This window comes from Dokdonia sinensis (assembly GCF_003688895.1).
In the GTDB taxonomy this organism is placed as follows: domain Bacteria; phylum Bacteroidota; class Bacteroidia; order Flavobacteriales; family Flavobacteriaceae; genus Dokdonia; species Dokdonia sinensis.
Window position 1 is genome coordinate 1 of record NZ_REFV01000021.1, and the last position, 44,874, is coordinate 44,874.

General features: G+C 39.1%; 49 protein-coding genes and 1 other RNA gene. 22 read left to right on the top strand and 28 right to left on the bottom strand.

Translation table 11 applies throughout. The features are described from left to right. Positions 1 to 112: 112 nt before the first annotated feature. Positions 113 to 1,474: an MATE family efflux transporter gene (locus EAX61_RS15400; RefSeq protein WP_121918608.1), complete on the bottom strand. Its 1,362-nt coding sequence runs from the start codon at positions 1,472 to 1,474 to the stop codon at positions 113 to 115. Between the two features lie 148 nt (positions 1,475 to 1,622). On the opposite strand from EAX61_RS15400, the gene EAX61_RS15405 reads away from it, so the two are divergent. Beyond that, on the top strand, positions 1,623 to 2,006 hold the full coding sequence (locus EAX61_RS15405; protein ID WP_121918609.1) for a hypothetical protein: 384 nt from the start codon (positions 1,623 to 1,625) through the stop codon (positions 2,004 to 2,006). Here EAX61_RS15405 and EAX61_RS15410 read toward each other — a convergent pair. Next, entirely contained in the window at positions 2,003 to 3,424 is a 1,422-nt protein-coding gene (locus EAX61_RS15410; protein WP_121918610.1) for a M20/M25/M40 family metallo-hydrolase, read from the bottom strand. The two genes, EAX61_RS15405 and EAX61_RS15410, sit on opposite strands and share 4 nt — an antisense overlap. Beyond that, a complete protein-coding gene (locus tag EAX61_RS15415; RefSeq protein ID WP_236642066.1) occupies positions 3,417 to 4,265 on the bottom strand; it encodes a PPK2 family polyphosphate kinase in 849 nt (282 codons plus the stop codon). The genes EAX61_RS15410 and EAX61_RS15415 overlap by 8 nt, the downstream gene beginning before the upstream one ends. Before the next feature lie 141 nt (positions 4,266 to 4,406). Here EAX61_RS15415 and EAX61_RS15420 point away from each other — a divergent pair, with 141 nt between their 5' ends. Then, entirely contained in the window at positions 4,407 to 5,345 is a 939-nt protein-coding gene (locus EAX61_RS15420; RefSeq protein WP_121918612.1) for a T9SS type A sorting domain-containing protein, read from the top strand. 85 nt (positions 5,346 to 5,430) lie between these two features. Here EAX61_RS15420 and EAX61_RS15425 read toward each other — a convergent pair whose 3' ends face one another. The 7 genes from EAX61_RS15425 to EAX61_RS15455 all read right to left on the bottom strand — a co-directional run bounded on the left by EAX61_RS15425 (position 5,431) and on the right by EAX61_RS15455 (position 12,705). Then, positions 5,431 to 6,594, bottom strand: coding sequence for a sigma-54-dependent transcriptional regulator (locus tag EAX61_RS15425; RefSeq protein ID WP_121918613.1), 1,164 nt, complete (start codon positions 6,592 to 6,594; stop codon positions 5,431 to 5,433). 3 nt (positions 6,595 to 6,597) lie between these two features. Continuing rightward, a complete protein-coding gene (locus EAX61_RS15430) occupies positions 6,598 to 7,503 on the bottom strand; it encodes a DUF6268 family outer membrane beta-barrel protein (RefSeq protein ID WP_121918614.1) in 906 nt (301 codons plus the stop codon). After that, a complete protein-coding gene (locus tag EAX61_RS15435) occupies positions 7,496 to 8,476 on the bottom strand; it encodes a mechanosensitive ion channel family protein (RefSeq protein ID WP_121918615.1) in 981 nt (326 codons plus the stop codon). Before EAX61_RS15435 ends, EAX61_RS15430 begins: the two co-directional genes overlap by 8 nt. After that, a complete protein-coding gene (locus EAX61_RS15440) occupies positions 8,461 to 9,762 on the bottom strand; it encodes an ABC transporter permease (RefSeq protein WP_121918616.1) in 1,302 nt (433 codons plus the stop codon). Before EAX61_RS15440 ends, EAX61_RS15435 begins: the two co-directional genes overlap by 16 nt. Next, positions 9,759 to 10,694, bottom strand: coding sequence for an ABC transporter ATP-binding protein (locus EAX61_RS15445; protein WP_121918617.1), 936 nt, complete (start codon positions 10,692 to 10,694; stop codon positions 9,759 to 9,761). The genes EAX61_RS15440 and EAX61_RS15445 overlap by 4 nt, the downstream gene beginning before the upstream one ends. Positions 10,695 to 10,951: 257 nt before the next feature. Further along, entirely contained in the window at positions 10,952 to 12,067 is a 1,116-nt protein-coding gene (gene dnaJ / locus EAX61_RS15450) for a molecular chaperone DnaJ (RefSeq protein ID WP_121918618.1), read from the bottom strand. 68 nt (positions 12,068 to 12,135) lie between these two features. Then, positions 12,136 to 12,705 carry a nucleotide exchange factor GrpE gene (locus EAX61_RS15455; RefSeq protein ID WP_121918619.1) on the bottom strand — a complete coding sequence of 190 codons (570 nt, stop codon included), beginning with the start codon at positions 12,703 to 12,705 and terminating at the stop codon, positions 12,136 to 12,138. Between the two features lie 253 nt (positions 12,706 to 12,958). Here EAX61_RS15455 and EAX61_RS15460 point away from each other — a divergent pair, with 253 nt between their 5' ends. Beyond that, the gene (locus EAX61_RS15460) at positions 12,959 to 13,624 is read left to right on the top strand and encodes a YceI family protein (protein ID WP_121918620.1); all 666 of its coding nucleotides are present in this window, start codon (positions 12,959 to 12,961) and stop codon (positions 13,622 to 13,624) included. A gap of 52 nt (positions 13,625 to 13,676) precedes the next feature. On the opposite strand, the gene EAX61_RS15465 is transcribed toward EAX61_RS15460, so the two are convergent. Continuing rightward, a complete protein-coding gene (locus EAX61_RS15465; RefSeq protein ID WP_121918621.1) occupies positions 13,677 to 14,594 on the bottom strand; it encodes a TIGR01777 family oxidoreductase in 918 nt (305 codons plus the stop codon). Between the two features lie 71 nt (positions 14,595 to 14,665). Then, on the bottom strand, positions 14,666 to 15,871 hold the full coding sequence (locus tag EAX61_RS15470) for an NAD(P)-dependent oxidoreductase (RefSeq protein WP_121918622.1): 1,206 nt from the start codon (positions 15,869 to 15,871) through the stop codon (positions 14,666 to 14,668). 356 nt (positions 15,872 to 16,227) lie between these two features. On the opposite strand from EAX61_RS15470, the gene ssrA reads away from it, so the two are divergent. Then, positions 16,228 to 16,626, top strand: a transfer-messenger RNA (tmRNA) gene (gene ssrA, locus EAX61_RS15475). A 309-nt stretch (positions 16,627 to 16,935) separates the two neighbouring features. Here the strand turns inward: ssrA and EAX61_RS15480 are convergent. After that, complete coding sequence (locus tag EAX61_RS15480) at positions 16,936 to 17,721, bottom strand: Fpg/Nei family DNA glycosylase (protein ID WP_121918623.1); 786 nt, start codon at positions 17,719 to 17,721, stop codon at positions 16,936 to 16,938. A gap of 208 nt (positions 17,722 to 17,929) precedes the next feature. On the opposite strand from EAX61_RS15480, the gene EAX61_RS15485 reads away from it, so the two are divergent. The 3 genes from EAX61_RS15485 to EAX61_RS15495 all read left to right on the top strand — a co-directional run bounded on the left by EAX61_RS15485 (position 17,930) and on the right by EAX61_RS15495 (position 20,345). Beyond that, the gene (locus EAX61_RS15485) at positions 17,930 to 18,796 is read left to right on the top strand and encodes an EcsC family protein (protein WP_121918624.1); all 867 of its coding nucleotides are present in this window, start codon (positions 17,930 to 17,932) and stop codon (positions 18,794 to 18,796) included. A 273-nt stretch (positions 18,797 to 19,069) separates the two neighbouring features. Further along, positions 19,070 to 19,513, top strand: a complete 444-nt coding sequence (locus tag EAX61_RS15490) for a 3D domain-containing protein (protein WP_236642067.1) — start codon at positions 19,070 to 19,072, stop codon at positions 19,511 to 19,513. 55 nt (positions 19,514 to 19,568) lie between these two features. Beyond that, positions 19,569 to 20,345 carry a TrkA C-terminal domain-containing protein gene (locus tag EAX61_RS15495; protein WP_121918626.1) on the top strand — a complete coding sequence of 259 codons (777 nt, stop codon included), beginning with the start codon at positions 19,569 to 19,571 and terminating at the stop codon, positions 20,343 to 20,345. Positions 20,346 to 20,451: 106 nt separating this feature from the next. Here the strand turns inward: EAX61_RS15495 and EAX61_RS15500 are convergent, their stop codons facing one another. The 10 genes from EAX61_RS15500 to EAX61_RS15545 all read right to left on the bottom strand — a co-directional run bounded on the left by EAX61_RS15500 (position 20,452) and on the right by EAX61_RS15545 (position 27,360). Then, positions 20,452 to 20,964: a contractile injection system tape measure protein gene (locus tag EAX61_RS15500; protein WP_121918627.1), complete on the bottom strand. Its 513-nt coding sequence runs from the start codon at positions 20,962 to 20,964 to the stop codon at positions 20,452 to 20,454. A 21-nt stretch (positions 20,965 to 20,985) separates the two neighbouring features. Then, a complete protein-coding gene (locus EAX61_RS15505; RefSeq protein ID WP_121918628.1) occupies positions 20,986 to 21,444 on the bottom strand; it encodes a phage tail protein in 459 nt (152 codons plus the stop codon). A 5-nt stretch (positions 21,445 to 21,449) separates the two neighbouring features. Continuing rightward, complete coding sequence (locus tag EAX61_RS15510) at positions 21,450 to 21,902, bottom strand: phage tail protein (protein ID WP_121918629.1); 453 nt, start codon at positions 21,900 to 21,902, stop codon at positions 21,450 to 21,452. Between the two features lie 65 nt (positions 21,903 to 21,967). Further along, a complete protein-coding gene (locus EAX61_RS15515; RefSeq protein ID WP_147448387.1) occupies positions 21,968 to 22,987 on the bottom strand; it encodes a hypothetical protein in 1,020 nt (339 codons plus the stop codon). A gap of 271 nt (positions 22,988 to 23,258) precedes the next feature. Then, the gene (locus tag EAX61_RS15520) at positions 23,259 to 23,708 is read right to left on the bottom strand and encodes a Na(+)-translocating NADH-quinone reductase subunit F (RefSeq protein ID WP_121918631.1); all 450 of its coding nucleotides are present in this window, start codon (positions 23,706 to 23,708) and stop codon (positions 23,259 to 23,261) included. Positions 23,709 to 23,919: 211 nt separating this feature from the next. Then, on the bottom strand, positions 23,920 to 24,324 hold the full coding sequence (locus tag EAX61_RS15525) for a rhodanese-like domain-containing protein (protein ID WP_161555245.1): 405 nt from the start codon (positions 24,322 to 24,324) through the stop codon (positions 23,920 to 23,922). A 1-nt stretch (position 24,325) separates the two neighbouring features. Further along, positions 24,326 to 24,637 carry a rhodanese-like domain-containing protein gene (locus tag EAX61_RS15530; RefSeq protein WP_121918633.1) on the bottom strand — a complete coding sequence of 104 codons (312 nt, stop codon included), beginning with the start codon at positions 24,635 to 24,637 and terminating at the stop codon, positions 24,326 to 24,328. A 92-nt stretch (positions 24,638 to 24,729) separates the two neighbouring features. After that, positions 24,730 to 26,118, bottom strand: a complete 1,389-nt coding sequence (locus EAX61_RS15535; protein WP_121918634.1) for an MBL fold metallo-hydrolase — start codon at positions 26,116 to 26,118, stop codon at positions 24,730 to 24,732. Positions 26,119 to 26,218: 100 nt separating this feature from the next. After that, positions 26,219 to 26,839 carry a thioredoxin family protein gene (locus tag EAX61_RS15540; protein WP_121918635.1) on the bottom strand — a complete coding sequence of 207 codons (621 nt, stop codon included), beginning with the start codon at positions 26,837 to 26,839 and terminating at the stop codon, positions 26,219 to 26,221. 11 nt (positions 26,840 to 26,850) lie between these two features. Next, entirely contained in the window at positions 26,851 to 27,360 is a 510-nt protein-coding gene (locus tag EAX61_RS15545) for a redoxin domain-containing protein (protein WP_121918636.1), read from the bottom strand. A gap of 188 nt (positions 27,361 to 27,548) precedes the next feature. Between EAX61_RS15545 and EAX61_RS15550 the strand changes: the two genes are divergently transcribed. From EAX61_RS15550 to EAX61_RS15605, 12 genes are all read left to right on the top strand, one after another. Continuing rightward, the gene (locus EAX61_RS15550; protein WP_121918637.1) at positions 27,549 to 28,010 is read left to right on the top strand and encodes a MarR family winged helix-turn-helix transcriptional regulator; all 462 of its coding nucleotides are present in this window, start codon (positions 27,549 to 27,551) and stop codon (positions 28,008 to 28,010) included. An 11-nt stretch (positions 28,011 to 28,021) separates the two neighbouring features. Beyond that, positions 28,022 to 28,594, top strand: coding sequence for a YceI family protein (locus EAX61_RS15555; protein WP_121918638.1), 573 nt, complete (start codon positions 28,022 to 28,024; stop codon positions 28,592 to 28,594). 346 nt (positions 28,595 to 28,940) lie between these two features. Beyond that, on the top strand, positions 28,941 to 30,338 hold the full coding sequence (locus EAX61_RS15560; protein WP_121918639.1) for an anthranilate synthase component I family protein: 1,398 nt from the start codon (positions 28,941 to 28,943) through the stop codon (positions 30,336 to 30,338). A 21-nt stretch (positions 30,339 to 30,359) separates the two neighbouring features. Beyond that, positions 30,360 to 30,995 (top strand): anthranilate synthase component II, encoded by a 636-nt coding sequence (locus EAX61_RS15565; RefSeq protein WP_121918640.1) that lies wholly within the window; start codon positions 30,360 to 30,362, stop codon positions 30,993 to 30,995. A 2-nt stretch (positions 30,996 to 30,997) separates the two neighbouring features. Further along, positions 30,998 to 31,528: a hypothetical protein gene (locus tag EAX61_RS15570; protein ID WP_121918641.1), complete on the top strand. Its 531-nt coding sequence runs from the start codon at positions 30,998 to 31,000 to the stop codon at positions 31,526 to 31,528. 35 nt (positions 31,529 to 31,563) lie between these two features. Further along, a complete protein-coding gene (trpD, locus tag EAX61_RS15575) occupies positions 31,564 to 32,556 on the top strand; it encodes an anthranilate phosphoribosyltransferase (protein ID WP_121918642.1) in 993 nt (330 codons plus the stop codon). A gap of 174 nt (positions 32,557 to 32,730) precedes the next feature. Then, positions 32,731 to 33,510, top strand: a complete 780-nt coding sequence (gene trpC / locus EAX61_RS15580; RefSeq protein WP_121918643.1) for an indole-3-glycerol phosphate synthase TrpC — start codon at positions 32,731 to 32,733, stop codon at positions 33,508 to 33,510. 18 nt (positions 33,511 to 33,528) lie between these two features. Continuing rightward, a complete protein-coding gene (locus EAX61_RS15585; RefSeq protein ID WP_121918644.1) occupies positions 33,529 to 34,224 on the top strand; it encodes a phosphoribosylanthranilate isomerase in 696 nt (231 codons plus the stop codon). Positions 34,225 to 34,234: 10 nt separating this feature from the next. After that, entirely contained in the window at positions 34,235 to 35,437 is a 1,203-nt protein-coding gene (gene trpB / locus EAX61_RS15590; protein WP_121918645.1) for a tryptophan synthase subunit beta, read from the top strand. 43 nt (positions 35,438 to 35,480) lie between these two features. Then, positions 35,481 to 35,765, top strand: a complete 285-nt coding sequence (locus EAX61_RS15595; RefSeq protein WP_121918646.1) for a GIY-YIG nuclease family protein — start codon at positions 35,481 to 35,483, stop codon at positions 35,763 to 35,765. Between the two features lie 55 nt (positions 35,766 to 35,820). Beyond that, a complete protein-coding gene (gene trpA, locus EAX61_RS15600; RefSeq protein WP_121918647.1) occupies positions 35,821 to 36,585 on the top strand; it encodes a tryptophan synthase subunit alpha in 765 nt (254 codons plus the stop codon). Between the two features lie 3 nt (positions 36,586 to 36,588). Next, positions 36,589 to 37,104 (top strand): hypothetical protein, encoded by a 516-nt coding sequence (locus EAX61_RS15605; protein WP_121918648.1) that lies wholly within the window; start codon positions 36,589 to 36,591, stop codon positions 37,102 to 37,104. A gap of 457 nt (positions 37,105 to 37,561) precedes the next feature. Here EAX61_RS15605 and coaD read toward each other — a convergent pair whose 3' ends face one another. Together coaD and EAX61_RS15615 are read right to left on the bottom strand one after the other, a co-directional pair. After that, a complete protein-coding gene (coaD, locus tag EAX61_RS15610) occupies positions 37,562 to 38,020 on the bottom strand; it encodes a pantetheine-phosphate adenylyltransferase (RefSeq protein ID WP_121918649.1) in 459 nt (152 codons plus the stop codon). A gap of 66 nt (positions 38,021 to 38,086) precedes the next feature. After that, the gene (locus tag EAX61_RS15615; RefSeq protein WP_121918650.1) at positions 38,087 to 39,106 is read right to left on the bottom strand and encodes a D-alanine--D-alanine ligase; all 1,020 of its coding nucleotides are present in this window, start codon (positions 39,104 to 39,106) and stop codon (positions 38,087 to 38,089) included. A 111-nt stretch (positions 39,107 to 39,217) separates the two neighbouring features. Between EAX61_RS15615 and EAX61_RS15620 the strand changes: the two genes are divergently transcribed. The 3 genes from EAX61_RS15620 to EAX61_RS15630 all read left to right on the top strand — a co-directional run bounded on the left by EAX61_RS15620 (position 39,218) and on the right by EAX61_RS15630 (position 41,446). After that, the gene (locus tag EAX61_RS15620; protein ID WP_121918656.1) at positions 39,218 to 39,817 is read left to right on the top strand and encodes a PASTA domain-containing protein; all 600 of its coding nucleotides are present in this window, start codon (positions 39,218 to 39,220) and stop codon (positions 39,815 to 39,817) included. Then, a complete protein-coding gene (locus EAX61_RS15625) occupies positions 39,798 to 40,853 on the top strand; it encodes an RluA family pseudouridine synthase (protein ID WP_430641075.1) in 1,056 nt (351 codons plus the stop codon). Before EAX61_RS15620 ends, EAX61_RS15625 begins: the two co-directional genes overlap by 20 nt. An 80-nt stretch (positions 40,854 to 40,933) precedes the next feature. Continuing rightward, positions 40,934 to 41,446 carry a hypothetical protein gene (locus EAX61_RS15630; protein ID WP_121918651.1) on the top strand — a complete coding sequence of 171 codons (513 nt, stop codon included), beginning with the start codon at positions 40,934 to 40,936 and terminating at the stop codon, positions 41,444 to 41,446. Between the two features lie 161 nt (positions 41,447 to 41,607). Here the strand turns inward: EAX61_RS15630 and rny are convergent, their stop codons facing one another. From rny to EAX61_RS15645, 3 genes are all read right to left on the bottom strand, one after another. Next, positions 41,608 to 43,173 carry a ribonuclease Y gene (rny, locus tag EAX61_RS15635; RefSeq protein ID WP_121918652.1) on the bottom strand — a complete coding sequence of 522 codons (1,566 nt, stop codon included), beginning with the start codon at positions 43,171 to 43,173 and terminating at the stop codon, positions 41,608 to 41,610. 699 nt (positions 43,174 to 43,872) lie between these two features. Then, positions 43,873 to 44,163, bottom strand: coding sequence for a cell division protein ZapA (locus EAX61_RS15640; protein WP_121918653.1), 291 nt, complete (start codon positions 44,161 to 44,163; stop codon positions 43,873 to 43,875). 6 nt (positions 44,164 to 44,169) lie between these two features. Then, positions 44,170 to 44,460, bottom strand: coding sequence for a hypothetical protein (locus EAX61_RS15645; RefSeq protein WP_121918654.1), 291 nt, complete (start codon positions 44,458 to 44,460; stop codon positions 44,170 to 44,172). Between the last annotated feature and the right edge of the window lie 414 nt (positions 44,461 to 44,874).

The following is a 44,874-nucleotide window of genomic DNA, read 5'->3' on the forward strand; positions in this document are numbered from 1 at the left end:
TTGGTGGGAGAAGACTCAACTGGGACTGGTTGTTGGTCTTCCAGACAGGACTGGCTTTCATACCATGAAGATACGAAATACTGAAAAGTATTCAAAAAAAAGAGACTGCCTTTTAAGACAGCCTCTTTTGATTTTTAATGATGAGCTTCTTAGTTAAGTAATTAAATCGCCAGTACATCAATATAGCAGAGACTGTGAGCCCAGCCAAAAGACCTAACCATATTCCCTGACTACCTAACTGCTTTGCTTTACCTAAATACCAACTCACGGGAAATCCTATAATCCAATAAGCTACAAAACAGATAGCTGTAGGAATATTTACATCTTGAAGTCCTCTGAGCGCCCCAAGTATGGTAACTTGTATACCATCACTTAATTGGAATAGTGCAGCAACCACAAGTAGTTGTGAGGCAAGAAGTATCACTTCTGGGTTATCAATATAAAATGGAGGAAGAAAATCTTTAAGTAAAATAAAACCTACTGCAAATAAAGCCTCGATAAGGAAAACTTGCAAAAAGATAGAAAAAGCGATACGGCGCAGATTAATAAAATCTCCTTTACCCTTTTGATTTCCTACCCTAATTGTAGCTGTAACGCCAAGCCCTACCGCAATCATAAATGTCATAGAGGCAAGGTTTAATGCGATTTGGTTTGCTGCTTGGGCATTTGTGCCTAAAATACCAGATAAAAATATAGCAGCTGTAAAAATTGCTACTTCAAAAAGCATCTGTAAAGCCGTAGGAAACCCTAATTTGAAAAGTACTTTAAACTCCTCAAGTCTTATATGTTCATTATTACCCCAATAAAAATAAGACGCAAACTTCTCTTGTTTTCTAAGCATTACAACTAACAATACGACCATAAAAAACCTAGAAATCAAAGTACCCCACGCAGCTCCCTCTACTTCAAGTCTTGGGAAACCCCATATTCCGTAAATGAGAATGTAATTAAAAATTACGTTGACAATATTTGCCAGAAGCGTAGCGTACATTGCGGGTCTCGTCTGTGAAAGTCCATCTGCAAATTGTTTGAATCCCTGAAAAATCATTAATGGAATCATAGATAACGCTACAATTTCAAGGTAGGGAATGGCAAGAGCCACCACTTCCTCAGGCTGATCGAGCATATATAAAATGGGCTTTGCGAGAAGCAGTATCACAAAAAGCAACAATCCATTTACGGCACACATAATCACTCCATGATGAAAATGAAGTCTACCTTTCTCTATATCTGCCGCACCATCTGCTTCTGCAACTAAGGGCGTTATAGCAAATGAGAATCCTATTCCTAAGGAAAGTGCAATAAATACTAGACTGTTTCCTAAACTCACAGCAGCAAGTTGTGCCGCACCTAATTGTCCCACCATGAGATTATCTGCCAGCGCAACAAGGATATGACCTAACTGCCCCAGCATTATAGGTAGAGCAATTATGGTATTAGTACGAAACTCTTTGGTGTATTTAGAAAATTGCATTAACCAGTAATTATTACGCTTTCGCGAAAGCGTATATATGACATCATTCATTTAGAAGCAGAGCAAAAGTACTTTATCCCTTAGTATTTTAATGCACTCTAATCACGACTTTTCTGTATCTTGAATATCATTAAACAACTGAACTTACATGCTAACTAACCCTATAGAAATTGATCTCTCGTTAAGAGCTATTTTAAAAAAACATCTAGGACCTCTAAAATTGCGCAAAGACGATAGCAGCGGTATGGAAGTATCTGGTACCATCCCGACAATGCAAGGAAAACAAAAAGTAGACGGTTTTTATTTTGCGTCAGTTATTCCGAAACCTAAAGACACAAGGCTTTACTTTTTTCCCATATACACAGACGCTGAAGCCTTTAATGACATTGCTCCAGAGCTACGTAAGTGTTTGAAAGGAAAAAGTTGTTTTCACTTCAAGAAAGTAGATGACAATCTCAAAAACTCCATTACGGATATGATTGCAAGAGGCATTAAACGCTATCAAAACAAAGGCCTCCTAGACAAGTCTTAATCCTTAAGAGGTGCTTCAATTATTTGAGCGGGCTTCATAATATAGTTATCCATTAAGTAAACCAGACTGGTCATAGTTGCAGCTCCGAGCTCTAATTCCCTTTTATTTACAGCATCAAACGTGTCATTTGCAGCGTGGTGATAATCAAAATATCGTTGCGAGTCAGGTCTCAATCCGGCTAATACCGTTCCATCTCCCTTAAGTGGCCCAATGTCTGCTCCACTACCTCCTCTCGTAAATGAGTGAATTAGGTATGGTTCAAAAAGTGTTTTCCATTGTAGTACTAGGTTAAAATTACGGTCGTCACTATCAAAAGAAAATCCGCGAGGCGTAAATCCTCCAGAATCACTCTCTAGGGCAAAGACGTGTTTTTCTCCTTTGGCACGGGCTACCGCCGCATATTTATTACCGCCACGTAAACCATTTTCTTCATTCATAAACAAGACCACGCGTATGCTATGCTTGGGTCGATATCCTACTGCTTTCATTAGTCTAAGCACCTCCATACTTTGTACCACTCCAGCACCATCATCGTGGGAGCCATCTCCAAGATCCCAAGAATCTAAATGTCCTCCTACAACCATAAATTTATCTGAAAACTGTGTTCCTGTAATTTCTCCTATAACATTGTAGGATTGTACATCTGCATAATTTTTACAAGACATACTGTAAAAAAACTTTGTTTCTTTATTGAGCTTTAACAATGTGCTGAGCAGCTCTGCTCCCTTAGTACTTATAGCGGCAGCTGGGATTCGTTTTGAGTTAGGAAGATCACCATAAGACATTGAGCCCGTATGTGGGTAGTCATCAATACTATGTGTTACAGAACGTACTAATACTCCTGCTGCGCCTAATTTTGCAGCTTCCATTGCCCCAGCATATCGCTGGTCTACGCATCCTCCGTAAGCCTGAAAGGTGAGAATTAATTCATCTTGCATCGGTCTATTAAAAAAGACAATTTTATCTTTTACCACCTCAATTCCTAATTGCTTTAACTCCTCGATTCCCTGAACTTCTACTACTTGGGCTTTTATACCTCCATTAGGTGTCGCTACAGATCCTCCGAGTGCGCAAATAGGTACTTGGGTAGTGTTCCCTAGCCCTGATTCTATAAATGCATATTCTGGCGTACCTCTTACCCACTTGGGTACCATCACGGGTTGTAACCAGACTTTGTCCAGCCCTATACTATCCAGCTGTTCTTTGGTCCATTGTACAGCCTCTTCTGCACCGGAGCTTCCGCTTAGTCTAGATCCTATTTGATTAGATAAGTAGTCTAGCCATTGATAACTATGCCCATTTTTTAAGGCTTCATCGTATATTTTACGGATTTGAATGGAGTCTTGTTGCGCTTTCGCGAAAGCGTAACCTCCTAAAAGAAATAGGAATAGTAAAAAGTGTTTGAGTACTTTATTCATTATTAAGTTGTTTCTTGTAAAGGTCGATATTTGCTTTTGTTTTATCATCCAGTTCTGGCTCCTGAATATCTTCATATTTACTTAGCGCTTCTAATAAGGTAGATGCGACCATTAATCGCGCGGCCGGTTTATTATCTGCTGGAATAACATACCAAGGTGCGTGGGGTTTTGACGTACGATTTATGGCTTCCTCATAGTACTTTTGATAATCATCCCAGTGTTTGCGTTCTTTTAAATCACCCGCTGAAAATTTCCAATTTTTCTCTTTTTTATTTAATCTACGTAGTAGCCTATTCTTTTGTTCATCCTTAGAAAGATGAAGAAAAAATTTAAAGATTATAGTTCCATTGTCAGCGAGATGTTTTTCAAAATTATTTATCTGCTCAAAGCGTTTGTCCCAAAATGCATCGTTAACATCATCTATACTATTTATGCCAGGAAGACTTTCTCCTAAAATATACTCAGGATGAACCCTTGTAACTAAAACATTCTCGTAATGTGTCCTATTGTGAACACCGAATTTCCCACGTTCGGGCAATGCTATATAATGTCTCCATAAGTAATCGTGACTTTTTTCTAACTCTGTAGGCACTTTAAAACTATGTACTACAACACCGCGCGCATTAAAATCTTTAAATACCTCACGTATTAAACTATCTTTTCCAGAAGTATCCATCCCTTGTAGGCACACTAGGACACTATACTTGTCGTGAGCATAAAGCGTGTCTTGAAGTTTACCTAGTTTTTTTCTGATTTTTTTGAGCTTTTTTTCCAGTTCTTCTTTTTCAAACGCTTCAGGAGGATTCGTTTGTAGAGTTTTAAGCGAAACTTTTTTATTCATTGCTTTGACCATTTTTTTTACAATATAGAGCTAGTATTTAAATTAGGTTTATATTGAATTCAGAAAATTTTAATAATAAAGAGTAAATCTTTAATACAATTCAATATATTTATTAAAATCTAACAACAAAATATATAAATTATGAAAAAAATTACTTTATCACTATTTTTATTATTGACGGGAGCTGTATGTACGGCTCAAGATATTATCGTCGATCAACCTGTGGATACTGGGGCTACGGGCCTCATATCATTTGAAGGAAATAACGACGTTGGTGTTTACTGTGCTGATGATTTTGAACTCACAGAGACCACGATGTTGGGATCTCTCGACGTTTATGGTTTTACAGGTTCCAATGCTAACCCAACATCAGATTTTACGGCCCTTACGGGTATTAGTGTTTACATTTACGAAGATGACAATGGCCTTCCTGCTGGAGACCCTTCTCAAGATGGTACTGGCGTAATTGAACTTTCTAATATACCCTCATCTTCATTTGAACTTGTAGAGGCTGATGATAGCCGTTTAGCAGATTTTATTAATATAAACCTTACAGAGGCAAATGGTGGTACACCATTATCATTAGATGCTGGTGTTTATTGGCTTGCTGTTTTTCCAAATGTAGATGAAACTTTTGACACTGCAGGAGCAAACCGCTGGAACTGGTTAGCATCATCTGCCGCAAATACTGGCACAGAACCGGTTCTCATTGATCCAGATGATGTCTTTGCTGGTGGATTTACATCTTGGTCTAACATAAGCACTTTGATAGATGCTTCATTTCCTAGTTTTGCCTTTACCTTGCGTGATGATCAAGAATTATCAGTAACTGATAATGTATTAGCAGATAATATTTCTGTGTATCCAAACCCTACAAATGGTGATCTAAACATTTCTTCGTCAAGAAGTTTTGGTCGACTAAATATTAGTGTTATTAATGTTGCTGGACAACAAGTTCTTTCTACTACGATCGAAGGAGTTAACGGCACATTGAACTCCACCAAATTGCCATCTGGCATCTACTTTGCTGAGATTTCATCTAATCAAGGTTCAACTGTGATTAAGTTTATTAAAAACTAAATTTCTTAGTGGAATAATATAGAAAAAGGCTATCTGCAATTGCAGGTAGCCTTTTTTATTTGATTTAAGGAGCGTTCGGTTATTTTTACTTACTTGCAAACATGGTAACATCCTTATCTGTAACCTCCGGTCCACTTAAAATGATGAGTCGCTCCACAACGTTGCGTAACTCTCTTATATTCCCAGTCCAGTCATACTCTTGCAGTTGTTTTATGGCTTTTTCGGAGAAGCTCTTGATTACTGTTCCTTGCTCTTGTGAGATTTTGTTTGCAAAATGAGCAATGAGTAAAGGAATATCCTCTCGTCTATCGTTAAGTGCAGGCACCTTAATAAGAATTACTGCGAGACGATGATATAAATCTTCTCTAAATCGTCCTTCTGCAATTTCTTTCTTTAAATTTTTATTTGTGGCCGCGACTACCCGAACATCAACTTTAATGTCCTTATCACTACCTACACGCTGTACTCTGCTTTCTTGCAGAGCTCTTAATACCTTTGCTTGAGCAGAAAGACTCATATCGCCTATTTCATCTAAGAATATAGTACCTCCATTTGCTGCTTCAAATTTTCCTGCTCTGTCCTTATTTGCGCTGGTAAATGCACCTTTTACGTGACCAAATAGCTCACTCTCAATAAGCTCAGATGGTATTGCAGCACAATTTACTTCAATAAGTGCACCTTTAGAACGGTCACTCTTCTCGTGTAGCCAATGGGCAACTAGTTCTTTTCCAGTACCATTAGGCCCCGTAATAAGGACTCTAGCATCTGTTGCAGCTACTTTCTCGATCATATCCTTTATTTGAGCAATAGAAGGACTTTCACCTATCATCTCATATTTCTTGCTTACTTTCTTCTTAAGCATTGTATTCTCAACGACAAGGTGTTTTCTGTCTAAGGCATTTCTTACTGTGTTGAGTAATCTATTGAGGTCAGGTGGTTTCGAAATGTAGTCAAAGGCACCTAAGCGCATGGTATTTACAGCGGTATCAAGATCTCCGTGACCAGATATCATCACCATAGGCACTTCTGGTTTTAACTTACGAGCTGCTTCTAGTACTTCCACACCATCCATTTTAGGCATTTTGATATCACAAAGTACAAGGTCATAATCACCTTCCTTAATTTTATTTATTCCTTCCAGACCATCCTGAGCTTCCTCTACTTCATAGTCTTTACTCTCTTCCGAAAGAATTTTTGTAAGCACTCTTCGTATTGCGGCTTCATCTTCTATAATCAGTATCTTAGGCATAGCTTATATTTTAAATTTTAACCCAGAACGGGCGTAAAATGAATTTTTATCATTTATCGTAAAAATATCGTCGTCGTTTGCGTCCCTTAACCGTATATCATTAAGTACGGTGTATCCAGCATAAACATAAAACACCAAGTGCTTTGTAAATTGATACTCGTACCCCAATCCTGATAGCACTATAGTCATTGATATATTTTCTGCGATAGCGGCATTTCCATTTCCTTGAGGTATTAACTCTGTATTTTCTTGAATATTTGCAAAAAAACCATCGAGTGTAATAAAAGCTTGAAGCACGTGCTGATTCTTAGAGCCTAAATACCTTCTGAGATTCATCTTAGGAATTCCAACGGTGTACGACCAGTCGGGATGAAACTCTCTGTAATAATTAATAAAAGGTAGTGGAAAAGGACGCCCCGAGGCTGTGTTATATTGAGCGCCCATGATAAGACGCCAAGGTTTTGACGCTCGTTCATCGGTCCTATCTTTTATAAAGTAAACTCCACCTGTGTAAAGTATATCATCGCTTATAAAACCTCCTCCGGGCTGACTGAAATTAGATGTTGCTCTCACTGCTCCCTGAGCACCAAAACGCCAATCTTCACTCATTTTAAATGTATAGCCCAGACTTATTTTAAACGATTGAAATCTATCAAGATTTTCCTTACTAAAAGGAACATTATCGTTAAACTTAAGATTTACGTTACGATACTCAAATCCAGGAACCAAATAACGATCCTCACCCACTTTAAAAGGAACATTTACAAAAGTCCTGAATCTCCTGAAAGAGTTATCAGATGATTCTTGAGGAAAATAAGTGTATTCTAGACGAGCTAAATCTGTAAGCTGTGCAAAGCCCTCAGAAAAGATGAAAAGAACAAGTAGAAATACACAGACTTTTTTAATCATCAAGTAAGTCATTTTTAGGATTTACCTGAATTTCTGCTCCTGGCAAAGGTGTATGATTCGGATTAAAAAAATGAACATCGCGTTGTGGGAAAGGAATGGTAATTCCGTTTTCGCGAAAGCTATTATCTATACAAAAACGCAACGCACTTTTTATTCTTGGGTCAACGAAACTATTTGTCACAAAAAAATAGATCCCAAAGTCCAGCGATGAGTCACCAAAGTTTTCAAAAAGCACAAATGGTTTAGGATGTTTCATTATTTCTTTTTGAGCAGCTGCACATTTAAGTAATATTTCTTCCACTTTTCTCGTATCACTTCCATATGCTACCCCTACCTGAACGCTCTCTCTGGTAGTTTTATGATTTTGAGTATAATTATAAACGGTATCTGTTATAAATTTATGATTAGGTATTATAATCACTTTATCGTCTCGTGTTAATGCTCGTGTTGTTCTCAATTTAATTTCAAAAACTCGACCTACACGACCATCAGTTTCTATAATATCTCCAGCAGTAATACTCTTATCTACCATTATTAAAATCCCACCTATTACATCTTGAAAAATTTCTTGCAACGCTAGTCCTAAACCTACAAATAATGCCGCAGATGCTGTTATTAATACGGTTATGTTAATACCTGAAGCGCTCATCGTAAGCAATATGACAATAATGTAAACGATGTATTTTATAAACTTAAAAACGCTCACAAATTTGAGCTTATCATCACCCTCCATTTTACGAGTGTAAATCTGTCTAATCCATCGTAGCACAAAACTCGCTACCATAAATGCCACAACGACGAGTAATAAATGCCCAACTGTAAGTCCTATATGCTTTTCTCCCTCGCCAGTACTTATGACCTCAAATGCCAGGATATCTTTAATAATTCCCCAAACATCTTCCTCAATGACTTCTTTAACCTTATCTACTGCTTGTTCCTGAAACAAGAAAAGCAAACCTAATATTTTAACCATTTGAATAACTCTTTATAAGTTGGCTTCTTACCATACATTAAAATACCTACACGATATATTTTTGACCCAAACCACACCGTAAATATAAAAGATCCTACTAGCAGGCTTACCGATAATATAAGTTGCCATAAGGGCACGTCAAAGGGAATACGCATTAACATCACAATGGGAGATGTAAGCGGTATGATAGAAAAAATGGTTGCTACCGTCCCGTGAGGATTATCTATTACCGCAAAGAATCCCACATATATGGCCAACATAAGCGGCATTATAATAGGGAGCATAAATTGTTGAGTATCTGTCTCGTTATCTACCGCGGCGCCTATGGCTGCATAGATAGAACTATAAAGAAAATACCCTCCTATAAAGTAAACAAAAAATCCTATGACCAGTTGCGTTAGAGGAAGATTGCGCACCTCATCAATGATTTGCACTAATTTATCTGGATTATTTGCAATTTCTTGAGCCTCTGGACTCATATTTCCTGCAGGGTTTCCTGTCGCGTCTATACCAAAAATCGCACTAACGGCTGTAAGTAAAACAGCTCCCAAGACAACCCAAATCGCAAACTGTGTGATTCCAGCAAGTGTGGTTCCTAATATTTTACCCATCATAAGCTGGAAAGGTTTTACTGAAGATATAATGACCTCGATAATACGGTTTGTTTTTTCTTCTATAACAGAACGCATTACCATATTACCATAAATAATAATAAACATCATCAGTAAATAGCCGGCCGCACCACCGAAAGCTGCTTTAATCCAGTTACTCATCTTAGACGACTTCTCGCCAGAAAAATTTTCGATTGTTAGTTCTATTTCAGTTTTTGAACTTTCTATGAGATTTAAGTCTACTCCTTGGTCTATAAGATTTTTATCTGTAAGCTTCTTTTCAAGTCGTTTTTCAACATCACCTATAAGGGTAAAAGATGGGGTTTCATCTCCGTAAAAGGTAACACCATTTACAATTAAGTCACGATTTGCCGGTATATGTATAAGACCATAGTACCCCTCGTTTGCAGCAATACTTTTCCCAGCCTCCAGACCTTGGGCGCTCATATTGAGGTAAGTAGTTTGTTCGGTATTAAAAAACTCAGTATCAAAGAGCCCTGACTCGTCTACAATCACAATAGTGCGTTCTGTATCGCTATTGAGCTGAGTGAGATATGTGATGAGCATTATCATCCCCACTAATATAAGCGGACTCAAAAAAGTCATTATCAGAAAAGACTTATTGCGCACTCTCGCTATATACTCTCTACGTATAATTAAAGGTAAGACACTCATACGTTTTTATTTACTGTTTGAATAAATATGTCATTCACACTTGGGATTACCTCTACAAAGTGATTTATTTGTCCAAACTGCCTGAGCTCTGCAAATAAATCGTTGGGTTGTGCTTTATCACCTATTTCAATTTTTAATTTTAAATCTGTACTTAGCGATTTAAAATGAGCAGGACTTATGTTGAATTTTTGAGAAAGGTGGGTTCTCGCTTTCGCGAAAGCGGCCTCCTCCATCTCTACCCCTACCTCGAAAGTATTGTTCTTATACTCGCGTTTTATTGTCGTGATCTCACCATCTAGCACCTTATTAGACTTATGAATCAATGCAATATGATCGCACATCTCCTCTACAGACTCCATACGGTGCGTGCTAAAGATGATAGTAGCACCCTCATCACGTAGCTGCAGGATTTCATCCTTAATTAAATTTGCATTAATAGGATCAAAACCACTAAATGGTTCGTCAAAAATGAGAAGCTTAGGGTTGTGCATTACGGTAACCACAAATTGTATTTTCTGCGCTTGTCCTTTAGAAAGCTCTTGTATTTTTTTATTCCACCAGGCGCCTATATCAAGTTTCTCAAACCAGTATTTTGCTCGCTTATTTGCGTTTTCTTTAGATAGCCCTTTGAGCTGAGCGAGATAGAGTACCTGTTCTCCTACTTTCATAGATTTATAAAGTCCACGCTCCTCTGGCATATACCCTATATCGCTTATGTGGTGTTGTTCTAAAGGTTGACCATCTAACAGAACACTACCTGTATCTGGCATCGTGATTTGATTAATAATACGGATAAGCGTGGTTTTTCCTGCTCCATTGGGACCAAGAAGTCCAAATATACTTCCTTTAGGTACAGCTATGGAAACTCCGTTAAGAGCAGTAAAATTTCCAAATTTTTTAGAAACCGAATCTGCTACAAGTAATGCATTCATAGACATTTTTTAGTGGGTTAAAGATAGGAATATGAGGGTACAGAAACTTTAACATTACGAATAATTTAGGATAGATTAAATAATCCCGCACGAAACAGAATGCTATAAAAGCAAAACCCACCCTAAGCGGAAGCCTAGGATGGGAAAAAAATTGCTATGAAAAAGAAAAATAACGCTAAACATTGTTTAACGTTATTCAAATATAACTTTTTTTTATGAACCCTTTAACAATGGTTTCATAAAATTTGAAACTTATTTTAGGAAAACATATCTTTTACTTTCTCAAAGAAGGATTTATCATCATTCTCAGGGCTTGGAGAGAAGTTTTCATCGTTCGCCATTTTTTCAAAAAATTGCTTTTGCTCTTTATTTAAGGTCTTAGGTGTCCACACATTTACGTGTACCAATAAGTCTCCTTTACCATATCCATTTATCGATGGGATACCTTTACCACGTAGTCGCAAGATTTTACCACTCTGTACTCCTTCTTCTATCTTAATACGTACTTTACCAGTTACTGTCTCTATTTCTTTAGAGGTTCCTAGTACTGCCTCACTTATGCTCACGTAAAGATCATAATGCAGATTATCACCCTCGCGCTGTAATTGTGGATGCTCTTTCTCTTCGATAGCAACAAGTAAATCTCCTGCAATTCCATTTCCAGGGGCCTCATTTCCTTTTCCAGTTACCTTAAGTTGCATACCATCTACCACTCCAGCAGGAATCTTGATACTTACTGTTTCCTCATCTATAATAAGTCCTTGAGCATCTGCACCAGCAGGCTTTTTATCCATCATTTGTCCCGCACCACCGCAGGATGTACATGGAGCACTCGTTTGCATACGACCTAAAATGGTATTTTGTATTCTCGTTACCTGACCAGCACCGTTACAAGTTGTACACGTTTTATAAGTAACTCCTGGTGCTTGTTTCTTACGTTTTACTTTAATCTTTTTTTCAACACCGTTTGCAATTTCTTCTAACGTGAGTTTTACACGTATACGCAAGTTGCTTCCCTTCACACGACGTTGTCCTCCACCTCCGAAGCCGCCGCCAAAACCGCCACCGCCAAATGCACCACCAAAAATATCTCCAAACTGGCTAAATATGTCGTCCATATTCATACCACCGCCACCGAAGCCACCGCCACCTTCAAAGGCCTGATGTCCATACTGGTCATAGCGTGCCCGCTTTTGATCGTCGCTCAAAACTTCATAAGCCTCAGCTGCTTTTTTAAAATTTGCTTCAGCCGTCTCGTCCCCGGGATTTTTATCTGGGTGGTATTGAACCGCTTTCTTGCGATAAGCTTTCTTAATTTCTGCAGCAGACGCACCCTTAGAAATGCCTAATATGTCGTAAAAATCTTCTTTCATTTTGATGCCCAGTTGAACTGGGTTACTTTTAAATTATATTAATGCTTTTGAGAATGTTGAGCTACAAATTATTGTCCAGTAACAACTTTAGGAAAACGAATTACCTTGTCTCCTAGTTTGTATCCCTTCTCAATGACATCTACGATTTTCCCTTTAAGCTTCTTACTAGGCGCTGGAATTTGTGTAATTGCCTCGTGTATATCTGCATTAAAAGTGTCTCCTGATCTTACAGAAACTTCTTCGAGACCTTTTGATTTGAGCGTTTCTTTGAGCTTGCTGGCAATAAGACCTACTCCTTTAGCAAGTTCCTTATCTTTTGCCTTCTCAATCTCATTCATAGCACGATCAAAATCATCTACCACCGGTAATAAAGACTGAATTACCTCTTGTCCGGCTGTCTTATACAATTCTATACGTTCTTTTGTAGTACGACGCTTATAGTTTTCAAATTCGGCAAAAAGACGTAAAAATTTATCCTTTTCGGCAGCGAGCTCGTCTTGAGCAATTTCTAGCTCCGTACGTTCGTCTTTACTTTCTGCCTGATTTTCATCTGTATCTGCCTCCTGCACAAGCTGATCCTGTGCCGCGTCTTGTAATTCTTTATCGTTTACTTCTTGTGTGTTATCTTCTGTTGCCATATCGGTCAATAATTCAATTTTTCATTCAGGTGGCAAAAGTACTGCCATTTAAGATAAAATGTCAAAATGTCATTGGAAAAAGATAACGTCTTCTACCTATGACATCACTTAACAAAGCAAGAAGTCTTGCAGAGATGGGGGGTGTTAATTATGCTTTCGCGAAAGCGCAAGAGACGCAATATTTAATATAACATTAAGAACTCTATAACTGTTAAATATTAATTTTGCATTCTAATAAATTAAAACCATTAAAATGAAAAAACAAATTATAGGAGTATTTGCAATCGCTCTTGCACTATCTACAGTTGCTTGTAAGGATGCAAAAAATGAAACTGAAGGAACAGATGCAAAGGCAGTTGCAGAGGTAACAGCCGAAGCTGTAAAGTATAAGGTAGATGCAGATGCGTCTACTATAAGATGGGTAGGTAAAAAGCCTACAGGAGAACACTCTGGAACGATCGCCATAGAGAGTGGTGTAGTAAATGTGGACGGAGATAACGTTTCTGGAACTTTTCTTATAGATATGACATCTATCGAGGTTACTGATCTTAAGCCTGGCGAAGGCAAAGAAGATCTAGAAAGCCACTTAAAAGGCACATCCGAAGGAAAGGAAGACCATTTCTTTAATGTAGCACAATACCCTACAGCTGCCTTTGAAGTAACTGGAATTACGGAAAAAGATGGTATGAAAATGCTACAAGGTAATCTTACAATTAAAGGGATTAAGAAAAATATCGAGTTTCCTGTAGAGATGGATACAACTAGTGATATGATGGGAATAAGATCTAAAGCATTTACTATAGACCGTACAGATTGGAACGTTAATTATAATTCAAAGTCTGTTTTTGAAAATTTAGGAGACAAGTTCATTAATGATGATATCCAATTGCAAGTAACTCTAAAAGCAACAAAAGCTTAAGAATATTTTGTCATAATTTATAAAAATCCGTCTCTAATTAGAGACGGATTTTTTATGCTAGAATTTCTGCTATTGCGTGTGATATATTAGACTGATCAAAGACGAATCCTGTTTCCCGAATCTTATCTGCACTTACTTTCTGGCTTTCCAAAACTATTGTAGCCATATCTCCTAGCATTAATTTAAGCGCAAACTCAGGAACGTTAGGCAGAAACATTGACTTGTTTAATGTCTCTGCAATGGTCTTTGTAAGTTTTTCATTTGTAACTGGGTTTGGCGCTACACCATTATATACTCCAGCTAACCCTTTTTGTAGGATATGAAAATAAATCCTACTCATATCATCTATATGAATCCACGATTGCCATTGTTTGCCTGATCCTAGTGGTGCTCCCGCTCCATATTTTATGGGTTGCATCATTTTGGGTAATGCGCCTTCCTCTTTATCTAGAATAATACCCGTGCGCACTCTGGCTGTTTTCATATCCAGTTTCTGAAACTCAACTATGACTTCCTCCCACTCCTGAACGACTTCTCCTAAAAAACCTTCGGCGTAGTCTGGATAGTTTTCATCATAATATTTTGTGAGGGAAGATGGATAGCCACCTATGGCGCTTGCAGATATGATGTGAGCAGGAATGGGAAGGTTGTTTTTACGCTTTCGCGAAAGCGCATCAAAAATCAATCGCGCACTTTTTATTCGACTATCCTTAATTATTTTTTTATTCTCGTCTGTCCAGCGCTGCGCAATGGTAGCCCCAGAAAGGTGAATAATGGCATCTACACCATCAAAACATTGCTCATCCAGTTCTCCCTCTGACGGGTTCCAGAGATAGCCTTGATAATTGGGTTGTGATTTTATTTTATCTTGAGATGTTGTGAGATAATTTACCGTTATCCCTTCCTCGTGACATAATGAAGTTAATGAAGTACCTACGAGACCTGTTGCTCCGGTAATTAAGACTTTCATAGCGTGTTTTCCTATAAAGATACAGCTCAAATTATGAGTCTTACGTCACTTTAGAACAACTTTAACGCCAGCTATTCTTTACCCTCCACGTAATCTTGAAGGTATGCATACCTTGGCGTGAGTTTGCCGTTTTGAGTCATACGTGCACGCTCTAAAATACCGTCCTTATCGTTATTAAAGAACGAGGGGATAACGAATTTTAGGAACATCTCGCCAAAACCTTCGCTAGCGTCTTTGGGCAATTCGCAGGGTAAATTATCTACCGCCATTACCGCGATGACTCCTTCCTTATTACAATTGTCCTCCTTTTCTGTGTGCGGATTATATCCATAAAACGGATTTGCAATGGTGGAAGGTCTTATCGTGCTCGCTACGGGGCCGTCAATATCGCAAGAAACATCTGCTACCAGATTGATCTTGAAGTCGGGATGTTTTGCATCTTCCCTTGTAAACAAATAAGGCGCTCCATCCCCATAGAAATGTCCCGCGATAAAATAATCTGTAACTCGAGCATATTTCATAAAGTCACTCTCATAGTCGGACGGATCTTTGTAAAATTCGCTTTTTAGTCCTTTGCCTCCGTCCTTGCGTTTATTGTACTCAAGCACATCTATAAGACAATACACGGGCTCATCAAAAGTCTTTTTCATGTACGCACCATCTGGAACTTCCTTAATATTAAGGTGGTCCAAGATTTCCTTGGCTCCCTTTGCTACTTTACCCGTACCCGATAGACAGATTTTGATAGTGGGCAATTCTATTTTATCGAGCTCGCGTTTTACCTCATCTAGGTCTGCAAGGGTTTCTACTTTAGGTAGATCAAAAAGTCTATCGCGCTTTCCCATTAACCTAAAACCATTATATGCCCCAACGAGGCCTGCATAACGCCCAAAGCCTATCAACCTTGCGCCCGAAGCTCTGGTTATCACTTCGTGGTCGTACATCTCGATGTTCTTATCGAGCATTGCCTTGAGCAAGTCGCGGTTATAGGGTTGTTTCTTTATGGTATGGCTAAAAAAGAAATATTTCTTATTAGGAATCAAAGCTTCTATGGGCACTTCCTTCACGCCTATCATTACATCTGCATCTGAAACATCGTCTACCACATCAAAACCATCTACCGTGTATGCCAAATCAGGAAAAATCCTGATATCTGAACTTTCGACTATAAAATCTGCATCGCCAAATTTTTGTCGTGCCTCGCTCAATTTTTCGGGTGAGAAAACGACTCTTCTATCTGGCGGATTTTTACGTTCTTTTATAATGGCAAATTTCATAGGGTGTGCAGTTTTGACAGTCAGAAAAATTGGTATAGGTTTTGACTTATAATTAACAACAAAGATATAGATTCGTTATATATTTGTGGTTCTGCTTTTGGAAAGCAAAATTGGAGGTTTTAATAGAATTGAGACTTACCCTTCGACTTCGCTCAGGGGACGTCAGATTTTCTCAAACACCTTGGATTGCTAATTTTAATTAAAGTATTAATTGTAAATCTTTGGTTTTGGTTACGCTTTCGCGATTTATTCTGGATTTGTTTCAGGAAAGCGGAAAAAGTTTAAATACATTTCCTGAATCAAATTCGGGATTTAATTTGATAGCGGTGCGCTTAAGGCGTCACTATCTCATTGAAGGGGTCGACTGGTTTTGACAGCGAGACCAATGGTATTGTAAGCGTGTCGAGCGCTGGAAAACAGCTCGTAAATCTCATTTTTCATCTTTTTAAACGGCGAGAATAACTACGCCCTAGCTGCATAATCCGAATTATAGTAGGATTACGCCTCGGTCTACAAGGTAGACAAGCAGGAAGTCACTCAAAGGCCTTGGTTTACGGCATTTGATATAGTGACTTCGTAAAAGTAAACCTATCCCTCGCAGGGCTTTGATGCAGGGGAGACATTTAATCGAAGATAAGGGGTGCGTTGGTAGTTTCTGACCGGCAATCTCACGAAAATCTAAACAGATACTACACACGTAGAAAGCAGTAACATTGCTTGTTTGGACGAGGGTTCGAATCCCTCCGACTCCACTTTAAAAGCCACCTTCGGGTGGCTTTCTTGCGTATTCGGGGAATTCGCCCAGCGCGGCAGGCTCGCTCCTTGCTAAAAATGTCCACTGGACATTTTCTTAACGCGCGGACGTCTCCGACTCCACTTCAAAAGCCACCTTCGGGTGCTTTCTTACGTATTAGAGGGATTAGGCCGGTGCGTTAAGCTGGACCTTACGCTACAAAGAGCTAGTAGATTTTGCTTAACACTGCGGCCATCTCCCGCTCTACTTTACATGAAGATTTGCAATGGGAATTTCTAGTTGACAAATGGGTTGACAAAATTGCGAGTCATTAACTCATCTTTTGCCACTCTGGACTAAAGTAAGTCGTCCTACCGCCTACTTTTATTTTCTCAAGCTCTTTCCCTGTATGATAACAAAACTCACGACCCTTTCGATTATGAATTAAAAAATAATCAGGAAAATCATTATAATGCGCTTCTAGATCTATGGCGACTTCTATAACGTGCTGTAGTTTGTCGTAAATCGTTTTTAACTCTTTTTCGTTGAGAGCATTTGCCTTCTTGAGCGGATGGATTTGAGCTTGATACAAAACATCGTCTGCGATCCAGTTACCGACACCTGTGGTGACGCTTTGGTTCATTAGGACGTTTTTAATAGCCGTTTTACGGTGGGCAACTGCTTCTTTAAATTGGTCAAAAGTGAGGTCACGAGCATCTATGTTGAGTTTGTGCTCCTTACGATAATTCTCAACAGAGTCTGTGATGTCCCACCAGCCAAACTTACGCTTATTCTCAAAAGCAAAGTGATACCCGTTTTCAAAACCAATATCGATATGCCCAAACCGCGGTCGATCTGCTGACTCATGGTAGTAATTAGGCCTTCCAGTCATCCCAAAATGTACTACCAAAATAGCACCATTACTAATGTGAATGAATAGATATTTTCCAATACGCTCAGTACGCAATAAACTGTTACCTAAAAGTATCTCCTTAAAATCCTTAAGCGGTTTTTTGATGAGACGTTCATCACGTACATCCATCGCCACGATAATATGGTCAAGACAAGTTTTATTTATGTATTGCTGGTATCCGTGTACTTCTGGTAATTCTGGCATTAAATCTATTTGTAAAGTTTTGAAAATTGATCCTTAAAAATAAGCATAAGCTAAAGTATCAATAATTAAAAGATTTAGAAGTCCGCTTTCGCGAAAGCGTAACAAACCGTTTCCCCCTGAGACTGATTACAATAGAAATATACATCTCTTAATCCTTGGACATTCTTCCCAATAATGTCTTAGTTTTACTAAAAGTCAATTTCCAGCTATGAGCTCACTTCCTGAAAAGACATCTCCATTTACATCACAAATCTCTAAAGAAGACGTTGCGCTGTTGCACAAGTCAAAAAAAGACCTTACCAAAGTACCATTTGCAATGCGAGCATTAAACACTTTAGGCACTCCTATCGAAAAAAGCATCACACTCATACCAGAAAAATATCAAGATAAAATTACTGAAACAGTTAAGAAAGCTTTACAACTGAGCGTAAAAGCTAATTTGAAAACCTTTCAAAATGATAAAACTAAATTAAAAGCTTCTAACAGGATGTATAAGGCTGTTACTACAGGAACAGGGTTTGTTGGTGGCTTTTTTGGCATTGCAGGTTTTACTGCAGATATACTGCTGAGCACAAAATTCTTGATGCGATCCATAATGGATATTGCTCGCAGTCAAGGCGAAGATATTACCGACCCTGAAGTGCAGTTACAATGTTTGCAAGTGTTTGCTCTAGGGGGAACTTCTCCAGATGATGATTCTCTAGATAGTAGTTATTATGGGACAAGAATCGCATTAGACCAAGCACTATCCCAGATAGCGTCTACAGTTGCAACACAGGGAGCAAAAAAATTCTTACAGTCCATCGCATCGAGCGCACCAGGAGCGATGGGCGGATTTATGAGCAAGATTATTTCCAGATATAGCGTACAGGTGCTGGATAAGTTTGCAGCTCAGGCTATTCCCATTGTAGGAGCAGCTTCTGGAGCAGGGCTTAATCTAATATTCTTGCATCACTTTCAACGGGTGGCTACGGCACATTTTACAATCAGAAGATTAGAAAAACAATATGGAAAGGATGCTGTTATGGAAATGTATAATACAATTGATATACCGTCTACAGATGATCATAAATGATCAAAATTATGCTTGACTTACTCTATATAAATAGCAGATGCATATCATTGCCTCCTATGATCCATCTAGAAAGAATTTAAGATTTTTTTATCGTTTGTATGCATATGTTTTTACCAATTTGAACGTTTTTGCTCTAATCGGGGGAAATTTAAAATACGTATAGTTTGCGCATTATTAGATATTTAACTCATAATTTGGAGAATTTAGGATGTTAAACACTATTTTAATGTAATGAGGAAGTTAACAAGGATATATACATTAATACTAGTAGAAATGGTAATCGTATTATCTTTTCTATTACTCAATTCTTGCGAAGAAGCTCATAAAGAGAACCACAAAACTTTAGACACTCAATCCAAGAATAAGGTGACAATAAACGTTACTGCTACCGCATATAATTCGGTCGAGAGTCAAACTAAAAATGATAACATTGGTCGTGCCGCTTGGGGAGACTGGTTACAACCCGGCGAACGCGCCATTGCGGTATCACGAGATCTCATTGCACTAGGTCTTGATCACAACGAGAAAGTAACCATAGAAGGTTTACCTGGCACCTACATCGTAAAAGATAAAATGAATAAACGCTGGAAAAAGAAAATTGATATCTACATGGGACTTGACGTTCAGGCGGCACGGCAATGGGGTAAAAAAGATTTAGCCATTACTTTCAACAAAAAAGATAACCCTAACGATAAGTTTTCTGTGAAGACGCAATAAATTGGGTATTAAACGGCAATAAATACTAGCTTTGTGATCCATTTAATACTATGTTATGATTGCTGCGGTATCTCTCTTTCTCATAATTACCTTCTCCGTACTAATTACAAAAATTTGTACCATAGCCTTGGTGCATACAGGGTTATCTGAGGAGAGCGCAAAGTTTCAATCGCGATCTGCGTACACAGGTGCTGGCCTCAGCACTTCAGAAACGGAGAATATCATGAATCATCCTGTGCGCCGTAAGATTATTTATAACTTAATGCTTATTGGTAATGCGGGTATCGTCACCGCGATGTCTTCGCTCATTTTGACTTTTGTTTTGCCAGAATCTAATGCTTCACGCTTGTATGGGCTGCTTATTATTGTGGGTGGAATGCTGTTATTATGGTTTGGGATACGTAGTTCGTGGGTTAACAGAGGTTTGTCGCGCATCATAAATAGAATGCTCAAAAAATATACAGACCTAGACATACACGACTACGCTGCTGTTCTCCACCTTAAAGATGATTTTAAAGTCATTGAGGCAAATGTAGATAGTGATGGCTGGATGTGCAATCGCACACTCCAAGAACTGAATTTAAGAGAGGAAGGCATAACAATATTAGGAGTACATAGAAAGGGTTCTGGATATTTTGGGTCTCCGTCTGGTACTTTTATGATGCTTCCTAATGATGTTGTAACCATTTATGGTAAATCCGATGGCATACAGAGTCTTTACAATCGCAAGAAAGATTATTATGCCCAGCTGGAACACGACAAATTTGTAGAAAAAGAAGAAGAGCGCATTGTCTCTGATAAGGAAAAGCTTAAAACACAGGCTGACGAATAACTATATTTTCTTTCTTTAGCTTGATTTAGATTTTTTTGTTACGCTTTCGCGAAAGCGTACTACCCAATACTGATAATAAGACGAATTACAATTAAGTTTTAAATAACTAAATCCAATCGACATACAAAGGCATCTGCATCCACAAGAGTTTAATAGCAGAAAAAGACCACGAGATGTCGTGCATCAGTACATCTATTGTTGTAGATTCTACCTTGAAGCTGTATCCATTTTCTGAGCGCGAAAGTGATCCATCTCTTTGCATAAAATTCTCCTGCACAGCAGCTAGGCTAGAGTTTTCCAGTTTAGACCAATTTGCCTTGAACCCGTTTAACAAACTTTCTGATATTTCTATTTCTACCGTTGTCAGGGATGCAACAGGAGTTACGGGTTGAACAAGAGGCATACCAACCAAAATTTTATTGAGCGGCAACCTATACTCAGAAAAATCTATCTCGTTATAAACAAGGTATTGCAAGAGGTAGACCGCCCTATGCTGACTCTCTGAATCTTTAAAATTATCTCCATCCAGCATTCCCAACTGCTCAAAATAAGACCTTAAAAATGGCCAGACTAAAATAAGCCCGGCATTTTCTACCCGTATCAATTCTGTTTCTTCCATCGCTTATATGCACTATACTTATTACCGCTCTCTTTTGAAATGTCTATACTTGAGCTCTAACGCTTCTATAGCCAGTTCATTTAAGTTGCTATGTAACGTTGACAGTTCCCAGGAAATAGGATAAGCACTATCGAAATGCCAGGAGGCGAGCGAACCTTCATTTTTGTTCATCAAGGATATCCTAATATTCATTGGGTCAAAAATAGATTTCTCCAGAGCATCTTTACACCACTTTTCTAAATGTGAATTTAAAATCAAGCATCGTTTTAGTACCAAGTTAGAAAAAGTGGGCTGGGTAGGTAGCTCGTGCACAAAGCGATTCTCTACTCTCTCAATTACGGGTTGTGTTTCCAATGTTACGTTTAAACCCGAAACCTCTTGAAAGCTACTATCCATATCGCTTCTCCCTTCAAATGATACCTTGAAATAGAACTCGGTAGACGGTGTAGCATTTTGCGTCATAAAATTAGTATCTGCCATTAATCCTAGGCATACGTAATAACTAAACCCTCGTGTGCAATCACTATACTTTCTATCGCAACCTCGCTGCCATCTGCATTAAGATCTGTCGCGCTTATTTTTACAGGCCACGCATTACTTAGTGTCCAGGTCATTGTGGGATTTCCGACCTCATCTAGTAGTTTTATGACAACGGTCTGACGCTCTATGGTGTTCATTTTTATCCTATCATACCAATCCCAGAAACTACTGTCTTTTGTTAAGACCGCTTTCCTCATCGTCACTATGCTATTTTTTTCTAATCCTGGCATATTGATCTCAGAAAACACAGGACTGTTCCCGTGCCTATAGATTATGGGTTGTGCCTCTATATCTAAACCACTCACTTCCTGAAACGGAATATTAGTCACGCTTCCCCAGTCTACCATAAAATAGAACTTAGATAGTGGCCAGTTTTGATCTTGTGCTTCTCCTGCCATTGTAGTATGTTTTTAAGTATTGTTGCCTTCCTAATTTAATCTATGATTAAAGTAGTTTCATAGGATTAGAGATGTAAATAAATATGAGAAAAATATGCCTCGTACGAATTATCTTCTGGAGGATACAGTTGATTCGGGGAAGCAATCGGTAAGGTTGCGATTATAGTCTTGTCCCCTTCATTTTCAACGATAGATTTTTGAATTAGTTGATACGCGTTTTTAGGACTTTCTGAAAGGGCAATGGGTAGTTTTGAAATAAATATCATAGTGTCACCCGCAACAGACATTTTAAAATTATCTTCGATGGTATCCTGCTTAATCACTAGGTTTTTCAAGTAGGGCTCTCTGTTATGATTACAGATATACTTCCAATGGGTTTTTCGTGCCTTGAATTCAACATTATTAATGATAGCTGTATTATGTGTTACATACTGTTGCAGCATAATCGCAGGAGTAAGTTCTATTATTCCCAAAGGCTTGTTCCAAACACCGTTAGGTTGATAGTAAAACATATCAAACAAAACATCATCCTTATATACCCAGATAATTCCTTCTGGAACATCGTAAAATTTAAATGCATTGACCATATTATCCCTTTGCTCAATAAAATTCCAAGGGATCGTTTCATCATTTCCTATGGAGAATCTATAGGTTATACCTTCCTGAAAACTTACCAATGATACCACACCTTGCTCTACACGCAATATTTCTGAAGTACCCAAAAAGGTCTCATTTTTTAAAAGGTATTTTGGGGAATCTGAAGTATTAATCGCATTGAGGTTATTATAATATAGAAGCGCTGTTGCTGGTTGAAAATTTTGAAGTTCCGTATAGTTTATAAAATAAGGATCCGAGCTATCTAGATAAAATCTTAAAGGTTCTTCAGCTACTTGTGCACTTGAAAAATGATGCTCAGAAATAAGTAGATGCGCACCTCCAGATATTGGTTTAACAACAATACCTAAATTGCCTAACATCGCTAGTGTAGCAAGGGTAGGTTTGATGGACAGAGGGCGAAACAATCCATCTTCAAAATACTCGTGTCGGAATGATAAGGTTGCTAAATGATAAAAACGCTCTTCCATAAGTTCAAACATATTGATCACCGTAAGACAGGCAATCTCTATATATAAATATGATTTGAAAATATAGATTTATCTTGAATTACAACATAAATTGTTATAAATAAGATACTTATGTAGTATACTTCCTACTTTTAATAACAAGCAAAATCAATCTTATTGGAGTTATGGGCGTTTTAAATGCTTCCTATAAAGACAGGGACATTTCAATAAACAACACTTCAAAAAGCATTTTATCTTACTACATTTAGAAAATAAGAATGAAGACTACTTATTAAACCAGTACATAGGCATTATCAATTTCTCTCTCAAAAACAGCGGTATAATTCATCACGTCTGTTACGTTATCGAGAGCGCATAAATAAGAAATCACAGCACAAAGCCCTTCAAAGAGCGTTTGATTAGTAAATTGATCTGGTTTAAAATTCCCTCGTCGTATGGGGAGTTCAAATCCGCAGGCTTCTAAAAATACGGCTTCTGTTTTGAGCAATTCTGAGGGAAGATATCCATTAATTCGTTTCCCAAAAGCCTCATTAACCTGACCCACGTAGTTCAGTTTTGTAGATCCGTGCGCATCTGTAAAATGTTTCCAAGCATCTATCTGATCACAGATATTACCTACGGCGCAGGCTGTACAACATTGTGGGTTTAGTTCTCCTTTTGTAAAGGCCGCATATAGTTTTGATAAAGCGGCGTCTAGTCGGTGTGGAATATTCTGTTTCATAGCCTTCTAAAGTTAAATAAAATGCTGGTATATTTTTAATATCAGGATAGATTTAACAAAACCTCTAGAAATAATTTTTAGAAAGAGGAGCACGCTTTTGCGATAGGCTGAAGACGTATTTATAAAAAGCATAAAAAAACCTGACTTTTTTCAAAACCAGGTCTATTTATTGTCTAATAGTTTTCAAACTTCTACTTGATAAAGTGCAGTTCTAATTTTCAATAGGCTTGCCTTCACCTTGCCACTCCATAATCCCACCGTTAAGATCATAAACGGTAGTAAAGCCAGCCTCTTCTAGCAGGCTAGCACATTTTGCGCTTCGCCCTCCTTTTTTACAATACACATAAACTGGTTTGGACTTGTCCAATTTCTCAATAGATGAGTTCCACGCTTCGCTATTATATACAATATTCTTAGCACCTTTTATGTGACCGCTCTCATATTCGACCACGGTGCGCACGTCAATAAGTTGAGTATTAGTATCTTTAATATCACTCTCAAACTGCGCGACAGGAATCACCTGAACAACAGGGGTATCTTGAGCTTTTGATTCCTTACATCCTGAAAAAAAAACAAGCCCTATAAAAGCAAATGCTATAATTAACTTTCTCATCATATTATTTATTTTCTTGTTCACTCCATCCATTATATCCACCTAGAAGATTATAGGTTGTATGGAAACCCTTTTGTGCCATAACAGCGCAAGCCTGAGCACTACGGGCACCAGAGCGACAATAGACGTAATAGTTTTTTGCGGTATCCAGCTTCTCTATTTCATCTAGAAAACCTTGTCCTAAATAAATATCGATGTGCTTTGCTCCTGCTATCATCCCATTCTCAATTTCTTCTTGAGTACGAACGTCTAGAATCACGGCATTATCGTCTTGAGCAATTTTCTCTTTCCATTGTGGAATTGTTAAGTCTGTCATTTCTAATTTAATTTCTGCAAAGGCGTAAATCTGCTACCACCATCACAATTTATAATTCTATTAAAAACCTACTGCACTGAGGTTCATTTTTCTTATGTCAAAGTTATCTGAGATGTATCTGCTTTCTTAATCGCACCATAACCACCCAGCACGTTCACTACATTTTCTATACCGTAGGACCTTGCTATAGATGCATAAATGAGGGAACGATATCCACCTGCGCAATGTATGTGGTACTTTTTATTTCCATCAAGTTCTCTCACATTATGATGAATTTCATCTAGTGAAAAATGGGGTACACCCTCTATATGGCTAGTTTTATACTCTCCAGGCTTACGGACATCGAGTGGGTTTACTATTGTTCCTTCGGCAATGCCATTAATAAATTCTTGAGCAGTTACTTCGGCAATAGATACGGTTTCTTTTCCTGCCGCCTCCCAAGCTTCGACTCCGCCTTTGAGATATCCCAGACTGTTATCATAACCTACTCTCGCGAGACGAGTAACGACTTCTTCTTCTGTTCCAGGTTCGGCGAGAAAGATGATTTTTTGATGAATATCTGGCATTAATGCTCCTACCCAGGGAGCAAACTGCCCCTTGAGTCCTATAAACCAAGCGGAAGGGATGGACGCTTTCGCGAAAGCGGAAACACCTCGAGTGTCAAGAACAAGAACATCATCTTGTATTGAAAGCTTCTCAAAATCATCTACCGAAAGTGCGGAAGTGCCCCGTTTTATAATGTCTCCAAATTCTGTATTTACTTGTTTATTCATCGCTACATTCTCTGGGAAATATGCCGGTGGCATCTCAAGACCTGTAGTGAGCTCTTTTATAAATTCTTGTTTCGTAAGATTAAACGCATAGTTTGTTTTCTTCTGGTTACCTAAAGTGTCGCTGGTCTCACTACTCATATTTTTTCCACAAGCAGAGCCAGCACCGTGGGCAGGATAAATAATAATGTTGTCGTCTAGTGGAGCAATACGGTTGTGTAAACTATCGTAAAGATGTCCGGCAAGATCCTCGGTAGTGAGGGTAGACTTTGCCGCAAGGTCTGGACGGCCTACGTCGCCTATAAAAAGTGTGTCTCCTGTAAATAGCGCCTCAGCTTTCCCAACGTCATCTTTTAATAAATAACACGTAGATTCCATAGTATGGCCAGGAGTATGAATAGTCGTAATAGATAACTTACCGATTTGAAACACCTCATTATCCTTTGCACTATGGTAATCATAACCTGCCTTTGCATTAGGACCTAGTATTACTGTAGCTCCAGTCGCTCTTGCAAGATCTACTTGACCGCTCACAAAATCTGCGTGAAAATGAGTCAGAAAAATATACTTAATCTTACTATCATTTTCTGCCGCAAGGTCAAGGTAAGGCTGCACCTCTCTTAGCGGATCTATAATTGCTGCCTCTCCTTCAGAGCTTATAAAGTAGGCTCCTTGAGCTAGGCATTTTGTATATAATTGCTTTAAAATCATAACCAAATTCTAAGTGACAAATTTACTATTTTCTACTGAGGTTTATAAACAAAAAATCCACGGAACTACCGTGGACTTTAATAATTGTATGTAAACTACTCTATGATTTTATAGAACAGCCTATCGCTTTTGTATTTGTCACAGGGACTTCTTTGTTTGCAAGAAGTGCATCTATAGCGTCTTCTACATATTTTGAAGAAACGGCGCTCTCATCTCTAGAACTGTCGTCTATGCTTCCTATATATCTTACAACGTTTCCTTTGTCAGTTTTTTGAAGTACGTAGGTATGTGGCGTTTTCGTCGCACCATATTGAGGATATATTTCTTGACCTTCGTCAAATAAATAAGGAAAAGTAAAATTCTTGCTTGAAGCCCTTTTCTTCATATTTTCAAAACTATCCTCGGGTTTCAACTCTGGATTATTAGGATTAATAGCAATTACTGGATAACCTTGGTTTTTGTATTTTTTATCTAATGCAATGATTCTGTCTTCATTTGCGACTGAGAATGGACAGCTATTACACGTAAAAATTACCACAAAGCCTTTCGCTTTCGGATAATCGGCTAGGGAGACCATTTTCCCATCTACATTCTTAAGAGAGAAGTCCGTGGCAGTATCCCCCACTTTATAACCATCAACAACGGCATCTATGGTGTTTACAGCAAAAGCTGAAACTACTACAATCATTGCCAGCAAAGTCAAAACCTTTAAAGTTTTCATTTTTATTCTGTTTAAATATTTTTAAGTGCTTCTTCGAGTTCTTCATAACTAAATGATTGCTCGTAGAAGATTTGTTTACTTCCTTTTTTAATTACCGTTGCAGGAATTGCTCCCGACCAACTCTGACTCACTTTAGGGAGCCATTCATTCTCCTTTGAATCATCCATTAGAACAACTCTAGATGCTATGTTTTTCTTTTTGATAAATGGTTTCAATTTAGAGTCAACCTGCGTTTTAAAATCCAAGCTTACTAAAATAACTTCAACATTCTTATCGCTATACGCTTCGTTTAACTTTTCAAAAGCGGGTAATTCCTGAATACAAGGCTTGCACCAAGTTGCCCAGAAATTTACTACATAAGTCTTATCAGCGTCCTCACTTATCATCTTCTCATATCCCTCAAAATCTACAATCTCAATAGATGAAGATTCTGCTTGAACATTTAGAGCCTCATCCTTTTTAGTATCGTCTCCGCAGGAAAAAGCAAAAAATACCGTGAGTATGAACATCAATTTTTTCATCGGGCAAATATAATTGAGATCCCTTTTGACACAAATCAAATTAACGAACTTTAATACAAAACTGTTAAGGTTTTTGCACTCTATTTTATAGTAACCCAGCACATTCATTGAACACATAATTTAAAACTATGTTAAAATTTATTGCTTGAAACTTAAAATCCTATACATTTGTATATACAACAATTGTAATGACAATAGAGGATCAAATTCAAACGGCACCATTACCGCTTTCGCGAAAGCTGTCTATTAACCTTTTATACACCGCAAACTGGGCAAACGACATCCTCGCCGAGGCCCTGAAACCTCACGACCTATCCCTACAGCAGTTTAACGTGTTAAGAATACTGCGCGGTCAGAAGGGAAAACCGGCAAATCTATCGACTATAAATGATAGGATGGTTACAAAAATGAGCAACACCACTCGCCTTGTAGATAAACTCATAAAAAAAGAATTTGTAGTACGTGAAGTGTGCCCTTCTAACAGACGTAAAGTCGAAATATTGATCACCGCAAAAGGTCTAGAATCCCTTCAGAAAATGGACGAAGCAGTAGCAACTGCCGAAGATAAAATAACCGCACAACTCAACTCAAATGAGCTCGAGCATCTCAATAACTTGCTCAATACATTAAGAACAGAAACAAATAATTAAATTAAAACACAATGAAAAAGAAAATGTTAACCACAGTATTTGCACTCGCCGTAGTATTAGGAACAAGCGCAACCACAAACCCTATTAAAAAAACCGTTAAGGTAGAAAGTAGCACCATTACGTGGGTAGGAAAAAAAGTCCTCGGACAACACACAGGAACTATCGCCCTTAAAGACGGTGAGATTGAAATGGAAGATGGAAAACTCGTAGGAGGAAACTTCACCGTAGATATGAGCACCATAACCGTCACTGACCTCGAGGCTGGAAAAGGAAAAGAAAAACTGGAAGGGCACCTTAATTCTGAAGATTTCTTTGGTGTAGAAGCACATCCTACAGCAACATTTGTAATCACAGACGTGGCGCAAAGTGGCGATGGCTACAGCGTCGTGGGTGACCTGACTATAAAAGGTATTACAGAAAGTATAAAGGTAAAAATGAATGCAAATGACACGAGTGCCTCAACGACATTTGCCGTAGACCGCACAAAGTTTGGCATCAAATACGGTTCTGCATCATTTATAGATGGTTTAAAAGACAAAGCTATAAACGATGAGTTCGAACTTACGGTAAATCTGAATTACTAGGTTTTAAAAATTGCTTTGAAAAAGAAAGAAAAGTCTGCTCAAAAATAATGGAGCGGGCTTTTTTTATTTCGTCTGGGTTGCTATCTTTGAGGCTCAAATGAAAAATAACACAGTACATACTTGGTGGTGGAACATACAACGTAACCCGTCGTAAGCCACGCCCGTATGTCTATATCATATTAAAGCCTGTCCTTACGACAGGCTTTTTTTAGTGAAATACTGTTTTGAAAAATTGCGTAGCAATGCATTCAAAACAGCATATTGAACTAACCCCGCGGGCATCGCGGGGTCCGTTAAATGAATGAGCATTTCTTTATGTAAATGCTCAAATAAGTATTCAAAAACAATGAAATACAACTTAAAAACACACGCAAAAAAGCTCTTAGCAGACACCATCACGCCCGTGTCTGTGTACCTGAGATTGCGCGACCGTTTTCCTAATAGCCTCTTGCTGGAAAGTAGCGACTACCACGCAAACGATAACAGCTTTAGCTATATCTGTTGCAATCCTATTGCTTCCATAAAAGTGGCAAATGGCACCATCGTTCAGCAGTTTCCAGACGGGACGGGTAAGGAAATCACGATGGATAAAGAAACAAATGTTGTGGGGATTTTGGACGCTTTCGCGAAAGCGTTCTCCGCCACCACCACCGCGCATAAATTCATAAATAATGGTTTGTTTGGGTACTTATCCTATGATGCCGTGCAGTATTTTGAAGACATTGACATTGCCAAAAAAGAAGGTGATCTCGAAATTCCAGATGTGTATTATGCGGTGTATCAAAACATCATTGCGATAAACCATTTTAATAACGAGGCTTACATTTTTTGCCACAACACCACAGGCGAAAACAACATTGCCGAAATCGAGCAACTCCTTAAATCAAAAAACTTTGCCGAGTATAATTTTGCAAAATCCGGCGCCCCGGAGAGCAACATTACAGACGAAGATTATAAGAGCCTGGTAGACACCTGCAAAAAACATTGCCAGCGTGGCGATGTGTTCCAGATTGTGCCCAGCAAGCGATTCTCACAGAAGTTTACTGGAGACGAATTCAATGTTTATCGAGCATTGCGGTCTGTAAATCCCTCTCCTTATTTGTTTTACTTTGATTATGGGGACTTTAAAATCTTTGGTTCATCACCAGAAGCTCAACTAGTAGTAAAAGAAGGAAAAGCCGAAATCCACCCCATTGCTGGCACCTTTAAACGTACTGGAAATGATGAGCAAGATGCCATCCTAGCCAAAGAACTCGCCAAAGACGAAAAAGAAAACTCAGAACACGTGATGCTGGTAGACCTTGCTCGCAATGACTTATCCAGAAATGGACATAGCGTTCAGGTAGAAACCTATCGCGAAGTGCAATTTTTCTCCCACGTGATACACCTAGTAAGTAAAGTGACGGGTACAATGCACAAAGACAGCAATACCCTGCAAGTAGTGGCAGATACGTTTCCTGCAGGAACCCTAAGTGGAGCGCCTAAACATAATGCAATGCAATTACTGGAGAAATACGAAAACCGAAACCGTACCTTTTATGGTGGAGCGATTGGGTTTATGGATTTTAGCGGTAATTTTAATCACGCGATAATTATCAGGTCTTTTCTAAGTAAAAACCACGCCCTGCACTTTCAAGCAGGCGCAGGAGTAGTATCGGGAAGTGACCCGTCTAAAGAATTACAAGAAGTGTACAACAAACTAGGAGCTTTGCAAAAAGCCCTCGAACTCGCAGAAGCAATCTAAAAACAGCTACAGGATTATAAAATGAAAGATACATTTAAAGAAAATTACGCATCTGTTCCCTCTCCTCATAGGAGAGGGCTAGGGAGAGGTAAGAAGATATTAGTCATCGATAATTACGACAGCTTTGTATATAATCTTGTTCATTATCTGGAAGAACTAGACTGCGAAGTCACTGTAAAGCGCAACGACCAGTTTAACTTAGACGAATGTGAGGCCTACGATAAGATATTACTTTCCCCAGGACCTGGAATTCCAGACGAAGCAGGATTGCTCAAGGAAGTGATTAAAAAATATGCGACAACCAAGCCTATTCTGGGTGTATGTCTAGGCCAACAAGCCATTGGCGAAGTGTTCGGCGGAACGATTATTAACTTAGACCGCGTTTTTCACGGTGTAGCAACTTCTATTGATATAACTCGAGAAGATACCGTACTTTTTAAAGGACTTGGCTCAAAAATAGACGTGGGACGTTATCACAGTTGGGTGGTTGCTCCAGAGAACTTCCCTCCGATGCTCGAAGTTACAGCAGTAGATGAGAACGGTCAAATAATGGCACTACGCCATCGTGAGTTTGATATCGAAGCAGTACAATTCCACCCAGAATCTGTGCTCACGCCAGACGGGAAGAAAATGATTGCAAACTGGATAAATCACTAATTATGAAACTAATCATCATCAGTATAACAGCAATGCTACTCTTCTTAGGATGCGGTAGTAATAACGCTACAAATGAGGAACCTGTAATAGCAAAACCTCTAGAGGAAACCTCAGAAATCATAGAAGAAGTAGAAGAAATCGCCGAAGAAGTTGTCGAGAAAAAGGATTATTCATCGCTCATTTTTAGCGTTCAGTTAGGTATCAGTAAACAGCGTCCTAATTGGGTGCTTTTTGAAAATGGAACGTACGCCATTTTTAAGAAAAGCGGTTCAGACACTCAGATGACTGCAAATGCAAAAGACTTACTTCGCGACGTGGTAGATGAAAATAAAGTCCAAGGAAAAGGAACGGTTAAAAAAGCACAATTTGCTAAGGGTTGGGTAGTCACCTTCGGCAATAGCGGGATTTATAATTATGTGGATCACAAAACACTCCCTGAGGGCATTAATAGTAAAACAATAATTTTAGAAAGAGCCCGTCTCAATGTTGCCAGAGATTACAATGATTTAAATGTTGTCAAGGTGCATAAATAATAGTTTAATTGCGCTTCCGCGAAAGCGAACACTCTATGAAACAAATACTCAACAGACTTATAAATCACGACATTCTCACAAAAGCCGAGAGTCGTGAGATTCTCGTAAATATCTCTGAGGGAAAATACAATTCTAGCCAGATAGCCTCATTCCTGACGGTATATATGATGCGTAGCATTACGGTGGAAGAACTAGAAGGTTTCCGCGATGCATTGTTGGATTTATGCCACGCCGTAGACTTTTCCGACTACAACGCTATAGACCTGTGCGGTACGGGCGGTGATGGAAAAGACACGTTCAATATCTCTACGCTGTCCAGCTTTATAACTGCGGGAGCAGGTGTAAATGTTACTAAACACGGTAATTATGGCGTAAGTTCTGTCTCTGGAAGTAGTAATGTGATGGAGCATTTGGGGATTAAATTTAGCAACGATAAGGATTTCCTTAAGCGCTCGATGGAGGAGATCGGGATGTGCGTGTTGCACGCTCCCCTATTCCACCCTGCGATGAAAAACGTTGCACCCATACGCCGAGAATTAGGCGTGAAAACCTTTTTTAATATGTTGGGCCCTATGGTAAATCCTGCGTTCCCGAGCAATCAGCTCGTTGGAGTTTTTAATCTTGAGTTGGCGAGAATGTACGGTTATCTCTACCAGAAAGGAGAAAAAAACTTCACGATTCTACACGCGTTGGATGGATACGATGAGATATCACTTACAGGAGCAACAAAAGCAATTACAAATAAAACGGAGTTGATGCTCACTCCAGCAGATTTTGGGGTGACGGGACATACACAACAAGATATTTATGGTGGAGATAGTGTTTCCGCTTCCGCGAAAATTTTTGTTGATGTCATCTCTGGCAACGGAACAGAACCACAGAATAATGTTGTTTGTGCCAATGCTGGGATGGCGATTGCGACTGTCAAAGGTCTGACGCCGAAAGAAGGATTTGAAGAGGCAAAAGAGAGTTTACAGAGTGGGAAGGCAAAAAGGAAGTTAGAGCAGTTGATTGCGTTGAGTAGATAAAATCGGAGGTTTCGATACAATCCCGATAGCTATCTGGATCACTCAACCACCTTAGAGAGTGCCGATGATTATAAATTTGAAACAGTATAACAGTTTAAGGTGGTTGAGTGATTTATTTACGGAGCATAGCACAGAAAATAAATTGTATCGAAACCTCCGAATGAAAATTGATAAATGACAATATTAGATAAAATAACATCAGATAAAATAAAGGAGGTAGCTTTACGCAAAAGCCTCATTCCCCTGAGCCAATTAGAACAATCTCTTCTTTTCGGAAGACAAACGGTTTCTCTGGCGACGGCCGTAAAAAATGGCTCTGGCATCATTGCAGAACATAAACGCCGTAGCCCTAGCAAGTCGGTTATCAATCATAACCTGAGCGTTGAAGATGTGGCGCGTGGTTATGAGAAAGCAGGAGTGAGTGGGATGTCTGTTTTGACGGACGGAAAGTATTTTGGCGGTTCGCTGGATGATTTGATTTTGGCGAGGGCTTCGGCTTCCTTTCCGCTGTTGCGCAAGGAATTTATTGTAGACGAGTACCAGATTATCGAGGCAAAAGCTCACGGAGCAGACGCGATATTGCTGATTTCGGCTACGCTTTCGCGAAAGCAAATAGAAACATTTTCAAAATTGGCTAAAAGCTTGAATCTCGATGTACTTTGCGAATCTCATAACGAAGATGAATTGCACAAATCCGTTATGCCATCAGTAGATTTACTAGGGATAAATAATCGGAATCTAAAGACCTTTGAAGTGAGCTTAGAAACCAGTAAAACGCTTATCAAGCAAATTCCAGATGAGTTTATAAAAGTTTCTGAAAGTGGCATTTCCTCGGTGGAAGCGATTAAAGAATTAAGGCCTCACGGTTTTCAAGGATTTCTCATAGGCGAGAATTTTATGAAGACGGATGATCCTGGGAAGAGTGCAAAGGAGTTTATAAATGAACTGAAATAGACATCTGAAATCTATACTATGAAACTCAAAATCTGCGGAATGAAATTTAACACTCAAGAAGTCGCTGTACTACAGCCAGACTATTTGGGCTTTATATTTTATGGTAAGAGCAAGCGAGATTTTGAAGGTATGGAGATTCCTGATCTGCCTGTAGGAATTAAAAAGGTAGGCGTTTTTGTAGATGCTGAGTTAGCTTTTGCGAAAGCGCAAATAGAAAAATATAAATTAGACATCGTACAATTGCACGGTGACGAGTCACCAGCTTATGTTAACGCCCTTCGGCTACGCTCAGAGCTTGGTAAACCAGACGAGGACCCGGATCCTAGTCGAAAGGTTGAAGTTCCCGCACTGAGCGGAGTCGAAGTGTGGAAAGTCTTCGGAATTAAGGACACTTTTGACTTCAACAGACTAAAGCCTTATGAGGGAATCGTAAACGCTTTCTTGTTTGATACAAAAGGTAAAGAAAAAGGAGGAAATGGATATACCTTTAACTGGGAGGTTTTAATGAATTACACGTCTAAAACTCCGATGATCTTAAGCGGGGGAATAGGATTAGATGAAATTGAAAAAATAAAAGACATTCTAGCTACGGACTTACCTATTATTGCACTCGATGTAAATAGTAAGTTTGAGAAAGAACCGGGAATGAAGGATATCAAGAATTTAGAAAAATTTAAACAAGCAATGGCGGAGATTACCCCGCTACGCTCGTAATATTATTGCTATGAATACACTAGAAAGAGAGACAAGCTATCAAGCCGATGAAAGAGGCTATTACGGAGATTTTGGCGGAGCATTCATTCCAGAAATGCTTTACCCAAATGTGGAAGAACTCCGCTCGCAATATATTCAGATTATGGAGGAGCCTTCTTTTCAGGAAGAGTTCCATCAGTTATTGAAGGATTATGTGGGGCGACCTACTCCGCTTTACTATGCAGAGCGTTTCAGTAAAAAATATGGCGCTAAAGTTTATCTAAAACGAGAAGATTTGTGTCACACGGGTGCTCATAAAGTAAATAATACTATCGGGCAAATCTTGATGGCACAGCGATTAGGGAAAACCAGAATCATCGCCGAAACTGGTGCAGGACAACACGGTGTTGCTACTGCAACGGTTTGCGCATTAATGGGACTTGAGTGCATCGTGTATATGGGGGCGATAGACATTGAGCGTCAAGCGCCTAATGTTGCCCGAATGAAAATGCTGGGCGCAACGGTCAAGCCAGCAGAGTCTGGAAGTAAGACCCTAAAGGATGCGACTAACGAGGCCATACGCGACTGGATCAACAATCCCGTAGATACTCATTATATCATAGGTTCCGTGGTAGGACCTCATCCATATCCAGATATGGTAGCACGTTTTCAGGCGGTTATTTCTAAAGAAACCAAAGCACAGCTTCTAGAAAAAGAAGGTAGAGAAAATCCTGATTATGTGGTCGCCTGCGTGGGTGGCGGTAGCAATGCGGCTGGACTGTACTATCACTATCTCGACCAGCCAGAAGTAGGCATCATCGCTGTAGAAGCTGCAGGAAAGGGAATAGACTCTGGAGAGAGCGCGGCAACATCTGCACTAGGCCGTGAGGGAATTATACACGGAAGCAAAACATTATTAATGCAAACCGATGATGGGCAGATTACAGAACCCTACTCTATTTCGGCGGGGCTGGACTACCCTGGTGTTGGCCCCATGCACGCACATTTGTTCCGCTCTGGTCGTGGTGAATTTATTTCGGTTACAGATGACGCTGCGATGCAAGCTGGATTGCAACTTAGCAAACTGGAAGGGATCATTCCAGCTATCGAGACCAGTCACGCCCTCGCCATTTTTGAAACCCGCAAGTTTAAGGAAGATGACGTTGTAGTGATTAATCTTTCTGGGCGCGGGGATAAGGATTTGAATACGTATATCGAGTACTTTGGGCTTTAATTAAACCTCCGCGAAGGCGGTGGTCTCATCGAGTTATAACGATATGACATACTACACCTACATTCTAACTAATAAATACAATAAGGTTATTTATGTAGGTTTCACAAACGATCTCAAAAAACGTATCCTAGAACATAAAAACAAAAAGTACAAAAACAGTTTTTCTGGTAAATACAATGTAGACAAGTTAGTTTACTTTGAATCCCATAAGACTGCACAAGCAGCTCGTAAAAGAGAAATTCTTATTAAGAATTGGAATAGAGAATGGAAAAATAATTTAGTTAATGATATGAATCCAGATTGGAATGATTTGGGTTGGATGTTATAATATTACTAATTGCTAGGGTGGACGAGATCTCCGCCTTCGCGGAGATTAAATTAAAATGAATAGAATAAACCAAAAATTAAGCGAAGACAAAAAAATGTTATCGTTATACTTCACAGCGGGCTATCCAGCCATAAATGACACCGTTTCCATACTTACTCAATTGCAAGAAAGTGGCGTGGATATGGTAGAAATAGGACTCCCCTTTTCTGACCCGCTGGCAGATGGGCCTACCATCCAGGAGAGCAGTACGGCTGCACTTAAAAACGGAATGACGACACAACTGCTTTTTGATCAGTTGAAAGATATTCGGAATACCATTCACATTCCACTTATTGTGATGGGGTATTTCAATCCTATGTTACAATATGGGGTTGAAAAGTTCTGTGCGCAATGTCAAGAGGTAGGTATAGATGGCATCATAATGCCAGACCTCCCACTCGCCGAATACGAAGCGGAGTACAAAGCCATTTTTGAAAATTACGGCTTGATTAATATTTTCCTAATCACACCACAAACTACGGATGACCGCATTAAACAAATAGATGCTGCCAGCGATGGTTTTATCTATATGGTAAGCAGCGCAAGTACAACTGGTAATATTTCAGGCTTTGGGAATATACAGTCAGATTACTTTAAACGCATTGCCGCAATGAATCTTAACAATCCTCAAGTTGTAGGTTTTGGGATTAAGGATAGTGAGACGTTTATCGCTGCTACTGAGTATCAAAAGGGAGCTATTATAGGTAGCGCTTTTATTAAGCATATCACAGAAAATGGGGCGGATAGTGTTGCCGATTTTGTTAAAACCATTAGAAAATAACCATTGGTAGCATTTCTAGCAACACTTGCCACAACAGTCATTACCGCAGTTCTCGTTTGGTATTTTTCTAAATACAAAAACGAGGTTGTACATAAAACCCTGAACGGAGCTATCGTTTATAGAATGAACAAGGCGCCCTTATATTTTTTTATAGGCTTTGGAGTTGTAGGGATGTTCCTTTGTTTTGTTGCTTTCTTGAGAATCACGGATAAAGGTGAAATGACCGACCTTATCATAGGTTTAGTATTTACATTTTTTCTGTCATTTGTAATCTTTTGTAGTTATAGCTTTGATAAACACAAAACGATAATTAGAGAAGGCTCCATAGAGGTGATTTCCTATTTTGGAAAATCAAATGTGATTTCGTGGAACGCCATTGAAAAAATAAAATTTAATGCTTCAATAGGAGAACTTATCATATCTTCAGATAAAAAGCAAAAAGTAAAAATTAATTATTTTACCGTCGGTTTTAACATCATTGTAAATACCATTCAAGAAAAAACTGGGCTAAATATTTAAAGGTAGTTTGATAGGTTAGTCCTGATGTATCACTCATTATAAAGTTATCACTTTACCGAAAATAATCACAAGCCTATCCCCTCGCCCCGATTGTAGTGAAAATCCCGCAATAAAGCGATAGCGAAATGAGAGCTTGTACCGAATATACTTCGGGAAATTGAAGCGGAAAGCGGGAAATTGCTCCTGCTGAAAATACTTTAACCCAAAACTAACATTGCCTTAAGAGCAATTAACACCTTGTAATTCTATCTTTATATGAATTTAAAAAAGAAGAAAGACTATGGAACGTAAATTTGAAAGTAAAGTAGAACAGAAAAATCCAACAAACCCAACTGGAAACACGAATCAAAAAACCAACAAATTTGATATCGACGAAAAAACAATTAAGGACCAACAGAATAAAAAGTAGGCTTGATTGTAATAAGAATAAAAAAAATCGCTCTCTCGAGCGATTTTTTTACTTTTCTACGCGAACTGCTTCTGGCACAAGCTCCGTATAATCACCGCCGTGACGTATCACATCACGTACGATGCTGGAAGAAATATAACTCTTTCCTGAGCTGGTTAGGAGGAAAACAGTTTCAATCCCGGAAAGCTTTCGATTAGTATGTGCAATGGCTTTTTCAAATTCAAAATCGGCGGGATTTCTTAGGCCTCTTAGGATGTATTCGGCCTGTTGTTCCTTACAGAAGTCAATCGTTAAGCCTTGATACGTCATAACCGTGATGCGCTTCTCCCCCGCAAATGAATCTTCAAGAAACTTCTTGCGTTGCTCGAGAGAGAACATATATTTTTTGGTGGAGTTCACTCCTATGGCAAGAATCACCTCATCAAAAAGTGTAAGACCACGCTCTATAATATCATAGTGTCCTAATGTAATGGGGTCAAAAGACCCTGGGAATACTGCTCTTCTCATAATATTTTTTTTGTCATTTCCGCACTTCGGCTACGCTCAGTGCAAGCTCGGGCGAGAATCTTACTATTAATTTCCTAATCGCTTCATGCAATCTTCAACCGCCTGCCCTAAAACTTGGGTAAGTGTTTGTCCAGATGCTTTTATCTGTCTCGGTATAATACTTTCTTTTGACAATCCAGGGTTTGTATTCACCTCAACAAAATGGGGTTTCCCTTTGTGAAAGATAAAGTCGATCCTACAAATACCCTTGAGATTCATTATTTCATAAATTCCGCTAGTGAGCGACTGTACGGCTTGCGTATCTTCATCACTTAGTCTTGCGGGTACAATTTCTTGTGATTTTCCAGAATATTTTGCGGTGAGGTCAAAGAAATCTCCGTCCGGAACAATTTCGCATACAGGCAAAACCTTAGTTCCATCTCCAAAATTAAAAACTCCCACAGATACTTCAGTACCGCTTAGGAATGATTCTATGAGCACTTCACTGTCTTCTGCAAATGCTTTATTTAGTGCGTCCTCGAGGTCACCCTCCTTGTATACTTTGCTCACACCGTAACTGGACCCGGCACGGTTAGGTTTTACAAAACAGGGATAACCGATGTTTACAGCCACACCATTTTTAAATTCCATCGTTATATCATCTCCTTCATTAACATAGACAGATGATGCCATAGGCACGCCATACGATTTTAACACACTGAGGGTATCCTTTTTATTAAAGGTAAGTGCACTCTCGTAAAAGTTACAACTCGTTTGGGGAATGCCCAAAAGTTCAAGATAAGCTTGCAGTTTACCATCTTCTCCCGGTGTCCCGTGTATGGTGTTGTAGCAGGCAGAGAAAGTCACTCTTTTCGCGCCCGCCTGTCCGGCCGGCAGGAAAGCGTCCTTAAAACTAAAGTCACTTTTATCTATTTCAAACTCCTGACCGTCGACCACGGCAAACCAGCCCCGTTTTAAAATATGAACGGGATAGACATTGTATAGATCATCGTTCAGTGATTGTACGACGGTGGCGCCACTTTGGAGCGAGATTTCGAATTCGCTACTGTAGCCACCCATTAAAACGGCAATATTCTTTTTGTGCACTTTCGTGAAAATTTATACAGCCCAAAACAAATGGACTGGCATTACGTTAAGGTAAAAATAGGGGTTTCTTTTAATATCCTATATCTTTGTAACACTAACCACTATCTATTTATGAGTATTATCAAATTCATTTTTAGCAAGACATTTGTCAAACAACTTGTACTTGCGTTTATATTCCTTATTCTATTAATTTTTCTTGTAAAATGGTGGCTGGGAAGCACTACAAACCACGATGAGCGTATTGCGGTACCAAACATCAAAGGGATGACACTAGACCTTGTAGATCAAGAACTAAGCAATGTAGATCTGCGTTATTTCATCATAGACAGCGCAAATTATAATCCAAATTATCCTAAATATTCTGTAATAGAGCAAGACCCAGAAGCGGGAAAGTTTGTAAAGGAAAATAGACAGATCTATCTGGTACTCAATCCGTCAGGATTTAGAAAAATTACAGTTCCCGAGAACTTGATAGGACGCACAAGGCGCCAAGTAGAACCGACACTCAAGGCGTTAGGCTTTGAAGTGGGTACGATTACCTATATAGATCACATAGGTGAAGATGAAGTACGTGGCTTGCGCCACAAAGGAAAATCTGTAAGTCCTGGCGATAGACTAGAGAAAACATCTGTCATTGACCTTGTGTTAGGAAATGGAAAAGGGAGCTACCGCGACGCTTTTAACGATGATAATGATGACACCGATGGATGAAAATAAAGTGATGGGTCCTGAGGAAGAGGGAGACGACGAATTGTATGAGCATTATAGTTTTACCGCAAGCAAAGGACAGGAACCTTTGCGCGTGGATAAGTTCCTGATGAACTTTGTCGAAAATGCTACCCGAAATAAAATACAGAAAGCTGCAAAAAACGGAAGCATACAAGTAAATGACGTTGTTGTAAAACAAAATTACAAAGTCAAAGCTGGAGATGTAGTGCGCGCTTTATTTGAATACCCAAAACCTGAGAACCTTCTCACGCCACAGAATATCCCACTAGATATTGTTTATGAAGATGATACGTTACTCGTGGTAAACAAGCCGGCGGGAATGGTGGTTCATCCTGGTCACGGGAATTATGATGGGACGCTCATTAATGGTCTCATTTACCACTTTGACAATCTGCCTAACAACAGTAGTGAGCGCCCAGGACTCGTACACCGCATAGATAAAGACACTTCTGGCCTGCTGGTGATTGCCAAAACCGAACACGCCATGGCACATCTATCCAAGCAATTCTTTAATAAAACCACGGAGCGGGAATATGTCGCTATCGTTTGGGGAAATGTAGTGGACGATGAAGGTACGATTGAAGGCAATATAGGACGGCATCCTAAAAACAGATTACAGAATACAGTTTTCTTTGGCGATGAGGCTGATAATGGAAAACCTGCGGTTACACACTATAAAGTCATTGAACGTTTGGGCTATGTAACGTTAGTGTCCTGCAAATTGGAAACTGGTCGAACTCACCAGATACGGGTGCATATGAAACACATAGGTCACACACTTTTTAACGATGAGCGCTACGGTGGAGATGCCATCTTAAAAGGAACCTCGTTTACTAAATACAAACAGTTTGTAGATAATTGTCTTAAAGTGCTCCCGAGACAAGCCCTACACGCCAAAACTTTAGGCTTCGTACATCCTATTTCTGGAGAATACAAACGTTTTGAGACCGAAATCCCAGAAGATATGACGGCTTGTATTGAGAAATGGCGTAATTATGCTACGCACGTGCAGGAGTAATTAAATATTTCTGTTGTATTTCATTAGTTAATGGTCAAGACAATTAGACGTAGTTTTTATATAATGTATCTATTAATAAATTGAAAAAAGTCACTTACACATTCTTTTTAATTGCGTTTGGATTTAGAATTTCAGCTCAAAATTGGAAGATTAACCCTGATATTCAAGTTGACTCAACCATAATAAAGATTAAAAAATCAAATTTTGAATACTTTGCTTATAGTTCGTATGACAATGGTAAATCTGATTCACTAGTTGTGGTAATAGGATCTGTTGGTACGAGCGTTACTGCATTTGGTATTAATTTACAGGAGAAACCAGAAGCATATATTACCCTCTACTCTGACTACCCTGAATATAATGGAAAAAATATCTTAAACGTAGAGTTTGAGTTTTACGATTTAGAAATTAACAGCAGTAAATTTGAGAAAGGTGATCAAATAATGGGAAGAATCTCAGGTAAATCAAAACCGATCATAAATGATTCAAAAGAAAGTTATATTGAAATTGAGGGAGAATTTAATCATCGAATTGGAAAAATAATGATTAAGAGAGAGGCAAAGGAAAAATATAGAATAATCGATGATCATTAAGAGCTACATAATAAAATATGTAACAATTACTACTAATTGTATCTTGACCATTTCAAAATGAATAGAGATAAAGCCAGAACAAATAAAAGTTCTGGCTTTTTATATTTCCAATAAACCTTTCGCGATACGCTGAAGACGTATTTATAAAAAGTGAAACAATTCTACTTCGCAATATTCACCGCACGTGTCTCACGTATTACGGTTACTTTTACTTGCCCTGGGTAGGTCATATCGGTTTGAATTTTCTGCGAAATCTCGAAGGATAATGCTCCTGCTTTATCATCACTCACTTTCTCACTCTCGACAATTACTCGGAGTTCGCGACCGGCTTGTATGGCGTACGCCTTCTGTACTCCCTGGAAGCCAAAAGCAATATCCTCTAGATCCTTTAAACGCTGGATGTATGAATCTAATACCTGACGTCTCGCCCCTGGACGTGCACCGCTTATGGCGTCACATACCTGAACTATAGGAGATAGTAAACTCGTCATTTCTATTTCATCGTGGTGCGCTCCTATGGCGTTGCATACTTCTGGTTTTTCGCCATATTTCTCTGCCCACTGCATTCCTAGGATTGCGTGAGGGGTTTCTGTATCTGTTTCTGGTACTTTTCCTATATCGTGCAATAATCCCGCGCGACGCGCTAGCTTTGCATTTACGCCAAGTTCTGCAGCCATAACGCTACAAAGCTTTGCCACTTCCCTACTGTGTTGTAAGAGGTTCTGACCGTATGAGGAACGATATTTCATCCTTCCTACGGCCTTTATAAGTTCTGGATGTAACCCGTGAATCCCTAAATCAATTACGGTGCGTTTACCTACCTCAACAATTTCTTGCTCGATTTGCTTAGTCGTTTTATTTACAACTTCCTCAATACGTGCAGGGTGAATACGTCCATCAGTCACTAATTTGTGCAAAGATAATCGTGCAACCTCACGACGTACGCTGTCAAAACAAGAAAGGATAATCGCCTCTGGGGTATCATCTACAATGATCTCTACGCCCGTTGCTGCTTCAATGGCGCGTATATTACGTCCCTCACGGCCTATGATACGACCTTTTACATCGTCACTTTCTAAGTTAAATACAGAGACACAGTTTTCGACTGCCTCCTCTGTTCCGATACGTTGTATGGTGTTTATGATTATTTTCTTTGCTTCTTGCTCTGCCGTCATTTTTGCCTCTTCCATTGCGGTCTGGATGTGTGCCATCGCATCTGTTTTAGCCTGATCTTTTAGCGTTTCTACGAGTTGTGATTTTGCTTCTTCGGCAGAGAGTCCCGAGATTACTTCGAGCTGTTTTACAGAGCTAGCGTGCATTTTCTCAGCTTCGGCAGTTTTCTTGTCTACGTATTCTAGACGCTTATCGTAATCCTTAAGCTTGTCTTCTAAGGACTGGTTGAGTTTTTTATTTCGCGAAAGCTCACTACTCACCTGTGACTCTTTATCCCGTACACGCTTTTCTGACTCTGATATTTTCTTGTCACGGCTCAAGATGACCTTCTCGTGCTCAGATTTGAGCTCGATAAATTTTTCTTTGGCCTGTAGTATCTTATCTTTTTTGAGTGCTTCTCCTTCTGACTTTGCTTCTTTAAGAATGCCTTGGGCACTTTTCTTTGCGCGTTGTATGAGTTTTGAGGCGTTGTTGCGTTCTAGCAACTTTGCTGCAAGAAAGCCTATTGCTAGTGCAATCACACCTACAATAAACAAGAGTGCGGTATGTTCCATAATTAAGTTAAGTATTAAGACGCCCTTCGGCGATCTAGTGGTTGATGGTGTGGTATTACCCACAAAGCAACTCGCTATGAGTGCTTTTTTAATATTCGTCTAATGACGAGGGTTTTAGATATAGCAATTATTTTACGTAGTTGCATTATCTAAAAGATCCTGACCTGCGTCGGGAATTGTCTGACCAGCGCATCATTAAAAAGCATTAGTCTTACAAATGGATCCCGACCTGCGTCGGGATTTGTTCGACCAGCACTTTATTAAGAACTTCGATCTTACAAATAGATCCCGACCTGCTTCGGGATTTGTTCGACCAGCGCATCATTAAAAAGCATTAGTCTTACAAATGGATCCCGACCTGCGTCGGGATTTGTTCGACCAGCGCATCATTAAAAAGCATTAGTCTTACAAATGGATCCCGACCTGCGTCGGGATTTGTTCGACCAGCAGTATTATGTGCGCCCTGCGGGCTTCATAGTACTGGGTCTCACAAAAAAAAGCCTGCATTAGTCTGGGTTCTGTATAAACTCCTAAAAAAAGGATTTGAGCTATAAGGCTGATCAAGAGTCCCTCTACCTAGTCAAGCTAGTAAGGGCGTTCTTTTACAGTCTAGAGTCGCTCGGTTATAAAATAACTGTTGAGTTTATCAAAAAAATAACCAATGCAGGCAGTAATATGCTTGTTGTATGTAAAGAACGTCTATGTTAAGCTCTGTTCGAGTAATTCTGACAGCCGTTGTAATCTGGCTGCTGTTTTTTCACTTACAGAGTCTTCATCTATAGTTTTTTGGGTAACCTGAGAGGCAAATTGTAAGGCACACATGGCCAGTACATCTTGCTTATCTCTAACGGCGTAACTCTGCTCAAATTGCTTGACCATTGCTTCTATATCCTTTGTTGCCTTGCGCAACCCCTCTTCTTGGGCAGGATTTATCGTGAGCGGATACACTCGATCTGCAATAGACAACTTGATTTTGAGCTTGTCTGCCATAAAATATTATTCTGCAAGGGATGCGATACACGCATCTATCTCACGTACTAAAGCGTTTATCTTCAGTTTGGTTTCCCGTTTGTAATCATTACTGCCTAGTAGTGCATTTGCGGTTTTGAGCGTCTTGATCTGTCCTTCGTGTGTTTCGACGATTGCTTTAAGTTGTTTGTTCTCCTGTTGCGTGGCGGTAAGTTCTTGTTCTAAAACTACCCGCATTTGCTTCACATCTTCGTATTTTTTCAACAAAGCAGCGATTCTAATTTCCAGTGAATCAACAACTTCAGAAAGAGAACTCATAACACAAGTGCATTTACTACGTCTCACAAAGTTAACGTTTCATTAATATTCTAGCAATGGATACAGGTTAAAATTTAAAGGATGTTTTTTACGCTTTTTATAAATACGTCTTCAGCTTATCGCGAAAAAGGTTACAGCCCCATTGTAATCTGTTGAACATAAATATTATGAGGCTCTCAGATTTGTCTATAGTTCTATCTGTTACCTCTAAATTTACATCCTTGGCTCCACATCAACTTCCTTCTATTAATTAGATAGTAATTTTAGATTTCTGGTTTCAGTCTTGGTGTAGACTTCCCCATAAATAGGACAGTTACTAATTCGAATTTACTAACTTTAAATTCAAACTGTCATTATGAAAAGCAGCAAATTTAGTGAGAGTCAGATTATCAAAGCTCTCAAAGAAAATGAACA

Coding starts and splice junctions, on each gene's coding strand:
- EAX61_RS15485 (WP_121918624.1), top strand. CDS start 17,930: ATGAGCTCACTTCCTGAAAAGACATCTCCATTTACATCACAAATCTCT.
- EAX61_RS15495 (WP_121918626.1), top strand. CDS start 19,569: ATGATTGCTGCGGTATCTCTCTTTCTCATAATTACCTTCTCCGTACTA.
- EAX61_RS15545 (WP_121918636.1), bottom strand. CDS start 27,360: ATGAAAAAATTGATGTTCATACTCACGGTATTTTTTGCTTTTTCCTGC.
- EAX61_RS15435 (WP_121918615.1), bottom strand. CDS start 8,476: ATGGTTAAAATATTAGGTTTGCTTTTCTTGTTTCAGGAACAAGCAGTA.
- EAX61_RS15560 (WP_121918639.1), top strand. CDS start 28,941: ATGAAATACAACTTAAAAACACACGCAAAAAAGCTCTTAGCAGACACC.
- trpD (WP_121918642.1), top strand. CDS start 31,564: ATGAAACAAATACTCAACAGACTTATAAATCACGACATTCTCACAAAA.
- EAX61_RS15430 (WP_121918614.1), bottom strand. CDS start 7,503: ATGATTAAAAAAGTCTGTGTATTTCTACTTGTTCTTTTCATCTTTTCT.
- EAX61_RS15515 (WP_147448387.1), bottom strand. CDS start 22,987: ATGGAAGAGCGTTTTTATCATTTAGCAACCTTATCATTCCGACACGAG.
- EAX61_RS15555 (WP_121918638.1), top strand. CDS start 28,022: ATGAAAAAGAAAATGTTAACCACAGTATTTGCACTCGCCGTAGTATTA.
- EAX61_RS15645 (WP_121918654.1), bottom strand. CDS start 44,460: ATGAGTTCTCTTTCTGAAGTTGTTGATTCACTGGAAATTAGAATCGCT.
- EAX61_RS15620 (WP_121918656.1), top strand. CDS start 39,218: ATGAGTATTATCAAATTCATTTTTAGCAAGACATTTGTCAAACAACTT.
- EAX61_RS15420 (WP_121918612.1), top strand. CDS start 4,407: ATGAAAAAAATTACTTTATCACTATTTTTATTATTGACGGGAGCTGTA.
- EAX61_RS15510 (WP_121918629.1), bottom strand. CDS start 21,902: ATGGCAGGAGAAGCACAAGATCAAAACTGGCCACTATCTAAGTTCTAT.
- EAX61_RS15520 (WP_121918631.1), bottom strand. CDS start 23,708: ATGAAACAGAATATTCCACACCGACTAGACGCCGCTTTATCAAAACTA.
- EAX61_RS15470 (WP_121918622.1), bottom strand. CDS start 15,871: ATGAAATTTGCCATTATAAAAGAACGTAAAAATCCGCCAGATAGAAGA.
- EAX61_RS15425 (WP_121918613.1), bottom strand. CDS start 6,594: ATGCCTAAGATACTGATTATAGAAGATGAAGCCGCAATACGAAGAGTG.
- EAX61_RS15440 (WP_121918616.1), bottom strand. CDS start 9,762: ATGAGTGTCTTACCTTTAATTATACGTAGAGAGTATATAGCGAGAGTG.
- EAX61_RS15540 (WP_121918635.1), bottom strand. CDS start 26,839: ATGAAAACTTTAAAGGTTTTGACTTTGCTGGCAATGATTGTAGTAGTT.
- trpC (WP_121918643.1), top strand. CDS start 32,731: ATGACAATATTAGATAAAATAACATCAGATAAAATAAAGGAGGTAGCT.
- EAX61_RS15500 (WP_121918627.1), bottom strand. CDS start 20,964: ATGGAAGAAACAGAATTGATACGGGTAGAAAATGCCGGGCTTATTTTA.
- EAX61_RS15585 (WP_121918644.1), top strand. CDS start 33,529: ATGAAACTCAAAATCTGCGGAATGAAATTTAACACTCAAGAAGTCGCT.
- EAX61_RS15415 (WP_236642066.1), bottom strand. CDS start 4,265: ATGAATAAAAAAGTTTCGCTTAAAACTCTACAAACGAATCCTCCTGAA.
- EAX61_RS15445 (WP_121918617.1), bottom strand. CDS start 10,694: ATGAATGCATTACTTGTAGCAGATTCGGTTTCTAAAAAATTTGGAAAT.
- EAX61_RS15505 (WP_121918628.1), bottom strand. CDS start 21,444: ATGGCAGATACTAATTTTATGACGCAAAATGCTACACCGTCTACCGAG.
- EAX61_RS15465 (WP_121918621.1), bottom strand. CDS start 14,594: ATGAAAGTCTTAATTACCGGAGCAACAGGTCTCGTAGGTACTTCATTA.
- trpB (WP_121918645.1), top strand. CDS start 34,235: ATGAATACACTAGAAAGAGAGACAAGCTATCAAGCCGATGAAAGAGGC.
- rny (WP_121918652.1), bottom strand. CDS start 43,173: ATGGAACATACCGCACTCTTGTTTATTGTAGGTGTGATTGCACTAGCA.
- coaD (WP_121918649.1), bottom strand. CDS start 38,020: ATGAGAAGAGCAGTATTCCCAGGGTCTTTTGACCCCATTACATTAGGA.
- EAX61_RS15595 (WP_121918646.1), top strand. CDS start 35,481: ATGACATACTACACCTACATTCTAACTAATAAATACAATAAGGTTATT.
- EAX61_RS15640 (WP_121918653.1), bottom strand. CDS start 44,163: ATGGCAGACAAGCTCAAAATCAAGTTGTCTATTGCAGATCGAGTGTAT.
- EAX61_RS15535 (WP_121918634.1), bottom strand. CDS start 26,118: ATGATTTTAAAGCAATTATATACAAAATGCCTAGCTCAAGGAGCCTAC.
- EAX61_RS15455 (WP_121918619.1), bottom strand. CDS start 12,705: ATGGCAACAGAAGATAACACACAAGAAGTAAACGATAAAGAATTACAA.
- EAX61_RS15530 (WP_121918633.1), bottom strand. CDS start 24,637: ATGACAGACTTAACAATTCCACAATGGAAAGAGAAAATTGCTCAAGAC.
- EAX61_RS15410 (WP_121918610.1), bottom strand. CDS start 3,424: ATGAATAAAGTACTCAAACACTTTTTACTATTCCTATTTCTTTTAGGA.
- EAX61_RS15525 (WP_161555245.1), bottom strand. CDS start 24,324: ATGATGAGAAAGTTAATTATAGCATTTGCTTTTATAGGGCTTGTTTTT.
- EAX61_RS15480 (WP_121918623.1), bottom strand. CDS start 17,721: ATGCCAGAATTACCAGAAGTACACGGATACCAGCAATACATAAATAAA.
- EAX61_RS15490 (WP_236642067.1), top strand. CDS start 19,070: ATGGTAATCGTATTATCTTTTCTATTACTCAATTCTTGCGAAGAAGCT.
- trpA (WP_121918647.1), top strand. CDS start 35,821: ATGAATAGAATAAACCAAAAATTAAGCGAAGACAAAAAAATGTTATCG.
- EAX61_RS15570 (WP_121918641.1), top strand. CDS start 30,998: ATGAAACTAATCATCATCAGTATAACAGCAATGCTACTCTTCTTAGGA.
- EAX61_RS15405 (WP_121918609.1), top strand. CDS start 1,623: ATGCTAACTAACCCTATAGAAATTGATCTCTCGTTAAGAGCTATTTTA.
- EAX61_RS15460 (WP_121918620.1), top strand. CDS start 12,959: ATGAAAAAACAAATTATAGGAGTATTTGCAATCGCTCTTGCACTATCT.
- EAX61_RS15550 (WP_121918637.1), top strand. CDS start 27,549: ATGACAATAGAGGATCAAATTCAAACGGCACCATTACCGCTTTCGCGA.
- EAX61_RS15400 (WP_121918608.1), bottom strand. CDS start 1,474: ATGCAATTTTCTAAATACACCAAAGAGTTTCGTACTAATACCATAATT.
- EAX61_RS15565 (WP_121918640.1), top strand. CDS start 30,360: ATGAAAGATACATTTAAAGAAAATTACGCATCTGTTCCCTCTCCTCAT.
- EAX61_RS15625 (WP_430641075.1), top strand. CDS start 39,798: ATGATGACACCGATGGATGAAAATAAAGTGATGGGTCCTGAGGAAGAG.
- dnaJ (WP_121918618.1), bottom strand. CDS start 12,067: ATGAAAGAAGATTTTTACGACATATTAGGCATTTCTAAGGGTGCGTCT.